Here is a 56095-nt window from a genome sequence, read left to right on the forward strand (position 1 = left end):
TACACCATCCAAAAGCTCTTGGGCCACACCCACATTGCTACCACCGGACGCTACTTGCATCTCATCAGTCCACAGTTTCGGCCACCCAAAGACATCGACCCATTGGACCTGCTGGCAGGTTTGTATCCCGTCATAGATCCAGGCGGGTAGTCCTGCGCTACCCGCACCCGTACTGCCATGGCAGGCACCGTAGCCCAGGTGCTGCGCAGCTTCGGTGCGCAATATCTGGCAACACACACCCTGAACACCCCCCAGGCCAAAGCCTGGCGGGGTATCGTTGCCTGTCGCACCGAAGCCCTTGGTGGCGACCGACTGGAGTGCGACCAGTGTGGTCACAACCACTGGCAATACCACTCGTGCCGTAACCGGCACTGCCCGCAGTGCGGCATGCGCGCCAAAGATGCGTGGCTACAGGGGCGCCTGAGTGAAGTGCTGGACGTGCCCTATGTGCACCTGGTATTTACCTTGCCGCACTGCTTGAACGCCTTGTACGCAGCCCACCCACGCTGGGTCATCGATACCCTGTTTACCTGCACCGCCCAGACACTAACGGAGTTTGCGGCGAACCCAAAGTGGATGGGGATGACTGGTGGCAAACCCGCCTTCAGTTTGGTACTACATACTTGGACGCAGGACCTGCTGGTGCACCTGCATGTTCACGGGGTGATGGCTTGCGGGGTGTTGAATCAAGACCGGATATGGGCCACACCGGCGCGCGCCAGATTACTTGTTCCCGGTGGAGGCCTTGTCCAGTGTGTTTCGGGGCAAGTTTATGCAAGCGCTTGGACAGGCGCGTCGCGCCGGCCAGATTGAACGCGATCCACAAGCCTCTGGGACGCTTTGGAATGAGCGCCAACGTCAACTCTACAAACACGCATGGGTTGTTTATGCCAAGGCCCCGCTGGGTGGCACCGCCCAGGTGCTGGAGTACCTGAGCCGCTACACGCACCGCACGGCGATCAGCAATGAGCGTATTCGCACCATTACATCCGACGAGGTGGCATTCAATGTTCGCGTCAACGACCAGGGTGGGAAACGCCTGGAGCGTTTGGAGGGAGAAGAGTTTGTGCGCCGTTTCCTGTTGCACATCCTGCCCACCGGTCTCAAGCGTATCCGCCACTATGGGGTGCTAGCCTCAGCCTGCAAAGGAGTCCAACTCACAGCGGCCCGCCAGTCCCTGCACATGCCACAGCCCAGTGTGCGGGCCATAGAGTGCGCCCATGACTTCATGGCACGGGTGACCAGAATCGATCTGCGCTTGTGTCCATTTTGCAAGGTGGGGCAGTTGCAAATCACGGCCGTCTCACATGGACAGGCACGACTGCCCACGCCAGAGCACACCGTAATACCCACGAACCGGGGACCACCATGAGGTGGCGGGTATTGGGATGGTTTGGCATTGCAGCACGAGAGGCTGCGGGGTGCTGCTGCGCGTTGTATTGGAAAGACCACGCCAGGGCAGCGCAGATACGCATGCACTACGCCGGATTGCAAGGTGCTGCGCCGGATCGTCACGATCTTGACTGGCGGGCGTTGGTGCAAGCCGGGTCATAATTCGATTCAACACATGGGGTGAAGCTTTCAATCCCCTATAGCGACTGCCTCTGCAGGCGGTTCAGTCCAACATGGTTTATCAGCCGCGGGAGGCTTTTATGGTTTCTATCAGCATCGCAGCGCGGCGGATAAACGCTAATCGTTAGACCGACACCGCTGCGCGGCCCGTGAGTTCTCCATCCCGACTTCTGATCTTCGAGGGCATCATGGGTGCCGGCAAATCGACGGCCTCCCGCGCGTTTGGCGAACGAATTACAGCTGCGGGATTGCAGGTTGCGACCTATACCGAGGCGGCAGACCCTCACCCAGTGCGTGCCTCCGACGATCTCGCAGATTTCTTCCAGCCTTGGTTGGAAGTAGAACCGAGCGTACTTGCGTGCCGAGTCCGTGCGAAATGGGCGCGCTACGTAGACCGTCGACTGAATGATCGCGTCTTCACCGTCATGGACGGGCAGCTATTTCATGGTGATCAGACGCATCTGTTCATGATGGAGATGCGGGCGACTGATCTTAGGGCACACGTTGCGGAGTTGATGGGTGTTCTCGACCCGTTGGGCCCGGTGGTGATCTACTTTCGTCACACTGATGTCCGGCGTGCCATCCACGCTGTCTTCGAGGCGCGGGGAGGCAAGTGGGAGTCCTACCAGCTTGATTGGAAACTTCGCTCGCCGTATGCTAAACATCGAAAGCTCGAAGGGTTGCTAGGTCTCACCACCATGTACGAGGAGTACCGAGGCCTCACCGACTCGCTATTTGCATCGCTTAACTGCCGAAAGCTCACCATTGAAGCCGATGCTGGCGACTGGCATGGGTACTATACGAAGATCACCCAGCTTCTGGAGGAAGCGAATGTGCGCGTCTAACATGGCATATATGGACTCCCCCACAAGTGCAAGAAACTGACCGATAGTTTGGCTGTTGGGGATGCGCCTGCAGTCGTATATCCGGCATCTAAGGTGGACTCTGTTGTGGTCCGTGCCGACATGGAATCTGCGTCACCGATGCGCCAGTCGATACGAACGGCAGGCAAGCTGCCGGAAGTGTTATCGGCGTCAGTCGGTGTGGGGTGAACCCGGTTGGCCATGATGGTCGATCAATCTCGTCGCAACGCGTGATGGGTGTTCAAAACTTCTTCTTGGTGACGGCTGTTCTGGATGTTGGCAATCAAGCTGGCATCACAAAACTCTCCCTGCTGATCTTCTTGCCAAGCCGCACGGTTTGTTCACCAAACGGCTCCTTATCCCTGAGCGTGGCATAACAAATCCGCGCCAGCTTGTTGGCCAGCGCACACGCCGCCTTGTTGTGATTGCTTCTGGCCTGCACATCCAGCGCCCAGCGGCGCACACCGCAGACTTCACGTCCTGCGTTGTCCGCCACCTTGGAGGCGCGCAATACGCTCCTGGCGCCGTGGGTCAACAACATGCGCAGGTAGCGGTCCCCCTTCTTGGAGATGCGCCCCAGGTAGCGGCTGTTGCCCGAGCTGTACTCCTTGGGTGTCAAGCCAAACCAGCTGGAGAAGTGGCGCGCATCCTTGAAGTGGCTCACATCGCCCGAGGTAGCTGCCACCAGGGCGGTGGCGGTGAGCAGGCCAATGCCCGGAATCGACAGCAAGGTCGTGCAGGCCGGGCTCAACTTGGCCAGGGCTGCCAACTCACGCTCCAGTTGGGCGATCCGGCCTTCGAGCAGACGAATCTCTTCGACCAACAACTTGGCCGTGCCACGGATCAAATCGGGAATTGCGGTGCCCGGATCGGCCAGCACACGGCTGATCGCTTCAACGCCGGTACGCGCACCCATGGGGATGGCAATGCCGAACTCACGGCAAAAGCCACGCAAGGCGTTGATGCGGCTGGTGCGCGTACCCATCCAAAGGCTGCGGATGCGGTGCATGCCTTGCAGGGCCTGTTGCTCAACCGACTTGACGCGCACCGGGCGCATGTCAGAGGCCCGTGCCGCTTCCAGGAGTGCCGCCGCGTCTGCCGCATCGGTCTTGTTACGTTTGACATAGGCGCGGATGTACTGGGCCGGTAGTAGCCGCACCTCAATGCCCAGGCCATTGAGCCAGCGGCCCCAGTGGTGCGCCGAGCCACAGGCTTCCATGATGACCAGAGACACTTCACGGTTCAAGAACCACCGTTCAAACTGAGTGCGGGTGAGGCGCTGTGTTTCAACCACACGCCAATGTTCATCGGCAACAGCGAGTTGAAACACGGACTTTGCAAGATCGACGGCAACAGTAGTAGCATTCATGTCGGACTCCTTACGTTTTAAAGAACTGCTCCCCACGCCAATGAAGACCAGTACGCAAATATTGCGCAAAAAAACGGGGGAGTCCATCCCATCAGTCGACGCGGACGTCCTTGCGGCAGGCTGTCGTCTGCCTATAGTCCGCCGGTCACTTCTAGGTTAAATGGCCACATTCACCATGGCGAGAATTTCGCGATCCCCCATCGGCGCAACGCCGTACGAAAGAGTGATGGGCCACGCCCCTCACGTCTTGGAGCCGTGGTCAAAGCTTGAAGAAGTATTCTATTCTCGCTCTGTCCTTCCCGCCGATCTGCTGGAGCAGGTTCGCCGGACACTGGCACTTGGTCATGGCTGTGAGTACTGCATGGCCAAAGGCGGTCCGCCTGAGTCCATGCATGAGGCATTGCGCACCTCGCTAGCCGTCGGGCTGGCGCAGCTGTTCGCAGCCGACCACCGCGAAATCGATGAGACTCAACTCAACATCATGCGCGAGCACTTCTCCGAACCCGAACTCGTTGAACTCGTCGCTTTCATGGGGTTCATGTGGGCAGGCGGCACCTTCGGAAAGGTCTTCGGTATCCAGCCCATTGAATCGCCCGAAACGTCCATCCCCCGAACAGCCACCTAGCCCTTCTTACGGCAGTGGCGCACCGACAGGGCGTTCTCGATCAGATCAGGCAGTCCGTGCCACGTTGGCCATCGCTTTGGTCACCTCGTTGGTGCCCTGCGCAGCGCCGCTTTGCGGCACTGTTTCCCCGGCACGATCAGTCACCTCGGCCAGACGCTCGGCCAGGCGCTCCGGGGCCTGCGCGTCGGTGCCAATCCAGGCGCCCTGTGTCATGGTGATATGGGCCGCCTCAAAGGTGCCGGCGCCCGCACACAGGATGGTGCGGGTGGGCGCGTCTTGCGAGGCCAGCACCAGCATGGCCGGCACCACGGCCTCGGGCTTGAGGGCTTCCAGAATGGCCTCGGGCATCAGGCCCTCGGTCATGCGGGTGGCGGCCGTGGGTGCCAGGCAATTGACACGAATGTCGTTTTTGGCGCCTTCAAGCGACAGGGTCTGCATCAGGCCCACCAGCGCCATCTTGGCCGCGCCATAGTTGGACTGGCCAAAGTTGCCGTACAGGCCGCTCGACGAGGTGGTCATGACAATACGGCCGTACTTCTGCTCATTCATGATGGCCCACACCGCCTTGGTGCAGTGCACGGCGCCCATCAGGTGCACGTCCACCACCAGTTCAAAGTCAGCCAGCTCCATCTTGGCAAAGCTTTTGTCACGCAGAATGCCCGCGTTGTTCACCAGAACGTCCACACGGCCCCAGGCGTCCATCACCTGCTGCACCATGGCTTGCACCGCCGCAAAGTCGGTCACCGACGCACCGTTGGCCATCGCCTCGCCGCCGGCTGCCTTGATCTCGGCCACCACGGCCTCGGCGGCGCTCACCGAGCCACCGGAGCCGTCGCGCGCGCCGCCCAGATCGTTCACCAGCACCTTGGCGCCACGCGCCGCCAGCGCCAGGGCATGTTGACGACCCAGTCCGCCGCCGGCGCCGGTCACGATGGCCACGCGGCCTTTGAAATCAATAGTCATGGCTTTTTTTTCCTGATGTGAGGGAGATAAATTGAGGGCTGAGACTCTGATAGTCTCAGACGACCAACCCTGTACTTTAATTCACTGTGCAGAGCCCAACTGAAAGCCGTCCATGGAACTGAATTCTGAAGTCGTCTCCGCTCCACCCCGCGCGGCCGCCACCGTGGTGATGCTGCGCGACACGGACGACGGTGTCGCGGGCATCGAAGTTTTTCTGCTCAAGCGCCACGGTCTGTCCGACGTGCTGGGCGGGGCCTATGTGTTTCCCGGCGGCAAGGTGGACCCGTCTGACGCGCAGCTGGACATGGAGGCGCACCTGGACCAGCCCCTGCATGCGCTGCACGCGGGTCTGAATGAGCCTGACATTGAGCCCCTGACTGCGGCCAGCCTGTATGTGGCGGCATTGCGGGAGGCGTTCGAGGAATCGGGCATTCTGTTTGCGCACGGTGCCTCCGCTGAGCATGCAGCGCGGGCCGCCGAGCTGCTGCGCCAAGGTCGCGGCTTTGATGCCGTGCTGTCACAGATGGCCTTGCGCCTGCAGAGCAGCAGCGTGCTGCCCTGGTCGCGCTGGATTACCCCGAGGATGCCGTCGGTGACGAACAAGCGCTTCGACACCCGCTTCTTTGTCTCGGCGGTACCCGCGGATCAGATTGCCAGCCATGACAACCACGAGACGACTGAAAGCGTCTGGCTCAGACCCCGCGCCGCACTGGAGCAATACTGGCAGGGTCAGATCGAGCTCGCACCGCCGCAGATCATGAGTCTGATCCAGTTGGCCGGTCACGCCAGCGTGCAAAGCGTGCTGCAGGCCGCACGCGGTCGCCTGCCCCCGGTGATTGAGCCCGAGCCGTTCGAGCATGAAGGTTCGCGCGTCATTTGCTACCCCGGCGACGAGCGCCATTCGGTCAGCGCGCGCGCGCTGCCGGGCCCGACCCGGCTGATCTACCGCAACAAACGCTTTGAGCCCATGACCGGCTTCGACGGGCTGTTTGACTGACAGCCGGGAAAGGCGGTCGGCGCTGCCCGGCCGGCGCGGCCGTTCACCGCCATCAGTTTCGCGCCAAGCGCATCAGGGTCTTCACTAGTCAGGGGTGACCTGTATCAACGATATGATGGATATATTGTTTACCGACCGGTCGGTAGAGTATTGGTTGTTTCAGATCAATACGCGGCTATCCAACAATCGCCAGAGAACCTGATGACTGAATCCGACATGAACCCACAACAAATTGCCGATGCCGTGGCAGTTGGCATGATGGCCAAGGACCGTGCCTCTCGCGGCCTGGGTCTGCGTGTCACCCAGATCAGCCCGGGCTCGGCCCAGATCGAGATGCTGGTACGCGATGACATGCTCAACGGTTTTGACATCTGTCACGGCGGGTTCATCACCCTGCTGGCAGACTCTGCTTTTGCGTTTGCCTGCAACTCCTACAACGAACTCACCGTGGCTTCGTCCCTGACCGTCGACTTCATCGCGCCGGTGCGCGGCGGCGATGTGCTGACGGCGCGCGCAACCGAAGTCAGCCTGAGCGGTCGCACGGGTGTCTACGACGTGGAGGTGAGCAACCAGAACGGCGTGCGTGTGGCGGTTTTCCGTGGTCGCTCCTACCGCATGAAGGGCAAGCCGGTGGTGGCCCTGACCGATCTCCCCATTTCAGCCAGTTGAGCCCGGACAAACCTCGGCCATAAGGATTCACCCCACCATGCCAGTCAAGACTCCCGCTCCAGGTGATCTGGAACACATCGAGAAGGCCAGCCAGGACGAATTGCAGGCCCTGCAAACCGAACGGCTGAAGTGGACGCTGCAGCACGCCTATGACAACGTGCCGCATTACCGTGCCGCTTTTGATGTCAGGGGCGTGCACCCTCGCGATCTGAAAACGCTGGCGGACCTGGTCAAGTTTCCGTTCACCACCAAACAGGACCTGCGCGCCAACTACCCGTTCGGCATGCTGGCGGTACCGAGAGAGCGGGTGGCGCGCATCCACGCCTCGTCGGGCACCACCGGCAAACCCACGGTGGTGGGCTACACGCTGAAAGACATTGACAACTGGGCCAACGTGGTGGCGCGCTCCATCCGCGCCGCTGGTGGCCGTCCCGGTGACATGGTGCATGTGGCCTACGGCTACGGTCTGTTCACCGGCGGCCTGGGCGCGCATTACGGCGCCGAGCGCGCCGGCTGCACGGTGATTCCGATGTCCGGCGGGCAGACGGAAAAGCAGGTGCAATTGATCCAGGACTTCAAGCCGGACATCATCATGGTCACGCCCAGCTACATGCAGGTGGTGATTGAAGAGTTCGTGCGCCAGGGACTGGACCCCCGGGCGTCCAGTCTCAAGGTGGGCATCTTCGGTGCCGAGCCCTGGACCGAGGCACTGCGCACCGAGATCGAAGCGAATGCCGGGCTTGACGCTGTCGACATCTATGGCCTGTCCGAAGTGATGGGGCCAGGCGTGGCCAGCGAATGCATTGAAAGCAAGGACGGCCCGGTGATCTGGGAAGATCATTTTTATCCTGAAGTCATTGACCCGGACACGGGTGAAGTGCTGCCGGATGGCTCGGAAGGCGAACTGGTTTTCACCTCGCTCACCAAGGAAGCCCTGCCGGTGATCCGCTACCGCACGCGTGATCTGACGCGCCTGCTGCCGCCCACCTCCCGCAGCATGCGCCGCATGGGCAAGATTGTGGGCCGCAGCGACGACATGCTGATCATTCGCGGCGTCAACGTCTTTCCCACGCAGATTGAAGAGATCGTGCTGAAGCACGGCCAGCTGTCCGGCCAGTATCAGCTGGTCGTGACACGGGACGACAGCCTGGACGCGGTGGAAGTGCGCTGCGAGTTGCTGCCTTCGGCGACCATCAGCGCGGATGAAGCACGCGACTGGGTTCGGGCCCGGATCAAGGCCTTCGTAGGCATCAGCACGCAGGTTACCGTGGGATTGCCCGACAGCATCGAGCGCACGCTGGTCGGCAAGGCCAGACGCGTGATCGACCTGCGCAAGATGTAACCCGCACCTCAGACAGAACCAACTTTCACAGGAGCTGCACATGTACACGCAATCCATGGACAACATGAGCCCGGAGGAAATCAGGGAACAGGCTGCAGCCAAGAAAATGCTGCGCAGCGCGGAAGACCTGCAGGCCGAGCAATCATTTGAAGCCCGCATCGACGCCGGTGACTTCATTGAAGCCAAGGACTGGATGCCCGAGCATTACCGCAAGACACTGGTACGCCAGATCAGCCAGCACGCCCACTCCGAAATTGTGGGCATGCTGCCCGAGGGCAACTGGATCAGCCGCGCACCCACCCTCAAACGCAAGGCCATCCTGCTGGCCAAAGTGCAGGATGAAGGCGGACACGGTCTCTACCTGTATGCGGCGGCCGAGACCCTGGGCACCTCGCGTGACCAGTTGCTTGACGCGCTGCATACCGGCCGCGCCAAATACAGCTCCATCTTCAACTACCCGACCCTGACCTGGGCCGACATGGGCGTCATCGGCTGGCTGGTAGACGGCGCCGCCATCATGAACCAGGTGCCGCTGTGCCGCTGTTCTTACGCCCCTTATGCGCGCGCCATGATTCGCATATGCCGCGAAGAGTCCTTTCACCAGCGCCAGGGCTATGAGGCGCTGCTGACCATGATGACGCAAGGCACGCCCGCCCAGCGCGACATGGTGCAGGACGCGGTGAACCGCTGGTGGTGGCCGTCGCTGATGATGTTCGGCCCGCCTGACGCAGAATCCCCCAACACGGCGCAGTCCATGCGCTGGGGCATCAAGCGCATCAGCAACGACGACTTGCGCCAGAAGTTCGTTGACGCCACCGTGGAGCAGGCCAAGGTACTGGGCGTCACCCTGCCCGACCCGGCGCTGCGCTGGAATGAGGAACGCCAGCATTACGACGTGGGTCCCATCGACTGGGCCGAGTTCTGGCGCGTGGTGGGCGGCGACGGACCCTGCAACCGGGAGCGCCTGGCCGCGCGCGTCGACGCCTGGGAAGACGGTGCGTGGGTGCGCGAAGCAGCACTGGCCTATGCGGCGAAACATGCGCAGCAGGAACAAGCGGCCTGACCCGCACTGCACCGCGCCAACAACTTCCAAGGAATCAACATGAGCAATACCCAAACTACCGCTGCCGAATGGCCTCTGTGGGAAGTCTTCGTTCGCAGCAAGGCGGGCCTGGACCACAAACACTGCGGCAGCCTGCACGCCAGCGATTCCACCATGGCCGTCCAGCTGGCACGCGACGTCTACACCCGCCGGCAAGAGGGCGTCAGCATCTGGGTCGTTCGCTCCGACCAGATCGTCGCCTCCGACCCGGGCCAGAAAGGCAGCTTCTTCGATCCCATGGAAGACAAGGTGTATCGCCACCCCACGTTCTACGCGCTGCCCAAAGCCGTGGACCACATGTGATGGATGGGAGTCATTCCATGCAAGCCTCCTTGCCCCTGACCAGCGACGCGCAAGTCCGCTATGTGCTGCGCCTGGCCGACAGTTGCCTGATCCTCGCCCAGCGGCTGGGCGAATGGTGCGGCCATGCGCCCGCGCTGGAAGAAGACATTGCGCTGACCAATATGGCACTGGACCTGATTGGCCAGTCACGTGCGCTGCTCACCCGGGCCGGCCAGCTTGAAGGCCAGGGGCGCGACGAAGACCAGCTGGCATTTTTGCGGGATGAGCGGGACTACCTCAACCTGACCCTGGCAGAGCTGCCCAATTCGCTGCGCGGTGCGCGCACTGGTCGGGGAGACTTTGCCTTCACGGTGCTGCGCAATTTCGTCATGGCCACCCTGTTCAAGCAGCTGTGGCAGCGTTTGCTGACCTCCCGGGATACCGAGCTGGCGGCCATTGCCGGCAAGGCCCTCAAGGAATCGCGTTACCACCAGCAGCATGCGGGCGACTGGGTGGTGCGCCTGGGTGACGGCACCGAGGATTCGAGTCGCCGCATGCAGGATGCGCTGACGCTCATGTGGCCCTATGTCGCCGAGATGTTCGAGAACGATGCCGTCGACGATGCGGCCAGCCAGACTGGCCTGGGGCCGCGCTGGGGCGATGTGCGTGACGACTGGATGACAGAGGTGAGCGGCGTACTGAATGCGGCGGGCCTGCAACTGCCCAAACCGACCGCCTTTATCAGCACGGGGAAAACAGGCCGCCACAGCGAACACATGGGCTTCATTTTGACCGAGATGCAATACCTGCAACGCGCTTTCCCCGGAGGGATCTGGTGAACGCTGCCAGCCCCACGCAGACACCGCGTCTGGCGCAAGCCTGGGCGGTTTTGCAGACCGTGCTTGACCCCGAGGTCCCGGTCGTTTCGGTGTGCGAGTTGGGCATCGTGCGCGATGTACTGCTGCAAGGCAGTGGCCTGCACGTGGTGTTGACCCCCACCTATTCGGGCTGCCCGGCCACCGAGCTGATCGAGTCGAATGTCGTGGCTGCCCTTGAGGCCGCCGGCTTTTCGCCCGTGAGCGTGACATTGCAGCGCGCGCCGGCCTGGACCACCGACTGGATCAGCGCTGAAGGCAAGACCAAACTGCGCGACTACGGCATTGCGCCGCCCGGACCAGTCGCCTCCGGCGAGGGCGTGGTCATGCGCTTCACGCCGCGCCACAAAGCCCCCGCGCTGGACTGCCCACGCTGTGGCAGCGCCAATACCGAGCGCATTTCGGCCTTTGGTTCCACCGCATGCAAGGCACTCTACCGCTGCCTGGCCTGCAAGGAGCCGTTTGAGCATTTCAAGCCCCTATGAACCGAAAGAACTGGCCATGAGTACCCATTTCCATACCCTGCGCGTGAAGCAGGTGGAAGCCGACACCGACGAGGCAGTGATCGTTTCTTTTGAGGTGCCAGAGTCACTGAAGAACGAATACCGCTTCACCCAGGGGCAGCACCTGACGCTGCGCAGCCGGCTCGGCGGCGAGGAACAGCGTCGCTCCTATTCCATCTGCTCTGGCGTCGATGACGATGACCTGCGAATTGGCGTGCGCAAGGTGCCGGGGGGACTGGTATCGACCTGGATCAACGAGCAGTTTCACGTCGACGACAGCATCGACGTCCTGCCACCCGAAGGCCGTTTTTTTGTGCCGCTGGATGCACAGGCGGCTCGCCACTATCTGGGCATTGCCGGCGGCAGCGGCATCACGCCGATTCTGTCCATCATGAAGTCCGTGCTGGCCCGTGAGCCGCTATCGACCTTCACCCTGATTTACGGCAACCGCCGGCAGAAATCCACCATGTTCAAGGAGGAGATCGAAGACCTCAAGAACCGTTACCTGACGCGACTGGAGTTGCACCTCGTGTTCTCGCAGGAACAGATGGACGCGCCGCTCAACAGCGGACGCCTGAATCAGCACAAGCTCGCCGAGTTCCTGGGTCCGGTGATTCAGCCGCAGCGCCTCGACCACGTCTTTGTCTGCGGCCCCTATGGTTTCAACGACGAGGCGGAGGCTGCCTTGCGCGCCGCCGGTGTGGCGTCCGAGCGCATTCACATCGAGCGCTTTGGCGTGCCGGCAGCCGCCGGCGGCCAGGTACCGGCGCAAGCCGTACTGGCGGGCGATGCGCCCCAGGCCAAAGTGTTGATCATTCGCGATGGTCTGAGCCGGGAAATTGAATTTCGGACCGACCACGGCAACATTCTGGAGGCCGCAGCACAGGCCGGACTGGAAGTGCCGTACTCCTGCAAATCCGGCGTGTGCTGCACCTGCCGGGCCAAGCTGATCGAAGGCGAAGTGCGCATGGAGCGCAACTTTGCATTGGAAGCGCACGAGGTGGCAGCAGGCTATGTGCTGACCTGCCAATCCCACCCGCTCACCGAGCGTGTGGTCATTTCCTTCGACGAACGCTGAGCGAACGACGACACATGGCCCGCGGACGCGCCCCCGGCTACGACACCCAGCGTGAGGACATTCTGGCCCGCGCGGCCGAGCTGTTTGCCACCCGGGGTTACAGCAGCACCTCCATGAATGAGGTGGCCAAGGCCTGCGGCGTCTCCAAGCCCGCCCTCTACCACTACGTGCGCGACAAATCGCAACTGCTGGCCGAGATCGCCACCAGCCACGTCTCCCGCCTGCAGACCGTGGTGGAGGAAGTGCAAGGGCTGGGTTTATCCCCCGATGCCTGCCTGCGCCAACTCATTGAGCGCTTTGTCGAGGAATACGCCGGTGCACGCCACGCACACCGGGTCCTGACTGAAGACGTGAAATTTCTGGATCCGCAGGACCAGGACCGGGTCTTGTCCGTCCAGCGCAAAGTGGTCACCGCATTTGCCCAGGCCGTGGCGCTGGCCCGGCCTGAACTGGTGGCCGCCAGCCTGAACAAGCCATTGGCCATGCTGCTGTTCGGCATGATGAACTGGATGTTCACCTGGCTGCAGCCTGAAGGTAAGCTTTCCCACGCAGAGATGGCCCCTGTGGTGGCCGACCTGTTTCTGGGCGGACTGGGTGCCGTGCGGCTTGACCCAGCAACGCCCCCACCAACCCGCCGCACGCGATCCGCTTCGAAAACACTTTTAACAGGAGACATGACATGACTTTCAAGAAAACTTTGACCCTGGTGGCCGCCCTGGTAGCCGCCACCCTGGCCCATGCCGACATCAACGTTGGCGTCACCGTATCGGCCACCGGACCCGCCGCGTCACTGGGCATTCCGGAGAAAAACACCATTGCCTTGATGCCCACCAGCATCGGGGGCCAGAAAGTCAACTACATCGTGCTCGACGATGCGTCCGACACCACGGCGGCAGTGACCAACACCCGCAAACTCATCAACGAACACAAGGTCGATGTGCTGCTGGGCTCCACCACCACGCCCAACTCGCTGGCCATGATCGATGTGGCGGCCGAGTCGCAGACGCCCATGGTTTCCATGGCGGCGTCCGCCCGCATCGTGGAACCCCAGGATGCCAAGAAACGCTGGGTCTTCAAGACCCCGCAAAATGACATCATGATGTCACTGGCCATCGTGGCCCACATGGCCAGCAGCGGTGTCAAGACCGTTGGATTCATCGGTTTTTCTGATGCGTACGGCGAAGGCTGGTATCAGGAATTCAGCAAAATTGCCGCCCTGAAGAACATCCAGATCGTTGCCAACGAGCGCTTCAACCGCACCGACACATCGGTGACCGGCCAGGTGCTCAAGATTGTTGCTGCCAAGCCCGACGCTGTGCTGATCGCGGGTTCTGGAACTCCGGCCGTACTGCCACAGCGTGCACTCAAGGAGCGCGGCTACAACGGCAAGTTCTACCAGACGCACGGCGTCGCCAACAACGATTTCCTGCGCGTGGGTGGCAAAGACGTGGAAGGCACGTTCCTACCCTCAGGTCCGGTCCTGGTGGCCGCCCAGCTGCCCGCCAGCCATCCACTGAAAAAATCGGCACAAGCGTACGTGGAAAAGTATGAAGCCGCCAATGGGAAAGGATCAGTTTCGACCTTCGGCGCACACGCCTGGGACGCCGGCAAGCTGATGGAAGTGGCTGCTGCTGCTGCGCTCAAGAAAGCCAAACCGGGCACCGTGGCATTCCGCGTCGCACTGCGTGACGAACTGGAAGCAGTCAAGGAACTGGCCGGTGCGCACGGCGTCTTCAACATGTCGGCTACCGACCACCTGGGCCTGGACCAGCGCGCACGCGTGATGGTCAAGATCGAAGGCGGCGCCTGGAAGTACCAGCCCTGATGGACCTGCAAATCGCCTTGCTGTTGGCGCAGGACGGCATCGTGAACGGTGCCGTCTATGCCCTGATGGCGCTGGCGCTGGTGCTGGTGTTTTCCGTCACCCGTGTCATCTTCATCCCGCAAGGCGAGTTTGTCGCCTTTGGCGCCCTGACCATGGCAACGCTGCAGGCGGGCCGCAGCCCGGGCACCCTGTGGCTGTTGCTCGCGCTGGCGGCGCTCACCCTGCTGGTGGAAACCATAAGGCACCAGCGCGGTGTGGCGGTTGACTGGAAATCAACCGCTGTGTGGGCCCTCATTTTCCCCGCCCTGGCCGCGGTCGTGGCTCTGGTGCTGGCACCTGCTTCATTGACGGGGCAGGCCATCGCCACCCTGCTGGTGATCACCCCCCTGGGCCCCCTGCTCTACCGGCTGGCCTACCGGCCACTGGCGCATGCCACGGTGTTGACGTTATTGATAGTGTCGGTTGCCCTGCACGGCGTACTGGTGGGACTGGGCCTGCTGTTTTTCGGTGCCGAGGGCTCGCGCACACCCCCATTTTCGGAACTGCGCCTCGATCTGGGCGGCATCCCGGTCAGCGGACAGTCGCTGGTGGTCATGGGTGTGGCCAGCGTGCTGGTCACCCTGATGTTCCTGTTTTTTGAACGCTCGATTGTCGGCAAGGCCTTGCGTGCCACGGCGATGAACCGCGTCGGCGCACGGCTCATGGGCATCCCCACGGAACTGTCGGGCGACCTGAGCTTTGCGCTGGCGGCGCTCATTGGGGCCGTATCTGGGCTGCTGATCGCACCACTCACCACGGTGTACTACGACACCGGCTTTCTGATTGGCCTGAAAGGCTTTGTTGCCGCCATCATTGGCGGCCTGGCCAGCTATCCGCTGGCGCTCGCCGGGGCGCTGCTGGTGGGCTTGCTGGAATCGTTTTCATCATTTTGGGCCAGTGCCTTCAAGGAAGTCATCGTGTTCACCCTGATCATTCCCGTGTTGTGGTGGCGCTCGCGCAACAGCCATCACGTCGAGGACGAAGAATGACACGGCGCCATCTCACACTCGGTGCCATCGCGCTGCTGCTGGGCATCTGGGGCTTCCTGCCCGAGTTCACCATCACCATGCTGAACTACATCGGCCTGTATGCGCTGGTCGCGGTCGGGCTGGTCATGCTCACCGGCGTTGGCGGCATGACTTCGTTTGGCCAGGCGGCTTTCGTCGGCCTGGGTGCCTATGCCACCGCCTGGTTCTGCACGGCACCCGCCGCTGCGGCACTGGTCGGGCTGGCGCCGGGCTCTGCACTGCTGCCCTGGATCGGGCTGCTCGTGGGACTTGCCATGAGCGCCGCAGTCGCCTGGTTCCTGGGCTCGGTGACACTGCGCCTGTCCGGCCACTATCTGCCGCTGGGCACCATTGCCTGGGGATTGAGCCTGTACTTCCTGTTCGGCAATCTCGAATTCCTGGGTGGCCACACGGGCATGGCCGGACTGCCCGCCCTGTCGGTGGGTGCGATCGAGCTGAGATCTGTGCGGGAGCTGGGCCTCCTGACCTGGACCGTATTGCTGTTGACGCTCTGGGGACTGCACAACCTGCTGGACTCCCGGGAGGGCCGGGCCATTCGGTCACTCAAAACGGGCCGCGTCATGGCGGAAAGCATGGGCGTGGACACGGCACGCTACCGCATCAAGGTGTTTGTGCTGGCAGCCCTGCTGGCCAGTCTGTCAGGCTGGATGTATGCGCACTTGCAGCGTTTCGTCAACCCCACGCCATTCAACTTGAACATCGGTATCGAATACCTGTTCATGGCGGTCGTGGGTGGCGCCGGCCACTTGTGGGGGGCTGTGCTGGGGGCGGCGCTCATCACGCTGATGAAGCAGTACCTGCAGGATATCTTGCCCAGCCTGTTGGGCAGCAGCGGCAACTTCGAGGTAATCGTTTTTGGGCTTCTGATGCTGCTCGTGCTGCAGCGCTTCCCTGAAGGTCTGTGGCCCAGCCTGGCGGTGCGCGTCAACCGCCACCTCAATCCGCAGGCCGCGACACGCAGCGGGGCGATCCATCAACTCGCCGAACGCACGCTCCCGGCAAAAGGCAGTGTGGTGCTGGGCGCCACGGCAGTGAGCAAGCGATTCGGCGGTCTGCTGGCCAACAACAACGTGAATCTGGATGTTCGCGCCGGTGAAGTACACGCCCTGATTGGTCCCAACGGCGCCGGAAAGAGCACCTTCTTCAACATGATCTCGGGCGTTGACGATCCCAGCTCCGGCGTGGTCAGCCTGCTGGGGCGTGACATGAAAAACCAGCCGTCACGCGCATTTGCCGCAGGGGGACTGGGTCGCACCTTCCAGCATGTACGTCTGCTGGGTACGCGCAGCGTGCTGGACAACGTGGCGCTGGGCGCGCACCAGCGGGGCCAGCGCGGCTGGCTGGCCGCCATGCTGCGTCTGGACCGTGCGGAAGAATCCGCATTGATGCAGGAGGCTCGCCGCCAGATCGAACGCTGCGGCCTGGGCGCGCATGTGCATGAGGCGACTGGCTCGCTGGCCCTGGGGCAGCAGCGCGTGGTGGAGATCGCCCGGGCACTGACGGGGCAACCGAGCGTGCTGTTGCTGGACGAGCCCGCGGCCGGCCTGCGACACCTTGAAAAACAGGCACTGGCCAGGTTGTTGACGCAACTGCGGGACGAGGGGCTGGCCATTCTGGTGGTAGAACACGATATGGAATTTGTCATGAACATTGCCGACCGCATCACAGTGCTGGAGTTCGGCCAGGTCATTGCCCATGGGACGCCGGCCGAAGTGCAGGTCAATCCAGCGGTGTTGGCGGCCTACCTGGGCGGTGCAGACGGGGAGCTGGCAGCATGACGAACCCGGTACTGGAACTCAAACGTGTGAGCGTTTGCTATGGCGTGGTCGAGGCCGTCCACCAGGTCGATCTGATCGTCAATCCGGGCGAAATCGTCACTGTCATTGGCCCCAACGGTGCCGGCAAATCAACGCTGCTATCCGCTGCCATGGGCCTGCTGCCAAGCACGGGGGAGGTCTGGCTGGACGGCAAGCTGATTCTCCGCCCGACGGTCGAAGTGCTGGTGGCCAGTGGCGTCGGCCTGGTGCCCGAAAAGCGCGAGCTGTTCGGTGAGATGTCTGTCGAAGACAACCTCTTGCTGGGCGGCTTTTCACGCTGGCGGCGGGGACAGCGCGATCAGGCCGATTGTCGGGACGAGGTGTTTGGCATCTTTCCCCGCCTGCAGGAGCGGCGGGCACAGATGGCATCGACCCTGTCCGGTGGCGAGCGGCAGATGCTGGCCATCGGCCGCGCACTCATGGCCCGGCCCAAGCTGTTGATGCTGGACGAACCATCCCTGGGTTTGGCGCCCTTGATCGTGCGCGAAGTGCTGCAGGTGGTGGCTTCTCTGCGTGCCCGCGGTGTCGCCATATTGCTGGTGGAGCAAAACGCACGGGCCGCACTGGCCGTCGCCGATCGGGCCTATGTGCTGGAGATGGGCAGCGTGGCACTCAGCGGCGCTGCCGGTGACCTGGCAAGCGACCCGCGCATCATCGAAACCTACCTGGGCATTGGCGGGCGCAAGGCGCCAGCGCCCTGAGATCACGCTGCTACGAATGTTCAGGGCTGCGCGGACGGTGTCGCCAACAAGGTCCGCGCATGATGCGCCAGATGGTCGGCCATGAACGTCGAAATGAAGTAGTAGCCGTGGTCATAGCCGGCGTGGCGGCGCAGCGTCAAGGGCTGCCCCACCTGGGCGCAGGCAGCCTCGAACAGGTGCGGGTGGAGCTGCGTCGGCAGGAACTTGTCGGCCAGACCCTGGTCGATCAGGATGCCACCTGGGTACGGCTCGGTGCTGCGTTGGCTCATCAGGGCACTGGCGTCATGCGCTGCCCAGCTGCTGGGATCGGCACCCAGATAGCCGGCAAACGCCTTGTGGCCCCAGGGGCAATGCGTGGGCGCGCAGATCGGCGCCAGGGCCGACACCGACTTGAACAACGCGGGGTGCCTGAGCGCCAGTGTCAGCGCCCCATGCCCACCCATGGAATGCCCAAAAATGCCCAGGCGCTGGGCGTCCACCGGCAGCTCTTGCGCCAGCAGCGGAATCAGTTCTGCAGTGATGTAGCTTTCCATGCGGTAGTGCCGTGACCACGGAGCCTGCGTGGCATCGAGGTAAAAACCGGCGCCCACGCCAAAGTCCCAGCTGTCCGTCTCACCGGGCACAGCGGCACCGCGCGGGCTGGTATCGGGGGCAATCAGCGCCAGGCCCAACTCGGCCGCCATGCGCTGCGCACCGGCCTTGACCATGAAGGTTTCTTCATTGCAGGTCAGGCCCGCCAGATACAGCACGGCCGGTACCTTGCCGCCCGCCGCATCGATCTTGGCCTGCGGCGGCAAGTACACCGAGAACCGCATCGGCAAACCAATCTCCGTCGAGGCGTGCTGGTAAAAGCGCTGCATGCCGCCAAAACACCCGTGCTCACTCAGAAGCTCGAAAGCAGTCATCAGTACAGCACCACGCCGCGAATGGACTCACCACTCTTCATCAACTCGAATCCCTTGTTGATGTCTTCCAGCGGCATGGTGTGGGTAATCAGATCGTCGATGTTGATCTTGCCTTCCATGTACCAGTCCACGATCCTGGGCACGTCGGTGCGGCCGCGGGCGCCGCCAAATGCCGAGCCTTCCCATTTGCGTCCTGTCACCAGCTGAAACGGTCGGGTGCTGATTTCGGCGCCGGCCTCGGCCACGCCGATGATGATGCTGCGGCCCCAGCCCTTGTGCGTGCACTCGAGTGCCTGCCGCATCACCTGGGTGTTGCCGATGCACTCGAAGCTGTAATCGGCACCGCCGTCAGTGATCTGCACCACGGCATCGACCACGTTCTCGACTTCCTTCGGGTTGATGAAGTGCGTCTTGCCGAACTTGCGCGCCATCGCGTGACGCGCCGGGTTGATGTCCACGCCGATGATCTTGTCGGCGCCCACCATCCGGGCGCCCTGAATCACGTTCAAGCCAATGCCACCCAGGCCAAACACCACCACGTTGGCGCCGGCTTCAACCTTGGCCGTGAAGATCACTGCGCCAATGCCGGTGGTGACGCCGCAGCCGATGTAGCAGACCTTGTCGAACGGGGCGTCCTTGCGGATTTTGGCCAGCGAAATCTCGGGCGCCACGGTGTAATTGCTGAAGGTGCTGGTGCCCATGTAGTGAAAAATCGGTTTGCCGTCCAGGCTGAAGCGGCTGGTGGCGTCGGGCATCAGCCCCTTGCCCTGCGTGCCGCGAATGAGCTGGCACAAATTGGTCTTGCGGCTCAGGCAGAACTTGCACTGGCGGCACTCGGGCGTGTACAAGGGAATGACGTGGTCACCCTTTTGCAGGGAGGTTACGCCCGGCCCCACATCCACCACAATGCCCGCGCCCTCGTGCCCCAGAATGGCCGGAAAGATGCCTTCCGGGTCGGCGCCCGAGAGCGTGTAGTAGTCGGTGTGGCAAATGCCGGTGGCCTTGATTTCGACCAGCACCTCGCCAAATTTCGGGCCTTCCAGGTCCACCGTTTCAATCGTCAGGGGCGCGCCTGCTTTCCAGGCAACTGCAGCTTTGGTCTTCATGGGAATTTCCTCAATGGCAAGTAATAAAAGGACTGTATCTAGTTTTGTGAATTGCAGCCGGGCACACCAGCACAAGCCAGCCACTGGTCAATGGCCGCCGGCTCATTGATGGTGCGCAGCGCCATATAGGCCACCTCAGCCTCCGGGTGGCGGCGACGCAGGAAGTTCAGCCACTGCTTGAGCCGCCCGGCTTGCTGGCGGCGCTCCAGCCGCGCGCACACCAGACGCCAGAAATCTCCGATCAGCGGCAACAGGGTTTGCCACTCCACCGCAGTGATCGTCGACCCATCGGAGATTGACCTCGAATGACTGGATGGACTGGCATGCAGCGGGTGCCGCTTCTCACGCATTGCAGTGGCGGCCTGAATCGCGAGCGCCAGTCCCGGGTCGGTGACCATGCCCCGGCCGAGCATCAACATGTCACACCCCGACTCCTGGCGGCAACGCATGGCGTCCTGCACATTCCAGATCTCGCCATTGGCAACCACCGGAATGTGTACAGCGGCACGAATGTCCGCAATGCGCTCCCAGTAAGCGGGTGGACGGTAAGCGTCCGCCTTGGTGCGGGCGTGCACCACCAGTTCACTGGCGCCACCGCCTTCGATGGCCAGCGCACACTCCACCGCGCGTGAATCGTCGTTGAATCCGAGGCGCATCTTGGCAGACACGGGCATGTGGGCCGGCACGGCGCGACGAACCGCCGCCACGATGGCATAAAGAAGTTCCGGCTCATCGAGCAAGGCCGCCCCGCCGCCATGGCGATTCACCACCTTGGCCGGGCAGCCAAAGTTCAGGTCGATGCCGTCGGGGCCCAGGGCAGCCAGGCATGCCGCGTTTTCCGCCAGACAGACGGGGTCGGAGCCCAGCAACTGGCCCCGCACGGGTACGCCGGCAAAGGTCCGTCCGCCGTTGAGCAACTCAGGCATGACACGAATGAAGACGCGATCAGGCAGCAGAGTATTGGTAACGCGGATGAACTCCGAGACGCAGCGGTCCACACCACCCACACGGGTCAGAATGTCGCGCAGCACGAAGTCCAACAAGCCCTCCATGGGCGCCAGAAGAATGGTCATTGAAAACAGGAAGAAAGGGGAAAGCGGGGCCGCTGGAAGTCAGGCTATCTTGACCTTCGTCAATATGCCATTCTTGAAATGGAATAAGCTCTCATGTTGTCAATCAGAAAAGGAAAAGCATGTCGCACTATCACGCCGTTGTCTGGCTCGATCACTCTGAAGCCCATGTGATGCATATCACGCCCGACGATGTGGAGAAATCGGTGGTTCACCCATCCAAGCCGCATACCCATCTGCACGCCAAGAGCGGCGTCGTGGGTTCCGGACGCCCGGCTGAAGACCAAGCCTATTATCACGCCGTCGCCGAGGCACTGAAGGGCGCCCAGGAGATACTGGTGGTTGGCCCTGCCCAGGCTAAATTGCAGCTGGTCAAGCACATCCTCAAACACGACCATGAACTATCCGACAAGATCATCGGCGTAGAAACCATCGACCATCCGAGCGACGCACAACTGGTGGCCTACGCGCGCAAGTATTTCGTTGCAAAAGACCGGATGCTGTCGCAATCCTGATCGGTAACGAATGCAATGGCCGTCAGGTGGTGGTTTTTTGCCCCACCAGATCGGCCAGCATCACGCTGGATTCGTCCAGCCGGCTGGCGAGGATGCGCGCAATATTGCGGTAGATGATGTGCGCGCTTTCGGGATTTGAGTCCACCAGTTCCCGATAGAAGCGCATGGTGACCGCGTCACCCGTGGCACGCACTGTGGCGGATCGCAGATGGTTGCCGACCTGCGCCATCTCGCCAAAGCAGCTGCCGGCGCTGAGGCGGGCCAGTTCAACCACTTTGCCATTCGTGTTCTTCTCGACCAGCACCTCACCGGCGATGAGGACGAAGAATGAGTCGCCGATATCGCGCTCCTTGAACACCACCTCGCCTGCCTTCACCGGAAAATACTCTGCGACGGCGAGCGTGCTCATCAGGCAGTCCGGCGTCATGCCGCTGAAGATCGGCACCTTTTGTTTGATCTTCTGAACGATGGCCCGGTCGAGCTTGATGCCTGTCGGCCGCACGAGCACTTCCGCGCGGACATTTTCGGCAAACATTTGGACAATGGCGGGATCAACCTTCATGGCCGCCAATGGTACACGGCCCAAATTCCGCGTTCGAGGCTGAAATCAATTCGTTACACAATGGGGGTGGTCCCAACAAGCTGCCAGAGGCACCCTATACTTTGTGACAGCTACTTACCGAGAGTCCCCCGCGCTACCCACCACGATCCCCGTCAAAAATAAGCGAGCTTCTTATGACCATCAATGTGAATATCGATCTTGGCTACGAGTTTGAAGTCAAAGCCAGCGCCACCGAAGTCTTCGACGTTCTTGCGGACGTGCCCACCTCGGCCAGCTTCTTTCCCAAAGTCGACAAACTGGTGGACCTCGGGGGTGGCGCCTATCGCTGGGAAATGGCCAAAATTGGCATCGCCCAGATCAACCTGCAAACGATCTACGCCTCAAAGTACGTTTCCAACAAGGCCAAGGGCAGCATCGTCTGGACGCCCGTCAAGGGTGAAGGCAATGCCCTGGTGTCTGGCAGCTGGAAGATCACCGACAAGAAGAAATCCACCCACATCGTGCTGCAGATCACGGGGGACCTCACCATTCCCCTGCCCGGCCTGATGAAGATGGTGATTGCCCCCGTAGTGGAGGGGGAGTTCGAGAAAATGATCGAACAGTACATCGCCAACCTGACCAAGCGCTTTGGCGGCGAGGTCTGATCCGGCCGCGCAACCTACGCCGGCGGTGCGGCGGAGAATCCGTACAAGCGCTCGGGCGGCAAGCGCATGAGCATCGCTTTGTCGGTCACGCTGGCCACAATCGCAAACGCGCTCTGCCCCGTGTCATGCCTCAGCGTCCGTGCGACGGCATGACCGGCGGTGTCCGTGATGGAGGCCACAATTGGCGCGCGCGCGTTGCCCGTTCGCTGCACCACAAGGCCGAGTTCACCTGAGGCGAGTCTGACGAAATCACCGGGCGGATAGATCCCGAACTCCTTGATGATGGCCGTCGATATCGGCCCGCCCTTGTCCTCGCGATAAAGTTCGCGGATCGCCACCTGCGGCGACAACGCCTCACGCAAGGCACGCGGGCTGATCTTCGCCATGAATACATCGGCCACCCGCAATGCCACGGCCAGTTCATCAAGCTCGGTGCAACCCAACGGATAGCCGCTTCCATCAGGTCGCTCGTGGTGCTGGGCTATGGCAGTCAGCCAGTCCGCATCGGCAACCCCCACCTTCTCCAGCAGTTCAACGGCTTGGGCCGGATGCCGGCGAATCGCCTCCCGTTGCTTGTCTTTCATCGGGACATCCTGCCCCGCCATTTGTCCCTGCAAGTCAAGCACCGTCAGGTTCATGGTCAGCGCCGCCTTGACCAGGCTCATCATGCGGTCCGGTGGCCATTCAAGATGACGCGCCATCAAGACGCACAGCGTGGCGGTATGCACCGAGTGGTAGTACCCGTAGTAGAAATTCTTGGCGTTGTCCTGGCGAACAATGCGGTAAATCGCAATATCCGCACCCAAGTCAACCAGCTCCACTAGATGACGCGCAAACTGATCCAGACGCGCGGCGAAATCCGGCTGTTGCGCCACCTCGCCCAGCAACTTGTGCAACTCGTCGGTGGTCCGGTCCCACAGGTCAAAGAGATTGGGCGGCGACACGATGGCCTTGGGTTGCGCAGGCTCGGCCTCCCGCGCCAACGCCTTGATTTCCTCGACATCGACAAAAGCGCCGCGCTGCAGCAAAAGCTCAAGCTGATGCTCGCTTTCGATGACATGGCCCTTCGACAGCAACAACAGACACTGCTCATCGCGCACGTTCCATGGCAAGGGCAGTCCGACCTGGACTTTCGCGCGCGGCAGTCTCAGCATTTTCATGGTCGAAGCCCCTCCATGTGGATCGCGGGACATCCAGCCTGCGTGAAGTCAGGAACATACGCCATGCTGTTCAGTGTATCCGGCTTGCTATATTTTGGATAGCTATCAGCGCTTATTCCGTGAGGGCTAGACCCCGATATTGCTTCAAACAATCACGACCTCAACCGCTTCACCCCGGTCACACCGGCCATCACCACCGCCCCCGCCACGATGCCGGCAACGGCGTCGAGCGCCAACGACACAACCGGCTGCAGGGCCGCGCCGGCGACCAGGCTCAGATGCTCGATCACGCCGTGTGCGCCCGGAATGCCGTGCGTCAGAATGCCGCCCCCGACCAGAAACATGGCGGCAGTACCGGCAATCGACAGTCCTTTCATGAAGTAAGGCGCCGCAATAAGAATGCCCCGCCCTGCACTGCGCTGCAGGCGAACCGCCACGTTGTCGCCGGCCCTCTGGCTGAGGTAGAGTCCGCCATCGTCGAGCTTGACAATGCCGGCTACCAGGCCATAGACGCCGGCCGTCATCGCCACGGCAATGCCAGTGAGCACGGTCACCTGGGTCACCAGCGGGCTTGCCTGCACGGTGCCCAGTGTGATGGCAATGATCTCGGCCGACAAAATGAAATCGGTGCGCACAGCGCCCTTGATTTTTTCTTTCTCCAGCGCAACAAGGTCTATGGACGGGTCAGCCAGCGCCTGTACCAGTTCCTCGTGGTGAACTGCGTCCTCGGCGCCGCTGTGGAAAAACTTGTGGGCCAGTTTCTCAAAACCCTCAAAGCACAGAAAGGCACCGCCAACCATCAAAAGCGGGGTCACCGCCCAGGGGATAAACGCACTGATGGCCAATGCCGCTGGCACCAGAATGGCCTTGTTGACAAACGAGCCTTTGCACACGGCCCAGACCACCGGCAACTCGCGGTCCACCTTCACGCCCGACACCTGCTGGGCATTGAGGGCCAGGTCATCACCCAACACACCCGCGGTTTTTTTGGCGGCCACTTTGGTCAGCAAGGCCACGTCATCGAGTACGGTGGCAATATCGTCAATCAGTGCAAGCAGGCTACTGGCCATGGTTCAACGCTTTCATAGAGTGGGTGCAACGCACAAGCGCAGATTGTCGCCGCTGTGCACGAGCGCCGGCTTAAACCAGCTGGGGCCCGGATTCGGCCGATAATCACCCCCTTGTTGGACGCCTCCAACCCAGAACTTTTTTCGGGACCTTCCTTATGCATCGTGTCGCCATCAGCAGTACCGGCCTCTATATTCCGCCTGAGGTCATCACCAATGAAGAGTTGGTGACGGCCTTCAACAGCTTCGCTGAAAAGGAAAACGCGGCTCACGCAGCCGACATCGCGGCCGGCACGCGCCAGCCCATCCCCATGTCAAGCGTCGAGTTCATCGAGAAGGCGTCCGGCATCAAGCGCCGGTACGTGATGGAGAAGACCGGCGTGCTGGATCCGCAGCGCATGCGTCCACGCCTGCAGACCCGTCCTGATAGCGAGCTTTCCCTGATGGCCGAGATTGGTGTGGCGGCTGCGCGGGATGCGCTGGCACGTGCGGGCAAGAAGCCCGAGGACGTTGACGGCGTCATCTGCGCCGCGGCCAACATGCAACGGGCCTACCCGGCCATGGCTGTGGAAATCCAGACCACGCTGGGCATCCAGGGCTTTGGCTTCGACATGAACGTGGCCTGCTCATCGGCCACCTTCGCCATCGAGATGGCGGTCAACGCGGTCAAGACCGGATCGGCCCGGGCCATCCTGGTGGTCGATCCGGAAATCACCTCACCCCACCTGGCCTGGAAAGACCGGGACTGCCATTTCATCTTTGGTGACGTATGTACCGCCATCCTCATTGAGCGGCTTGAGAACGCCCCGCCCGGCGCGTTTGAGGTCATTGGCACCCGCCTGCTCACCACGTTTTCCAACAACATCCGCAACAACGCGGGCTTCATGTCGCGTAGCGAGGACCGCGACCCTGACGACCGGGACCAGCTTTTCTATCAGGAAGGACGCAAGGTCTTCAAGGAAGTCTGTCCGCTGGCGGCCGAGCACATCACCAGGCACCTCGCTGAGCATGGCCTGACGCCCACCGGGGTGCGCCGTTACTGGCTGCATCAGGCCAATCTGGCCATGAACCAGCTGATTGGCCGAAAACTGCTGGGGCGCGATGCCACAGCAGACGACGCTCCAGTGATTCTTGACGAATTTGCCAACACCGCCTCCGCGGGCTCGATCATTGCCTTTCATCGCCACCACGATGACATCAAGGCTGGTGAGGTGGGTGTGATCTGCTCCTTCGGGGCCGGCTACTCCATCGGCAGCGTCGTGGTGCGCCGCACCTGATTCGCGGCGCGATCAGCTCAGGTCGCGCTTCAGCCGGATTTCTTCCACCTTGACCGAGCCCATGGGCACGGTCTTGATGCTGGTCATCTCGCGTTTGAAGCCCGCCAGGTCGTGAAAGCGCAGCGCCCGCTCATTGCCCAGTGGCACCCACAGCGTCACCTTGTTGCAACCTTCTTCCAACAGGCCTTCGCGGGCCGCGTCCCACAGGGCCAGGCCAACACCCTTGCCCCAGTACGAGGGAGCCGCGTAGATCGCCCAGATCTCGCCCATGGTGTTGGGTGTGCCCTTGTCACGCGAACGGTCGAAGCCGACAAAGCCGACGACTTGCCCGTCATCGACCGCGACAAGGACCTGAGGTTCGATGAACTCAATGGCGTCACGCCAGTAGGCCTGGCTTTTCTCGATGGAGACGGCGGGCATCTGCTCACCTGGCACGACGCTCTTGAAGGCAGCCTGACTGGCACTGACGTGGATTTCGGCAATCGCCTTGGCATCGCGCAAGGTAGCGGGGCGGACTTCGTAGTTGGACGTACTGGACATGAAGAATGCCCGGGCGAACCAGGCGAATAGTAAAAATGGGAGTTGGATTGTCGCCGCAATCTTTTCCCTCAGTCGCCCAAGCTGCATTCCGATCGCATCAAAGTCAAAACTAGTTGGTATCGATAAATACCATGCAGTTCATATGGATACCTTACGGTATGTATATTCCACCCACGCCACATTTTTGGCGTCAACACTGCATCAGTCATTTTTGGAGATATTCATGAAAAAGACCCTCATCGCATCCGTTCTGGCTCTTGGCGGCGCGTTTTCAGTCCAGGCCAAAGACATCGTTGACACCGCCGTTGGCGCCGGCAACTTCAAGACGCTGGCCACGGCCCTGACCGCGGCTGGCCTGGTGGACACCCTCAAGGGCAAAGGCCCCTTCACCGTGTTTGCACCCACGGACGCCGCATTTGCCAAGATCCCCAAAGCGGATCTCGACGCATTGCTCAAAGACAAGGCCAAGCTGACGACCGTGCTGACTTACCACGTGGTGCCAGGCAAGGTCATGGCAGCGGATGTGAAAGCCGGCAAGGTCAAGACCGTGCAGGGCTCGGAGTTGACCGTCTCCACCATGGACGGCGTGATGGTGGACGGGGCCAAGGTCACCGCCACCGACATCGTGGCCGACAACGGTGTGATTCACGTCATCGACAGCGTGATTGTTCCGCGCTAAGCGCCCACGGAATGGCCGGAACGCACGAAACATGTTCGATCCGGCCATTCCAGGCAGATTACAACGGATTCTTGCGTGAGGTAAGCGCGATACTTTCTCCAGAACCTGACACTGGAGACACCCCGCATGAACCTCACCGAATCCCTGCTGCTGGCGCTGAAGGCGCACGGTGCCCGCCAGATCTTTGGCATTCCCGGCGACTTTGCGCTGCCCTACTTTCGAATCATCGAAGAATCGAAAATCCTGCCGCTGTACACCCTGTCGCACGAACCCGGCGTGGGCTTTGCCGCCGACGCGTCGGCGCGCATCCAGGGCGGTCTCGGTGTGGCCGCCGTCACCTACGGCGCCGGGGCGCTGAACATGATCAACTCGGTGGCGGCGGCCTTCGCCGAGAAATCCCCGCTGGTCGTGCTCTCCGGCGGGCCCGGCAAGGGCGAATCACGCTCCGGGCTTCTGCTGCACCATCAGGCCAAGACGCTCGATTCCCAGTTTCAGATCTTCAAGGAAATCACCTGCGACCAGGTGCGCCTGGATAACGCAGCGCGCGCGCCGGCCGACATCGCCCGCGTGCTCGCCAGTTGCCTGCGCCGATCCGAGCCGGTCTACATCGAGATTCCGCGCGACATGGTGGCCATGCCCTGTGCACCGGTCACCCCCGAAATCGAACTGCCGCCAGACCAGGACGCGCTCAATGCCTGCGTGGACGAGATTCTCGGTCGCCTGTCTCAGGCCAGGTCACCGGTGCTGATGGCGGGCGTCGAAGTCCGCCGTTACGGGCTTGAAGACAAGGTCGCCGCGCTGTCGCGCCGCCTCGGTGTGCCAGTGGTGACCAGCTTCATGGGCCGCGGCTTGCTGGCCGACCAGAATGCACCCCTCGTGGGAACCTACATGGGCGTGGCGGGTTTTCCGGAAGTCACCCAGCTGGTCGAAAGCTCGGATGGCCTGTTCCTGCTCGGCGAGATCATCTGCGACACGAATTTCGCCGTGTCCGAGACCAAGATCGACATGCGCAAGACGATCCAGGCGCTGGATGGCCGGGTCACCATCGGCTATCACACCTACTCGCAATTGCCGCTGGCGGCGCTGGTCGACCGCATGCTGGAGCGTCTTGGCGCGGACGAAAAGGTTTTCTCCGTGCAGCGTCAGACCTTCCCGCATGGACTGCTGGCCGATTCGGCCACGATCACGCCGACCGACATCGCCACCGCCGTCAATGATTTGATGGCGGAGCACGGCAAGATGCCGATTGCCTCGGACATGGGCGACTGCCTGTTTACCGCGATGGAGATCGAGCACACGACGCTGGTCGCTCCCGGCTACTACGCGACTATGGGTTTCGGCGTGCCTGCCGGCCTGGGTCTGCAGGCGGCGACCGGCCAGCGGCCGCTGATCCTGGTGGGCGACGGCGCGTTTCAGATGACCGGCTGGGAGCTGGGCAACTGCAAGCGCTACGGCTGGGACCCGATCGTGCTGCTCTTCAACAACGCCAGCTGGGAGATGCTGCGCACCTTCCAACCCGAGTCGTCATTCAATGACCTGGGCCACTGGGGCTTTGCCGAGATGGCGGCCGGCATGGGCGGCGATGGCGTGCGGGTCAACACGCGCGGCGAACTGAAGGCAGCGCTGGACAAGGCGATGGTCACGCGCGGGCGCTTCCAGCTGATCGATGTGACGATTCCAAGCGGCGTGCTGTCGGCAACGCTGGCGCGCTTTGTGGCGGGGGTCAAGCGGCTCAACGCCGTCAAATAGACACTGGTTCAGTGCAGGCTTTGGGGTATCCCGGACGCGGTCATCACGGAGGTCAGCGAGGGGGGCAACAACGTAACGCCATGATGGCTTGATGGAATGCGTCCAGGCACTCCGCCATGGTATAGCGCGCCGCCGGCGTAGCAGTGCCAATTCCGCGAAGGTAGGTACTGGCAGGAGGGTGAATGGAGTCAGCATCACGTCGACAGACCAACTGTCACGTCAAGGCTTGGGCCACTGGAATGCAATGTTACTACTGTCGCCATGCTGATCATCTCTCATCCGTCCAAAACTCCACCCCAGGGCCTTGGTGACCTCGGTCACCGTCGCGGTCACGACGGCGCTTGACGCCAGGTCAGCATTCTGCGCCTCACGACTCAAACGCCTGCGCAGCAACGGACTTTAAAACAAGATGGGCGACGGGATAGCGCCTGATCATGTCGCGTCTGGCGTATGCCCCGGTGTCAGGCCGGTCAGTTCTTCGATCATGAAGGTGCCATAGTGTTGCGCTGAGACCGCCTTCGTCGCACGCGCCACTGCAGCGACCCGTTCGGCCTGCGCGTCGTCGGGGGCGTGCACGACCAGGAAACTGCATCCGTTTTCGGCCAAGACTCCATGCGCCTTGACCAGGTCCAGTTCATAGCCGAAGGATGCGAGCGGACTCGCAGTTTGCAGGTTCGCCTCGACTTGGACCGTCATTTCCGCTGGCGTGTAGCGGACCATGGTCGAGTCAGCGAACCCCTGCTCAAGCAAGGAATTCACCGCCGCCTGCATATCAGCAGCGGAGCGAAATGCGATCACGGTGGATCCCACTGGCTTGAAGACCCCAAATGCTTGTGGGGGATCAGTCTTATCCATGCAAATCTCCTGTGAATTGTCCAGTAAATCTAAGGCAACGGTTCTCTGGAAAGCCCGAAGCCTCACATGGAAACGACAGTAAGGCATCGACCGAAAGCCGTCTGTGCGGCACCGAACGCAGCAACTTCTCCTTGCCTGCTACCCGGCCAATTGATCTCTTCTTGTCAATAGCCTTGCCTCAAGAAAAATCCGCGTTGCCTGTGAATTCCGTTTCGTTCCCCGTTGCTGCGTTCGCCTGCGCACAGACGCCCGGCAAGGCTCGCGCAAGGATGAGGGACCGAATCTACGGTGCCTTCAGGAGATTGAGATGCTTAGTCAGATCGAGAAAGAATGCCTTGTTGCGTGTAACGAATGTGCCGCCGCCTGTCTTCAGTGTGCCAGCGCCTGCCTCAAGGAGGACGATTCCAAAGCAATGGTTCGCTGCATCGCGCTGGACATGGAATGCGCCGACATTTGCCGGCTTGCCGCGGCGTCGATCACGCGCGGCGATGAGCACATGAAGGCCGTGTGCTCCCTCTGCGCCGAGGTGTGCCACTCGTGCGCAACTGAGTGCGCCAAGCACGCGATGGTGCACTGCCAGCACTGCGCCGAGGCCTGCCAGCGCTGCGCCGACGCTTGTCGAGGCATGGCCTGACAATTTCCCGCCCTTCACGCAGGGTGAGATCGATGGACCGGCGGCATCGGTACACCAACGAAATGGCCCGATTCAATCAGTGGCGCATCGGCGAAAAAAATTCCACGCCGCTGGCCTACGGCGTGCAGCGCGGCGACAAGACGCACGCGTTCACGCCATGCTGATGTCTTTGTCATCACCAACCGAGGCCTGGATGATTTCCCGTGCGATCGCAGTCTCCTCCTCCGTCCGGGCATCGACCACCGGCACAATTTGACCGCTTGCAATCGCATCGCGAACCAGCGCCGATAACCACCCCTCCTTGCCCTCCTTGTTCCCGGCGTCGGGTGCTGGGCTGGCCACGGCGGTTCCGATGGTGCCGTCCACGACTATGTCTTTCAGCACCGCGTCACTTTCTGCTTTCGGTACGGGTGCGGACGCAGCCGAGTCGGCTTCTAAAATCTGCAGCCGTTCGCGCGCCAGTCCCCGCCCAAGGCGCGTGGAAAATGCGCTTCTTGCATCGTCACGGTTGGCAAAAAAACCCATAAGTGGGGCGGTATTCGTTCATGGTATTTCTCCTTGGCAAAACCCGTGCAGGACGGAACCGCGTTCAAATTGTCTGGAATGCCTTAACACGTCTGTGGGTCGTCGTACAAGCGGGGTGGACAAACTGGCCACTTTGACCGCGGACGGGACATGCGTGACTGCGTGGAAGCGTTCACGATCCTGGCGCGCGCATCAGTGCGATGAGCGGCGGGACGCAGAACCAAAGGATGAAGGTGAGTGCCAACACAATTGCGCCGTCGATGCGTTCGGGCATTTCACCCGCCGTGAATCGGCGCAGCCGCCGCACCAGCCAAACGCCATGGACAGCGCCGCCAGCGGCGCTCCAGCCCAGCAGCGCGGCCATATCCGGTCGGGCCACTGACAACAGCGCCGCGAGGGCTGGCGCAGCGACGGTTGCCCCCATTGCCAGACGCGCGGTGCTGCGTTTGCCCAGGATGACCACGAGCGTGCGCTTGGCAGCAGCCTGATCGGCATCGCGGTCTGGGCAACCAGCGAGCAGTATCGAAGGCAACACCGATAGCCCCAGGGGGAGCGCCAGCAGCCATGGCAGGCTGTCCGCCCAGCCGCCGCCCTGCGCCACGTAACCAGCCATGATTGCGCCGGCGCTGTGGGTAAGCGCCACATCGAGTTCGCCGAATCCGCGGTGCGAGAGCTTTAGCGGCGGGACGGTGTAGATCAGCGCGAGCGTGGCGAACACGGCATACAGCGCGGCGATCGCGATGGCCGATGCTGCTGGGGCGGCCGCGAGCAGGGCGACCAGCGCCGCCAATGCGGCCAGGAGCGACAGGCCGATTCCCTTGCGCATCGCCGCGCGGTCGAGCCGGCCATCCACCAAAACGCGCGAGCCGCCGGTGAACGGTCCGGCGTTTTGATTGCGCCGGTCGCTGTCGAAATCGAACCAATCGTTGAGGAAGACGGTCGCCACTTCGAGCAAGAACAGGGTAAGGTAGCCGAGCAGGTACGGTGCCATGGACATCGGTTTGCCCGCGCCAGCTGTGAGCGCGCCGACGGTGTAGGCGATCCACGTCATCGGGTAGAACTGCAGACGCAAGGCGGCGAGCCATGCAAAGAGCCGTTGCAGACGGCGCTGCGCTGGGGAGAGTGCGCCGTGAATCAGGCGCGAACCGCTGGACCGCGCGCGGTCCAGCCATCGGTTGCGTTGCGAGATGTCGGAGGCGACGACCGGCCCAAAGGTATCGACGCGCGCGGTGCGCAGGCCGCAATAACCGAGTGTGGCGCGCGCCAGCGCCTGGCGTCCCGGTGCCCGATAGACGAGCCGGTAGATGAGCGGCGGCGTGTCCATCGTCGTGATCAGGTCAACCGTGCGGCCAGCGAGCAGCTTGTCCCATTTGTCATGTGTGACATGGCGAAAGGCGAACCCCGGCGTCAGGACGCGGTCGAGGAAGCCCTTGAGCAGGGCCGGGAAGGTGCCCCACCACGTCGGGTAGATGAACACCAGGTGCTCCGCCCAAGCGATGTCGTGCTGGGCGCGCACGAGATCAGGCTCCAGCGGCTGCAGCTCGGGCGAGACCGTGTGGACATCCGGATCGAACCTCATCTCGCTCAGGATCAGCTCCCGGTACTCCGCGCCAGCTTGCCGCGCCCCCCCGGCATAGGCATCAAAAAGTGCGCCGCACAGGCTGTCGCGGCGAGGATGGGCGAGGATCAGCAGACAGCGCATAGACAGGGCATTCCAAGCTGGCGACGACCGATCAGGCGGTCTGCTTTTTCACCCAGGAAACGTAGAGGTTCATCCAGTCCTGAAAGAACTTCTTGCTGTCGTCGCCGAAGTTGCCGGTCTCGTCGAACAACCCATCCTTGGCATGAATGAACGCTTCAGGTTGACCCAACGTGGACACATCCAGGTACGCAAGAATGTTACGCAAATGCTGCTGTGCCATGGACGTGCCGATGGCGCCAACCGAAGCCCCCAACACGCCGGCGGGCTTACCCTTCCAGGCACTTTGGCCATACGGGCGAGAGGCGTGATCGATGGCATTCTTGAGCACACCGGGCACCGAACGGTTGTATTCAGCCGTGACAAAGAGAAGCCCCTGCGAAGCTGCGATTTCGCCCTTCAATCGTTTGACGGACTCGGCCGGGTTCGCGTCGTCATCCTGGTTGTACAGCGGCAGGTCGCCGATTTCTACTTGCTTGAACAAGAACTCCGATGGCGCCAACTTCACAATGGCGTTGGCCAATTTGCGGTTGAACGAATCGCGACGAAGGCTGCCAACAATAACTGCTATCTGGTATTGGGTCATGATTTTTCTCCTCTGAACGTGGATGAAGCCTGTAAAGCGCCCGAGCATCATTCTGGGTGCCGGGTCAACAAGACATGGTGACGCGGAAACAGCCTGCTCCCCGCCAAGTGTCACAAGGCACGATACCGATGGACTGCACCTCAGTCTGTGCGGTGAACCACGCAGCGCGATTGCCCGGGCTGCTTACTTTGGCCGCGCACGCGACAGGCGTGGCTGCACCGCCACGTCCCGGTCCAGCGCCTCGTGACAGGTCGCATCGCGCTCGTCGCTTCCCGCTTGAGCCCCATGGTTTATGCGCCTTGAGGGGGTCCGTCTTTGCGTTCTCTCAATATGTAACTTTTTAACGCCTGATTGAATACGCAGTTGGGAGTGGCTCTTTCTCGAGGAGGCCTGATCAACTCCCATCAACTTTAGGAGTAAGCATGATCAACAAAAACCAGGTCAAGGGCGTAGTTAAAGATGTCGCCGGCAAAGTCCAGGAAGAAGCAGGGAAATTGGTTGGCAACAAGGAGCAAGAAGCGAAAGGTTTGAAAAAACAAGCCGAGGGCAAGGCCGAAAAGGCGCTTGGGGATGTCAAGGAAGTCGCCAAGGATGCCAAAGAGGCCCTGAAGGATGCTGTCAAAAAACAATAGGAAATTTTCTGCAAACCACGAATGGCGCGTACCCGAGCCCAGGGACCTTGGGCGAATTTGTCAGTGAACCGACTTCTCAGGTGTGAGTGTTCTCCTGAGGATCTTGACGCCATCCGTGCCACGATTTTTCAACTTGAAAGGATTTCCCATGAACCGCTCGATGCTGATTCTGGCGTTGCTTGCCACACTGACACTGGCCGCCTGTGACAGGAAGCCCACTGTCATCACTGTTCCCGCCGCGCCCGTCGCGGTGCCCGGACCTGCAGGTCCGCAGGGCGCCACCGGCGCCCAAGGCAGCGAGGGCAGTCAGGGGGCAACCGGCAAGTCCGGCGATGGCACCACCGTGATCGTGATGCCCCCCGCTTCAGCGCCGGCGAACTGAGCCTACCTAGTCACAACTTCAAGGAAAAACCATGAGTCTGGGAACCATACTGTTGATTGTCCTGATCCTGATGCTGATCGGCGTCTTTCCGACCTGGCCGCATAGCAGCAGTTGGGGCTACGGGCCCAGCGGTGTGTTGGGAGTGGTGGTGGTGATCATTGTCGTGATGCTATTGATGGGACGGCTATAACGGCTATTCACGCTCTGCAGCCGAACTGGACTGGCTGCAGCTGTTGACCGGTGAATGCCAACGGTCAACTATTTTCCCGACTGTCGGCTGTGCAGACGCTGACTCTCGGGTGCGGCAATGGGATGGGCGCTAGCGGCCAACAATAGTCATGTCAAAGGTTCAGGACATATAGCCCTTGTCCTTCTGCATATTCTTTGCCCCTGCGTCGCTATGGACTCATGTCATTTGCGGCCCAGATAGCATTTTGTGGAGAAGGGATATTGATTCCCAGCTTGATTTGATTGCCGAGGGGAGAAGCAAGCCGCCAGAGCGTTTGACTTCGCTGTGGTCCGTGCGCGCTCTACTCCTTTGGTTGGCCCTCGCCTGCTTGCTTCCCGGCTTAATTGGCGCTGTCGTCCTGTTTGTTCATCGATATCAAGTCGAACGCGATCAACTTCAAAAAACCACGATGCAAACGGCCCACGCCCTGGTCCAGACGGTCGACGCGCAACTGAGTAAAGCCCAGGTTGTGGCGCAGGCGCTCTCGACCTCCAGTTATCTTGCAACGCAGGACTTTGCAGGGTTCCATCGCAGGGCACTTGAACTGCTGCAACAAGCGGACATCGGCAGCAACATCGTTCTGAGCGACAAAACCGGGCAGCAAATTGTCAACACCCTGCGCCCTTTTGGAGAACCTTTGCCCCGCCATGGCAATCCCGAGCAACTCCGTCGCGTCTTCGCTACTAGACGGTCGGTCGTTTCCGACATCTTCCTCGGCGGCATAACGAGACGCCCCGTGATCAGTATCGATGTCCCGGTGTTGTCGAACAGCAAGGTTGTTTATGTCCTGAGTATCGGACTCGTCCCGCAGCACCTCACCGACATCCTGCGCGGCCAGCACTTACCGCCGGACTGGGTGGTCGGCGTTTTCGACCGCACGGGCACGACTGCTGCACGAACGCATGCCCCTGAAAAGTTCGTTGGGCAGAAGGGTCCCGTGGAACTTGTCCAGCGCATGCTGGCAGTGCCCGAAGGTTCCCTCGAAATCGTAACGCAAGAAGGGATCCCGACCCTTACCTTCTACAGCCGCTCGCCCCTCACAAATTGGAGCGTAGCCATCGGAATTCCCCGCCAGAGTCTGGAAGCGGAGCTGATGCGCACCGTCAGCCTCCTGGGTCTGGGCATTGCGATTCTGTTCGGCGTGGGCATCGGTCTGGCCTGGCGCATGGGCGGCAGGATTGCGAGCTCGGTTAACGCGCTGACGGCCCCGGCGATTGCCCTGGAAGCGGGTGAAGCGGTGGTTGCTTCCCAAGTCCACTTCCGCGAAGCAGATGCGGTCGCCCAGGCTATGGCGCGTACTGCGCGGCTATTGATGCAGCGCACGCAAGCGCTCCGTGAGAGCCTTGCAACGCTGCAGGAGCGCGAGGCCGAATTGGCGAAAGCGCAACGTATCGCTCAGCTCGGCAGTTGGCACTGGGACGCCAGCACTGACGCCGTCGAAGGGTCTGAGGAACTGCACCGGCTATTTGGGCGCGAGGTCATCCCGCCGTTTGCCGAACAGATGGACACCATTTATCCTCGTGCGGCGTGGCAGCAGCTGAACGCCGCGTTCCAGGAAGCAGTAGGAACTGGCATCGGTTACGACCTGGAAGTACCGGCGCTCCGCGGGGACGGCAGCGCGATGTGGCTCAATGCACGCGGTGAAGCGGTACGCAATGCCCGCGGTGAGGTCGTGGGATTGCGCGGCACGGTGCAGGACATCACCGAGCGCAGGCAGGCGGAGAGCGCGCAGCGTCTGGCAGCCTTGCTGTTTGCCAACATTCAGGACGGCGCGGTCGTGACCGACCCGAGTGGCACCATTCTGGCGATCAACCCGGCCTTCACCGCCATCAACGGCTACGCCGAGGCCGAAATGCTGGGGCAGAACATGCGCCGCCTGCAGTCCGGACGGCATGGCGCAGACTTCTACCAGGAAATGTGGCACGCCATTCTGACCACGGGCGGTTGGCAGGGCGAAATCTGGAATCAGCGCAACAACGGAGAGCTCTATCTGGCACGGCTTTCCATCAAAGCCGTGTATGACCGAAGCGGCAAGGTGGTCAACTACGTCGGCACGTCTTCCGACCTCACCCGCCTCAAGCATGCCGACCACATGGAATACCAGGCCCACCACGACGTGCTCACCGGCCTGCCCAACCGCCTGTTACTCGTGTCCCTGCTGGAACATGCCCTGGAGGCCAGCAAACGCCACCATAGCCAAGTGGCCGTCCTGTACTTCGACCTTGATCATTTCAAGGCGGTCAATGACACGTTGGGACACACGGCTGGAGACGAGCTGCTGCAAAAGGTGGGCCTGCGGCTCGTCGCGCATGTGCGCGACATGGATACCCTGGCGCGACTGGGCGGCGATGAATTCGTGGCGGTGCTGGAGGATGTCGAAGGGCCCGAAGGCGCCGCGAAGGTGGCCCGAGAATTCGTTCGACTGCTCAACCAGCCCTTTGTCATGGCTTTGGGGCAGGAAGTCTGCATTGGTGGCAGCGTTGGCATTGCAATGTTTCCCATGGACGGCGACAACGCCGAAATCCTCTTGCAGCGTGCGGATGCAGCACTCTACCGGGCCAAGGCGGCGGGGCGCAATACCTACCGCTTCCATTCGGGGTGAGCGGCAACCTGACCGCGTGAGTTCTCCGCATCGTCGTTCACACTCTTCCTGCCGTTGGCGACAGCCAAGACATGACTGCAAATATCAACCCTCCACCCAGGCAAATTCACAAGTGAAATGCCTCAGGTACTGCGGCTGTTTGGTGATGCGCACACCCCGGATGCTGGCGGCTTTTTGCTTCACCTCATCAATCACCTCGGCGGCGTAGTCGAAGTGCGACTGGGTGTACATGCGCCGGGGGAAGGCGAGGCGCACCAGTTCCATGCTGTGATAAGTCTCGGTGCCGTCCGCCAGGCGCTTGCCGAACATGACCGAGCCGATCTCGACGCCACGGATGCCGCCTTCCAGGTACAGCGCATTGCACAGCGCCCAGGCCGGGTAGTGCTGCACCGGCATGTCCGGCAGCACGGTGCGGGCGTCGATGTAGACCGCATGGCCGCCGGTGGGCTTGACAAAGCCCACGCCAGAGGCTTCCAGCCGCTCGCCCAGGTATTCAGCAGTGCGCAGACGATAGCGCAGGTAGTCTTCCTGCATGCCCTCCTCCAGCCCCACGGCCAGTGCCTCCAGATCGCGCCCGGCCAGGCCGCCGTAGGTGGGAAAACCTTCGGTCATGATCAGCACGTTGCGCACGGCGTCCATCCACTCTTCGCTGCGCAGCACGATGAAGCCGCCGATGTTGACCATGCCATCCTTCTTGGCGCTCATGGTGCAGCCGTCGCAATAGGAGAACATCTCCTGCACGATGTCGCGGATGGACGTGTTTTCATAACCCGGCTCGCGCATCTTGATGAACATGGCGTTCTCCGAGAAGCGGCAGACGTCCATGATGAAGGGCTTGCCATGCTGCTTCAACAAAGCCGCGTAGGCCCGGATATTGGCCATGGACACCGGCTGGCCGCCACCGGTGTTGTTGGTCACGGTGATCATGCCAAACGGGATGCGCTCGCCCTGAGTCTTGAGCAGCGCCTCGACCCGCTGCAGATCGATATTGCCCTTGAACGGATAGATCAGCGCCGGCTGCAGGCCTTCGGGAATCACCAGATCGACTGCCTCGACGCCGATGTATTCCAGGTTGGCGCGGGTCGTGTCGAAGTGGCTGTTGTTGGGCACCAGGTCGCCCTTTTTGCAGACGGCAGTGAACAGCACCTTCTCGGCCGCGCGTCCCTGATGCGTCGGCACGAAGTGCTTCATGCCGGTGATGCCCTGAATCACCGCCTCCAGCCGGTAGAAGCTGCGCGCCCCGGCGTAGCTTTCGTCGCCCTCCATGATGGCGCCCCATTGCCTTGACGACATCGCGCCGGTGCCGGAATCGGTCAGCCAGTCGATCAGCACGTCCTCGGCGCGCAACTTGAAGACGTTGAGCTTGGCCGCTTCCAGCAGTTCCTCCCGCTCAGGCCGGGTGGTCATGCGGATGGGCTCGATGCTCTTGATGCGAAAGGGTTCAATCAGGGTTTTAGGCATGGCGGTGAAGTCGTAGTTGCGGATGGAGACGCGAAGTTATCACTGCCGAAATCACCGTGGTGTCGGGTATTGCCAACAGCCCGAAAAAATGCCGGGTCCTGCGCGCCTGCGCGGATCACGAAGAATTTATAAGAAATCGGCCCCTGGCCCACGTGAAATAAGCGTTAGTAGCTATCGAAACTATAGCAGATGTGCAGCCGTTCTTTCCGTACAGACCGCATTCCGGCAGGTCGACTGTCCCGGCGGCTTCGGAAGGCGCATGGGTGCAAAATTCAGGGACTCGATTCCCCATTCAAGTCTTACCCCATGCTTCGTTCTCTCGTTCGCTTTCATTTCATCGCCCTGCTCGCATGGCTGCCCCTGCAGGCCGTCTCTGCACCCAAATTCGAAGACACCATGGCCCAGCGCACGCTGGCCTGCACGGCCTGCCACGGCAAAGCAGGTCGTGCCGGGCCGGACGGCTATTACCCGAGGCTGGCGGGAAAACCGGCCGGCTACCTGTACAACCAGCTGTTGAATTTTCGGGACGGCAGGCGCCACTACGGTCTGATGACGGGCATGGTGGACCCGCTCACCGACGCCTATTTGATGGAGATCGCGCAGTACTTCTCCAAACTCGATCTGCCCTACCCTGCGCCCCCGCCCGCCGTGGCAACGGCACAGGTACTGGAACGGGGCCGCATGCTGGCGACGCAAGGTGACGCCAGCCAGAAGATACCGGCATGCGTGCAGTGCCACGGCCCCGCGCTGATGGGCGTGGCCCCCAACATCCCCGGCCTGCTGGGCCTGCCGCGTGACTACCTGAGTGCCCAGCTCGGCGCCTGGCAAACAAGGCAACGCCGCGCCGCCGCCCCCGATTGCATGGCAAAAATTGCCGGGCAACTGACGACCCAGGACGTGGCGGCCGTGGCCCACTGGCTGGCCGCACAACCCATGCCCGCCAACACCAAACCCCTCACGGCCCTGCCGCCCGCCCCCCATGGCGCACAGCGCATTGACTGCGGCAGCGCGCCCTTGCCCGACAAGGCGACACCCGCCGTGGCAGCGCCGGCCAAGCCCACCACGCCCCTGCTCGCCCAAGGCGCTTACCTGGCCCGGGCCGGCAACTGCATGGGCTGCCATACCGCGCGCGGCGGGACGCCATTTGCGGGTGGTCGCCCCATCGAAACGCCTTTCGGCACGGTGTTCTCCAGCAACCTCACATCCGACGCCGCCACCGGCATTGGCGGCTGGTCTTCCGCTGATTTCTGGCAGGCGATGCATGACGGCCGCTCGAAAGACGGCCGCCTGCTGAATCCGGCTTTTCCGTACACCAGCTTCACCCAGGTCACCCGGGCGGACTCGGACGCTCTTTTCGCCTACCTGCAGACACTGCCACCTGCCAGCCAGCCCAACACCGCCCACGCCTTGCGCTGGCCCTTTGGCACGCAGAGTGCCATGGCCGTCTGGCGTGCCCTGTATTTCACGCCCGGCGTTTACCAGGCGGACGCCGCGCGGTCCGCCGAATGGAATCGGGGCGCCTACCTGGTGCGCGGCCTGGGGCACTGCGGCAGTTGCCACACCCCGCGCAACGCGCTGGGCGCCAGCAACAGCGGGTTTGATCTGGCGGGCGGCATGATTCCGATGCAGAACTGGTATGCCCCGTCCCTGATGTCCAGCCTTGAAGCCGGTGTGGCTGACTGGAGCCCGCAGGACATTGCCGCGCTGCTCAAAACGGGGGTATCGCCGCGCGGGTCGGCCGCGGGCCCGATGGCTGAGGTGGTGCGCAACAGCACGCAATACCTGTCCAGCGAGGATCTTGGCGCGATGACCGGGTTTTTGAAGTCCTTGCCGGCCACGCCAGAGGCGCCGCGTGCCGAGCAGGCTGCGCAGAGCGCGCCGTCAGTGGCTGTGCCGGGCATCGGCGCCAAGCTGTATGAAACCCATTGCGCGCAATGCCACGGCAACCGTGGCGAAGGCGTCCGTGGTGCCTATCCCCCGCTGGCGCAGAACCGTGGGGTCACCCTGTCCGACACCTCCAACCTGGTCCAGATGGTGTTGTACGGCGGCTTTGCACCCGCCACAGAAGGCAACCCGCGGCCCTTTGGCATGCCGCCGTTTGTGCTGCAGTTGAATGACAAGAGCACAGCGGCGGTCTTGACCTACATCCGCAATGCCTGGGGCAACAAGGCATCCCAGGTGACCGAACTCGAAGTCAACCGGGCGCGCGGGCCACACGCCCGGTGAGCAGAATGCGACGCTGCCGCCTGCCCTCGAAGGCGGTAGACTTTGCGCAGGATGATGCCGTCCTGCGTGGATAATCAAATGTTCCGGCCTCAATTCGATTGGCTGGACATGCAACTCAGGAGCTAAAAATGGCAAAAGGTCAGCAAAGCCAAAAAATGGTGAAGAAACCGAAGAAAGACACCGCACCGCCCAAGCCGGTGTCCCCCGACGCAGTGCGCCCCACGGTCACCACCGTGGTGCCAGTGCGCGGCAAACTGAAAAATGCGCCAACTCGCGGTTAGTGGCCCGATTCGGCACCTTGTCTGCCGATGCAGTCTGGTTTGAGGTGAAACACGGGAAACCACCGCGCGTATGACCACACCGTCCAAACGCAGGAGATCTCTCCTGCCCCCGCCAAAACGACCGGTCAGCATGCGCGGGAGTGCGAACAAGCAAGGTGTTCTTGCTGAAGGTTATTCCCTGCCGCAGATGGTTGAAGATCTGCGCAACTACCAGGCTGAACTGGAAATTCAGAACAAGGCGTTGCGGTACAGCCAGGCCGCAGCTGAGGGCGCCTCCGAGCGCTTCCTCACCCTGTTTTCAAACGTGCCGCTGGCCCTGATGGTGGTGGACGAAAACGGTCTGGTGCTGGAGAGCAATGCCATGGCGTTGCGGCTTTTCCGGCCCCTGGAGCACGATTCCCCATTGAACTTCCTGTTGCCGCTGGTGTGCGACGAACACGTCGACAAGGTGGCGCAGGCCTTCTCCATCGCCAAAGACACGGGGACCAGCGAAACAACCGAAGTGGTCTTTTCATGCGGCTCCAGCGGAGTTTTCACCGGGGACCTGCATATTGCGCAAATCGAGAACGCCCAGGACGAGCTGGCGCACTTCATTTGCGCCATCATCGACCAGGGCCCCTTGCTGGCGGAGCGGCGGGCCCTGCAGGCCAGCGCAGCCGCGCTGCAAGAGGGCAATGAAGAGCTTCAGCTGAGCAAGAACAGGCTGGCGTCCATCATCAATTCATCGCTCGACGCGATCATTTGCGTCGACAAAGACCACCGCATCAGCATCTTCAATCCGACTGCGGCGGCGCTCTTCCAGTGCCCGTCTGCCGAAGCGCTTGGCAGTGACCTTGCACGCTTTCTGCCGGATGCCGTTGAAACGCTGGGCTATTCGCATCTCACCAGCCATGCGCAACTCGGTGAAATGACAGGGCTTACCGCCAGCGGAAAGGCCGTTGCCATTGAGGTCAGCGTGTCTTTTGAGCATCATCCCGACGGGGATACCACCACCATTTTTGCCCGCGACCTCACTGCCCGCAAAAAGATCGAGGCGCACCGCAATGCGCTGGAATCGCAGCTGAGGGAATCCCACAAGATGCAGGCCGTGGGGACCATGGCGGGCGGTATTGCACACGATTTCAACAACATCATCGGCGCCATTCTTGGCAATGTGGAACTCGCCAAGCAGGATGCGGGCGCCACGTCGCCGGCCCTCGTCAGTCTGAACGAGATCGACAAGGCCGGGCGACGGGCACGCGATCTGGTGCGGCAGATTCTCACCTTCAGCCGCAATGAATCGCCCAAGCGGGTTCCCATTCAACTGGCCGAAGTCGTGGAGGAAACCGTGCGCCTGCTGAAAGTCGCTCTGCCGCCAACGGTGGAAATGCTGGTGGTCATTGACCCGGCCACACCGCCGGTACTGGCTGATGCCACACAGGTCGGGCAAGCCCTGCTCAACCTGTGCACCAATGCCATTCAAGCCATCGGCACCCAGCGGGGCACCGTCACCATTGAGCTCGGGCACAACGTGCGAGTCGGCACCGGCCAGGTCGAGCGCCGCAGCGGTGTGCGCGGCCAGCACGTCAAACTGGCGGTTCGCGATACCGGCGGCGGCATTGACCCGGACACGCTGCAGCGCGTGTTCGAGCCTTTCTTCACCACCAAGCCCGTGGGACAGGGAACGGGCCTGGGTCTGGCCGTCGTTCACGGGGTCATGCGCACCCACCTGGGCACGGTGGACGTGCAAAGCACACTCAATACCGGCAGCGTGTTTACGCTTTATTTTCCAGTCGCCGACGCATCCGCAGTGCCCGCCACCCCGGAGGCCCCAAAACCGAAGGCCGTGCGGGGCATGGGCAAACACGTCATGTACGTTGACGACGATGAAGCGCTGGTGTTTCTGATTGACCGCGCGCTGACGCGGCGGGGCTTCCGGGTCAGTACCTTCACGGATCCCCGCCAGGCGGTCGCTACCTTGCGAGCCCATCCGCGGGACTTCGACTTGCTGGTGACCGACTACAACATGCCGGGCTACTCTGGCATCGACCTTTTGCGCGAGGCCCGGACAATTCGCCCGGACCTGCCGGTGGCGCTGGCCTCCGGTTATGTCACCGCCGAGATTGAGCAGAGCGCGTTGACGGAGGGTGCCAGCGCACTGATTCACAAGCCCAACGACGTCGACGAAATGTGCGAGACCCTGCAACGACTGCTCCAGCCCGTCGATGGGCCCGATTGAAGTCACAGTGCTGTACGCCGACGAGGCCATGCTGGTGCTGGACAAGGCAGCCGGTCTGCTGTCGGTGCCAGGACGTGGCGAGGACAAGCAGGACTGCCTGAGCACACGGGTGCAGCGCCTCTACGCGGACGCACTGGTAGTGCACCGTCTTGACATGGCCACCTCGGGGGTTATGGTCATGGCGCGCAATCCGGCTGTACAACGCAGCCTCAACGACGCCTTTGCCAGCCGTGCGGTCACCAAACGGTATGTCGCGGTGGTGGACGGGATTCCGGCGGCTCCGGTGGAAGCTTGGGCACTCATCGACCTTCCGATCATTGTGGACTGGCCCAATCGGCCACGCCGCGTCATTGATCACCAGCTCGGCAAACCCAGCGTGACGCGCTGGCGCGTGCTGTCGCACAACGAGCGTGATCAGACTACCCGGGTCGAACTTGAACCCGTGACAGGACGATCGCACCAGTTGCGGGTGCACATGCAGGCAGTGGGACATTCAATTGTGGGCGACGCCCTTTACGGCAGTCCTTTGGCTCATGCCACCGCGGACCGGCTTCTGTTGCATGCGTGCACACTTGAGCTGATTCATCCCGTGACCGGTCAGGCCATGGGCTTTGTCAGCCGTGCTCATTTCTAAAAAATAACGCCCCGCGATTCTCGGAAGAACCCGGGGCGACGACCCGCAAGCAGTTCACGCCCTTGTCAGGCGAAAACCAGCTGCGGCTCTAGTCCTTTTTGAACCAGGAATCAGTTGCCTTGCGTTCCCATTCGCTAACCTGCTTCTCGGCTTCGTCCTTGGCAACGCCATAGCGTTCCTGGATCTTGCCGGCAAGCTGGTCGCGGCGGCCGGCAACGACGTCGAAGTCGTCATCGGTCAGTTTGCCCCATTGCTCCTTGGCCTTGCCAGTAACTTGCTTCCAGTTGCCTTCAATTCGGTCCCAGTTCATAGGAATTCCCTTAACGATGGATTGAAAAAGCACGAGCGACGCTCGTGCGATGGATCAAGGACGGATGGCAATCTCGTTCTTCACAGCCTTCACGCCGTTAACGCCGCGTGCGATATTCTCGGCCGCGGACTTCTCGGTAGCGTTCTTGGCGAAACCGGACAGCATGACGGTACCGTTCAGAGTCTCAACGCTGATGGACGAGGCAGCGACCAGCTTGCTTTCGGCCATGCGTGACTTGACGAGGGTGGTGATGCCGGCGTCGTCAACGTAAGCGCCAACAGTTTCCTGACCGCGAACGACGGCACAGCCAGAAGCGGTGAGCAAAACAACGGCAGTCATGGCAGCGGCGAGAGTGGTGCGGATGTACATAGTGAATCTCCAGTAAAAGTTAATGCATGTCAGAAATTGACAGGGTGGTGATAGGCCCCACCACCCCAGGGCGCAAAACGGAAAGAGCGTCAGTCAGTGAGCCAATCGCACTGTGCCCACGCCACGACCAACGCGTACTGGCTGTTGGCAGGGTCAGTTTGGGCGGTCATGGAATGCTCCTGGGTTGAAGGGATGGCCCGGCGCGTTGCTGCACCAAGCCGATGAGAGAACTTTAAAAGCAAGGGCCCGGTGCCACTATCGGCCCCAGCCGCCTGAGCGTGTAGGACGATGTCGCATGCCGGCGTCGGAAGTCGGGCGCGCACCATGGCCAACTCAAGCTGGTGTGTCAGGCTCATCCAGCAACGGGATCACGAAGCAGGTGTCCGGTGCCAGGCCGGGCCAATGCAGCGACCGGCCGGGGCGCAGCAGCGCGGCACCCCATTGCGCCGTCCCTGCGAGCGCTGCCTGCGGGGTGGCGCGGACCAGGATGAAGCGCATGGTGCGACCATCGCGGACCAGCGTTAGTTCGGCCTCATGCCAATGCGAAGGCATGCAGGGTGTGAAACACAATTCCTGCGGGCCTTGACGCAGACCGAAAATCGATTCGATGGCGGCGCGATGCAGCCATGCCGCGGCACCCGTGTACCAGCTCCAGCCACCGCGCCCGACATAGGGCGACTGCGTGTAGACGTCGCCAGCCATCACGTACGGCTCGATGCCATACACCGCCCCATGGGTCGGGTGGCGGGCGCGATGCGCAGGGCTCAGGTAAGTGAAGTAGCGGTAGGCGGCGTCGGTACGATCGCGTGAATACGGAAGATTTTTCGCAAAATCGGCGAACGCCATCAGCGCCCACACGCCGGCGTGTGAATACTGGCCACCGTTTTCGCGCACACCCGGCGGATAGGCCTGAATGTAGCCGGCGCTCGGGATTGCATGGACAAGCGGCGGGTCGAGCAGCCGGATCAACCCGGCCTCATGATCCACCAGATGCGATTCCACTGCGGCCAGCGCCATGCGCTGCAAGGCCGGCGGTGCCGCTTTGGAAAGCACCGCCCAGGCTTGCGCAATCAAGTCGATCCGGCCCTCGGGATTGGCCTGCGAACCCAGCGGCTGGCCGTCGTCAAAGAAAGCGCGCTTGAACCACTGCCCGTCCCATGCCGGGCCGTTCAGCGCCGCCTTCCAGCCCTGGGCGGCGTTCTCCCAGCGCAGTGCGCGAGCATCGTCACCGCGCTCCCGTGCCAGCGGCGCGAAGTCTGCCACCAGTTGACAAAGAAACCAGCCCAGCCACACCGACTCGCCGCGCCCTTCGATACCAACCCGGTTCATGCCGTCGTTCCAGTCGCCGCTGCCCATCAACGGCAAGCCGTGCACACCCACGCGCAGACTGCGATCGATGGCACGGGCGCCATGCTCGTAGACCGACGCTTCCAGGGGACTGACACCCGGCGTGTAATACGCATCCTCGGCACCCTCGGGGATTGCGGCCCCTTCGATGAACGGCACGTGTTGATCAAGCAGGCCGATGTCACCGGTCACGCGCAGGTAGTGAACACAGGCGTGCGCCAGCCACAACAAGTCGTCGGAGAAATGCGTGCGCACGCCAGCGCCCAGCGGTGCGTGCCACCAGTGCTGTACATCGCCTTCGACGAATTGGCGTGAGGCGCACAACACGATCTGCTGACGCAGCATGTCGGGTGCCGCCCAGGCCAGCGCCATCGCATCCTGCAATTGATCGCGAAAGCCGGTCGCACCACCGGCCTGGTAAAAACCGGACTTGGCCCACAAGCGGCACGACACAGCCTGGTACAACAGCCAGCGATTCACCATGACGTCAAACAGCGGATCCGGTGTTTTCACCACGGTGGCGCCAAGCAGTCTGTCCCAGGTGCTGCGCACCTCCTCCATGCGCCGCCTGGCGGGCGTCGCCGCGGCCAGAACTGCAAGTTGCCGGGCAGCGCTCGCGCTCTCGGCATAGCCCAGCAGGAACACCCGTTCTTCCGCCCCGCCAGCCGGTAACGCGATGCGCGTCGACAGCGCCGCGCACGGGTCCAGCCCGTCGCCGCTGCTCTGGCCGAAGTGATCAGGCAAAACCAGGCGGCCGCGCGCATCGAAACACTCACGCCGGTCGCAGGTCCAGTCGTCATCCTCGTCCGCCGCGTCCGCGAGGGCAAAGAAGGCCGTGCCATCACCGAAGCCGGCTGAGCGTTCCCGCTGCGTGCAAAGCAGCGCAGTGAGTTTCTGTCCCTGCAGGCTGTCAGGATCGGCGGCAGCCGACCCCGCCACCGACGACAACCGCTGGCGATACAGGGCCGTGCGCACCGTGCTGCGGTCGACCCGGTTCGCACCCATCATCCATTCGGCAATACCGATCACGCGCAGATGCAGCGTTCTGTGACCGTGGTTGAAGAACCGCAACTGGATCTGCTTGACGGAATTCTGTGCATCCACACACCACGACGCTGTCACCTCGACAGCACCGCGGCGGTGGCTGATGACGCTGTAGCCCTGACCATGCGAAACGCGGTAGCTCACGCTGTCGCCGCCGCAGGCGCTTGGCGTGACACTCCAGACCTCCATGGTCTGAGAGTCCTGCAACAAGAACCACTCGGACGGCGGGTCGACCACGGGATCGTTCGACCAGGCGGTAAGCTGGTTCAAACGGCTGTTCACCGCCCACGTATAGCCGCCACCAGCTTCCGTCAACTGGGCTCCAAACGCGGGGTTGGCCAGCACGTTGATCCAGGGCCGCACCGGACGCAAATCCGCGCGGACTTCGAATCGGAACTCCCCCGAGGGTTCTGCAAATTCACCCACCGGCGCTGCAACGACAGCCGTGGCACCCGCGGCAACGGCCACCGCTGAGGTCGACCGGGCATGGCGCTGCTCGAATGCCTGCTCATGCAGCTTGATCCACTCCTGCACATGGAGCACCAGCGGCCGGCCATCCGCATGAAGCCGCACGCGCGCGTGCGCTCGCAGCGTGCTCAATTCTTCACCCGATATTTCGTCGGCACGCAGCAGATGAAAGCCGGTTGTGGCGGCGCCGGCTTGCGCGCCGCTGTCGGCCAAATGCCGATCGCGCAACGCCGCAATTTCGCGCTGCAGCGCCATCAGATAGGAGGTGGGCTCGGCATTCACCACCACCAGATCGCAGGCGACGCCACCCCAGGACCAAAGGCTCAATGCCTGCGCCAGTGACCGCAGCAAGCCAAGACCCTGCATGACGTCGGCCGACACAAGGATGATGGGACGATCACCGGAGATGCCAAAGCGCCAAAGTAGTCGCCTGTCGCAGACCTCGGCCACATCACCCTCAAGGCGGGCCTCTCTGGCCCGGGGACGTGTCAGGCTTAGCATCAGCGCCGTGGTCAGCGTCTGGGCGGCCGCGAAGTTTTCGCCGCTGATGCGCAGGGCACGCAGGCGAATACCGGTCAGCGTGGCTGACATCAGCGACGCGCGTTGAACGTGGCTGCGCTGGCGGTACTTGTCGATCACGGCGAGCAGGGTGCCGCCGCTGTCCGACGCCGCTGTCGCGAAAGTCAACTGGGCCTTTGAGTTGGGCGCAATCCGTAGCTGCACGGCCAGGACGCAAACCGGGTCGAGGCCGGTATCAAGCGTCGTGCTCGCATCGGATGAAGCCTCCGGCAATGCGTCGAACGAGGCCAAGGGCTGGCTGGCGTCATGGTTGCGGCCCCGCCAGCGCTGTCGATCGGTGGACAGTCTCACACCGACAACCTGCGGGTCGGTTTCAGCCAGGAAATGCGCCGCCTGCAATCCGCGCTCGGTGGCGAGTCGTGGCTTGCGTTCAAACAACAGGGCCTGATGGGTGCCCAGCCACTCGGCACGCACGAAGAGGTTCGTAAAAGCGGGGTGTGCTTCATCCGCGCGCGGGTCGGATAGCGTCACTTCGAAGGCCGATATCAGTTCGATGTCGAGCGTTCGATCACTCAAATTGCGCAACTCAACCTGACGGAATTCAATGTCGTCTTCCGGACTGACCCACACCGTTGTGTGAGTCTGCCACTCGGGCCAGGTCGCGTCGAAACAGACGCGGTCCGCGTGGTAGGTGCACTGGTAATCAGCGGCCGGATCGGGCGCAGGGTGATGGGTGATCGAGACCGGCCGCTGCTGCGGGTCCTGACGCAGGTAGAAAAAGCTGCCATGAGCATCCCGTAGCGCATCGTCACGCCAACGTGAAATGCCAGTCTGACCCCAGCGGCTCCAGCCGGCGCCATTCGCCCGCAGCGACACGCTGTAACGCCCATTCGATAAAACATGGGTGGGTTCCAGCGCGGCCCCGCCCGGCGATACGTCGCGCAGCAGCCCGGGAACACGCCTTCGTTGTCGCACCTGCGGAGGCGGATTGACGGGCTGGGTACGGAGCAACGGCACTTCCCGTGGCGCTCGTTCATGCAACAGGGAGATCACCGCCTCGATGTGCGCATTGGCCATGCCCCAGCGCTGCGCCGGACCGCCCAGCAGTACGTTCGCCAGCGCCACGATGCTCATACCCTGGTGGTGTGACATGAACGTGCTGACCGGCGTGAACACCTCACCACTCACTTGCCGAGCCGCAGAGAAGTCGAGGGCCTCGATGAAACCGTAGCGCGCACGCGCTGCCAGTTTTTCCATCGCAGCAAAGTTGGCACAGGCGAGATGGGGTGCGATCTGCGCTGCCAATGCCGTGGCATAGGGAGCGATCACCAACTCATCAGGCGGCGTGCGGCGCAATGCCAGCCTGGGCACCCCTTGTGGCGCGTACTGGTAGGCTAGCGTGTAGTCGCTGCCGGCATAGGCCGACTCCGAGATGCCCCAGGGCACGTCTTGCGCTTGCGCGAAATCGATCTGCTCTCGAATGGCGGCACGGCAGGCCTCACGCAGCACGCTCCCATGCGGTTCATCCAGCACCAGGCCCGGCATCAGATATTCGAACATCGAGCCCGACCACGAACGCAGGCCCACGTTCGGCCCGACGGCGTAGAACAGCCGGCCGAGCGATGCCCAATGGCTCACCGGTGCGTCGCCCTTGGCCACGGCCAGCAAGCTGGTCAGGCGCGACTCCGACGCCAGCAAATCGTAGAAGCTGGCATCAAGCTCCTGCTCCGCGACCCGGTAACCGATGTGAAAGAGGTGGCGCTTGCGGTGGTACAGGAAGCTGTAATCGGCTTGCCATGCCAGCTTTTCGAATTCACCGGCCAGTGTCCGCAATCGCGCACTCGCCTCCTGCATTCCAGAAGCCCCGGACGCGTGCCCCGTGCTGCGCGCCTGCACGTCCAGCCAGGCGGAGCGCAGGGTCGCCTCATGGTCGACCAGGAGCCATAGCAGCTCGTCCTGGTGCGTCGGTTGGGCGGGACCGACGGGTTCAGTACTGCCGGACAGCAGGACATCCAGTTCCGCGGCGGCCTCGCGCAACAGAAGTTCGAACTGCGTAGCATTGTGGAGGCATTCGCCCAGCGGGTCCGGCATGGCCAGCAGGCGCGCCAGTGCAGAGTCACTCAGCAACGCTGGCGCCAGATCGGCCCACAGCGAAAGCAAGGGCGCCAGGCGTTGCCTTGAAGCCTGGATGGCATGCTGGGCGGCGCCTCCGTCATACGGCGCGTCAGCCAGCTCCAGGCAGGCCTGGGCCACTGTGAGCAAATGGCCGCTGAGGTTGCCGCTGTCCACGGTGGATACGTACATCGGAAGCAGTGGCGCCCGCGTTTGCGTGTCGTACCAGTTCAGAAAATGACCATGGTGGCGCTGCAGAGTGAGCAGCGTCGCCAGTGTGGCTTCCATGCGCGTCAGCAACTCCTGCGTGCCGATCCAGCCAAACTGCCGGGCGCAGGCCACGCTCAGCAGGTACAGACCAATGTTGGTGGGCGAGGTACGGTGGGCCACCATGTCATGTGGCATGGTCTGCAGATTGTCGGGCGGCAGGTAGTTGTCCTCGGCGACGACGCAGCGCTCGAAAAACCGCCAGGTGTCGCGCGCCACGCCTTCCAGATAGGCGTGGTCCTGAGGCGGCAACGCAGCGTCCTTGCGCGCCGGGCACGGCCGGCTGACCCACCACGTCCATACCGGTGATGCCGCCCACAAAAGGCAAAGAAGCAACGCCAGCGAAGGTGACGGTGTGGCTGCAGCCAGCAGCCCGACCAGCAGCAGTAGCGACACCACGGGTAGACTCCAGTGCTGACGCGCCAGCGCCGCCAACCCCGTTTTTGCCGTCGCCTGCGCGCTCGCTGCCGTGGTCCATTGCAAGAGGTGACGCCGGCTGATGGTCATGCGGTAGAGAGCACGCGCGATAGCGTCAACGGCCATCAGCGACTGCGTCAGCAACTGCGCCACATGCCACAATCCGCCCCACAGCGCGCGTGCCAGGACCGTCCCGGCCTGGCCGTAGAAATAGCGCTTTGCCAGGTCGTCGCGGCTAGGCGACAGGCCCGCAACCGCACCCATCAGCGGCCCGGCTGAAAACGCGGCCATCACAAGCAGCAGTGCGGCCCAGGGCGACACGACGGCGCCAGCCAGCGCCAGCAACAGCAGGGCCAGTGACATGGGCGCGACGAGGGAGCGTCGCAAGTTGTCGAACATCTTCCAGCGATTGATGACCGGAAAGCGATAGCGGTGGGGCTGCAACAGGAACGGGAGCAACTGCCAGTCGCCGCGGGTCCAGCGGTGAACGCGCGACGCTGCCACATCGGCATGAAACGGCGCGTCCTCAATCACCGTGATGTCTGTCACCGCTGCACAGCGTGCCATTGAGCCTTCGAGCAAATCGTGGCTCAGCACCTGACCATCCGGCAAACGGCCGGACAGTACCGCATGCATGGCGCGCACATTGAGCAACCCCTTGCCCGTGAAGGTGCCTTCACGAAACAGGTCCTGATAGACCTCTGAGCTCGCGGCGCTGTAGGGGTCGATACCGCATTGTCCGGAAAACAGCCAATGGTAAAGAGTGAACTCCCTGGGCGCTGGCAATGGCGTGGCCACACGCGGCTGCAAGATGCCGTAGCCCCCTACCACTGCGCTACCGGTGGCGTCGAGCCGCGGCTGGTTGTGGGGATGCGCGGCCACGCCGACCAGCTCGCGCAACCGTCCAGGCGGCAACTGGGTGTCGCTGTCAAGGGTCACGATGTACTGCGTGTCGGCGGCGATGCAGGACTCGGCCCCCAGGTCCAGGAAGGCGGCGCTCGAGCCCCCTGCCAACGCCGTGACGAGCAGCTCCAGCTTGCCACGCTTGCGTTCCCAGCCGATCCAGCGTTGTTCAGTCTCACTGAACAGTCGCTCGCGGTGCAAGATGATGAAGCGGGCTGCAGCGCCGGGCCCTTCTGCCTCGATGGGATAGCGCGCGTTGAGTTCCTGAATCTGCTGCCTCGCACTGGTCAGCAAGGCAACGTCCGAAGCCACATGCGCTGTGTCCGCGTCAGCCCAGTCCGTCAGCAGTGCGAACTGGGCATGGCGTTCCGGATTGGCGAGGTGATGCAATTCCAGCCTGTGCACCAGGTCCCCGATGGACGCGGCGCCTGTCAGCATCCCCGGGATCACCACCATCACCCGATGCTCAGGTGGTATGCCACTCGCCAGGGCCATTCGCGGCAGGTGCTGGGGATGGGCCGACTCGCTGATCAGCCGGTTGATCAGCGCCACAACTGCCTCGGACGCCGGGAATATCATCAGCGCCGCTCCCAGCGCGGTCAGCCACGCCGAAGCGCCTGCACCGGCCGGCCCGACGCCATGACGCAGCAGCATCCACGCCACCAGACCCAAAGTGCCCAGCAGCAGCGAACTCAGATAAACGGGCAAGGCGATACGGCGCGCAACGGTTCGCCAGGCAAGAAAAGCGTGTTCGTGCAGGTCAAGCGCCCGCATCAATGCTGGCCGCCCCGCGCCATGCAGCCAGTGGCTGGCCACCGCAGTGGCGCTGTCACCTCCATCGGCCGTCTTCATCAGATCGAGCAGCGTTTGCGCCACCGAGACTTCACTGCGCCCACTGCGCCTGGCCAACAGTTCTATGCCATGCAGCGTCTGGTCGCGCGTGAGGGTGTGTTCGGCTTCGAACACGGGCGTGGTGAGCATCAGTCGCATCAGCGTGCTGCTGCGCGCGATAATCTCCGGCCAATCTGCCGCCCCGATGGCGCGCAAGGATGTGACCGCATTGCTGACGCTGAGGTTGTCGGCGGCGCGGTCGACACTCTGCTGCGTCTGCGTCGCGACCCGATCGGGTAGCACGTTTTGGAGCCAATCGTGATACAGCTCGGGGTGGGGGGCGGCATCAGTCGTGCGGCGGTCTTGAAGGCGTTGCGCCATTTGCGCCAGAAACATCCGACCGACCCCACGCTGATTGAGCAGCGCAAGCAGCTGGTCGAGCGTGTGCACGGTGTAGGTTCCAATGTGATCACAGCACAGGTTGGCCACCTCGCGTGCCGCCTTGTTGGTGGCCAGCCGCTCGGCCAGGCGCCGCAGGTTTTCGATCAGCACCACGCGCAGCGTGGTCGGCAGCGCCCACATCTCGTTAAGGTTCAGTTCACGTGATTCCTGGTAAGCGCTAAGAAAGTGCGTCAACAGCTCTTCGTCGAACGCACCATCGGTGTGAGCCACGAAGGCCCAGGCCACGCCATAGACGCGCGGCAGACCCGCCAAGGGTTCATCGAGAAGTACCGGGAGCGAACGAAAGTAGCTCCTCGGCAACCCTTCGCGGATTTCCTCGAACTGCGCCTCGATCAGGTGAAAGTTGTCGAGCAGCCATTCAGCGGCCGGGCTGATGTCGTAGCCGGTGGACGACTGCGCTCCGATATAGCTATGCGCTTCGCGCAGCACCTGAATATTGTTTCGCAGGCGCGGAAAGAAAGTCGGTGCGCGGAAAGTCGCCTTGGCCGCGCGGTGTGTTTCGCCGAGACTTCGCCCATGCTGGGCAAAACGCTGTGATCCGAAAATCTCGGAACGTATCGGCGCTTGCACCGAACCGCGCGTAGCGTCGAGGATGTCGGATAACGCCTGTGGCGCATTCGGCATCAAGCTCCGCAGTTCGGGTAGCCCCATGCCCTACGACACCAGAGAAGCGATACCGATCAGCAGCGCAGCCACCACCAGCGTGGTCACAAAGCGCGCCGCCACGAAGCCGTGCATGGTCTGTGCGACGCAATGCAAACCGAACAGGCGCCCGCGTGATCCCTTGCATAGATCCAGATGCTCGCCCAGAGCCGACAATTCCATCGGCGATGTGTCCGCGTTGTCACCGAACGATGCGGTGCTCCAGTACGGAGTGTTGATGATCTTGGTATTCATATAAGCTCCTGGCGTCAGGCCGAAAAACCGAACGCGTGAATGAGGGGACAGGGTGCAACCTTGAGAACGGCGTCCTGGAACCGGACCGCAACAAGGTGATCTGCAAATGGTACAAAAAACGCCTTGCCGCGTCTGTCAGACAGCGCCCCTGGACGTGTAGGACAAGTTCTTCCAGGCAGCAGGGCTGTGCGACTGACGACTGGTACGGACATGAGATCCCTTGCGAGGTCCGAAGTCTGAGCCGACCGCATCGTGAACCGATTCGGTTCACAATTGGCGCAATCACGAGCATGTCCTAGGAGAAGCACGCCATGACCAATACGCGCATCGAATCCGACAGCTTCGGTCCCATCGACGTGCCCCGTGAGGCCTTGTGGGGCGCCCAGACAGCACGCAGCCTTCGATTTTTCGCCATCGGCGAGCAGCGCATGCCGCTGGAGGTGATCCATGCATTGGCCTGGATCAAGTGGGCCGCGGCCGGCGTGCATCGCGATCTGCACCTGCTTGATGCAGGCAGGGCGCAAGCCATCACCGAGGCGGCGCAACGCGTCGCGATGGGCGAGTTCGACGCGGAGTTCCCGCTCTCCGTGTGGCAGACCGGCTCGGGCACACAGAGCAACATGAACGTCAACGAGGTCGTGGCCAACCTGGCCTCGCGCGCGCTCGGTGGCGGTGTGGGCGCAGAGCGACTGGTTCACCCCAACGACGATGTCAACCTCGGGCAGTCATCCAACGATACCTTTCCCTCCGCCATGCATATCGCAGTGGCGCTGCAAACCCGAGACAGTCTGTTACCGGCACTTGAAGAATTGCGCGTCGCCCTTGCGGCCAAGGCCCGGGAGTTCGCCGCCGTGGTGAAGATCGGACGCACACACCTGCAGGACGCGACGCCAGTGACGCTGGGACAGGAATTTGGCGGCTATGAGGCACAGATCGCCCTCTGCCAGCAGAGTATTTCCCATGCGCTGGGCGCCGTTCACACACTCGCCATTGGCGGAACGGCGGTGGGCACGGGCCTGAACACGCACCCCGAATTCGGCAGCCGTGTGACGACCCTGCTGGCCACAAAGCTTGGACTTCCGCTGGTGCAGGCTGACAATCTTTTTGCGGCGATGGCCGGCCATGAAGCGCTGGTGGCGTTTCATGCCGGTTTGAAGATGCTGGCCATCGCCTTGACGAAGATCGCCAATGACATCCGCCTGATGGGCAGCGGGCCGCGCGCAGGGCTGGGCGAACTGCAGTTGCCAGAGAATGAACCCGGCAGCTCGATCATGCCCGGCAAGGTGAACCCGACGCAAGTTGAAGCCTTGACCATGGTCTGCGCCCAGGTGATGGGCCACGACGCAACAATTGGCTTCGCCGCAAGCCAGGGGACGTTCGAGCTCAATGTCTACAAGCCGCTCATCGCACTGGATACCATCGACAGCCTGAAACTGCTGGCTGACGCAATGCGAAGTTTCGGGCAGCATTGCGTTAACGGCATCTCGGTCAACGAGGCGCGGATTCAGGAACTGCTGCAAGGGTCCCTGATGCTCGTGACCGCATTGACGCCGCACATCGGCTACGACCGTGCGGCACAGATTGCCAAACACGCCCACGACCAGAGCACGACGCTGCGCGAAGCAGCACTGGCGCTTGGTGCCGTGAGCGCAGAGCAGTTTGACGCCTGGGTTGATGCTCGCCGAATGCTCGGTCCGCAAACAGATTAAGGACAGGTCTCGTCATATCTCGCGCGGAACGCAGCAAAAGACCGCTGGTATGTTCGCCACCGCACAGAAATTAGCGCGGCATGCAGATACTCTGAGGGCATTCCGATTGCGACAACCCAAGTCGTGCCGGTTTTTTCGCGGCTGACTCAAAACCAGCCGCATCACGATTTTCCACTTTTCAAGGATTCCCAATGAAACATACGATGCTTATTTCCGCCTTGCTCGCCACGCTGACCCTGGCCGCTTGTGACCGACCCACCGTGGTCAATGTTCCTGCCACGCCGGTGGCTGTGCCCGGACCCGCTGGCCCGACTGGAGCCACCGGCAGCCAAGGCGCAACTGGTACCCAGGGCGACGAAGGAAGCAAAGGCGCAACCGGAAAAACGGGAGACAGCACCACGATCATCGTGATGCCACCGGCTTCAGCACCAGCGAACTGAATCGTTTTACTAAATACGCAAGGAAATACTCATGAGCTTGGGCACCATACTGCTGATCGTCCTGATTCTGATGTTGATCGGCGCCATTCCGAGTTGGCCACATAGCCGCGGC

At 62.2% G+C, this 56095-nt stretch carries 52 protein-coding genes (1 of these 52 cut by a window edge); 34 read left to right on the forward strand and 18 right to left on the reverse strand.

Going from position 1 to position 56095, the window contains the following annotated elements; all coding sequences use genetic code 11:
- Positions 1-177: 177 nt before the first annotated feature.
- The 3 genes from Q7T10_RS03060 to Q7T10_RS03070 all read left to right on the forward strand — a co-directional run bounded on the left by Q7T10_RS03060 (position 178) and on the right by Q7T10_RS03070 (position 2417).
- On the forward strand, positions 178-813 hold the full coding sequence (locus Q7T10_RS03060; RefSeq protein ID WP_304745782.1) for a transposase zinc-binding domain-containing protein: 636 nt from the start codon (positions 178-180) through the stop codon (positions 811-813).
- Positions 773-1372, forward strand: a complete 600-nt coding sequence (locus Q7T10_RS03065; RefSeq protein WP_304745784.1) for a transposase — start codon at positions 773-775, stop codon at positions 1370-1372. The genes Q7T10_RS03060 and Q7T10_RS03065 overlap by 41 nt, the downstream gene beginning before the upstream one ends.
- A 388-nt stretch (positions 1373-1760) precedes the next feature.
- Positions 1761-2417, forward strand: coding sequence for a hypothetical protein (locus Q7T10_RS03070; RefSeq protein WP_304745786.1), 657 nt, complete (start codon positions 1761-1763; stop codon positions 2415-2417).
- Positions 2418-2718: 301 nt separating this feature from the next.
- On the opposite strand, the gene Q7T10_RS03075 is transcribed toward Q7T10_RS03070, so the two are convergent.
- The gene (locus tag Q7T10_RS03075; protein ID WP_304745788.1) at positions 2719-3804 is read right to left on the reverse strand and encodes an IS110 family transposase; all 1086 of its coding nucleotides are present in this window, start codon (positions 3802-3804) and stop codon (positions 2719-2721) included.
- 226 nt (positions 3805-4030) lie between these two features.
- Here Q7T10_RS03075 and Q7T10_RS03080 point away from each other — a divergent pair, with 226 nt between their 5' ends.
- On the forward strand, positions 4031-4429 hold the full coding sequence (locus Q7T10_RS03080) for a carboxymuconolactone decarboxylase family protein (protein ID WP_304745790.1): 399 nt from the start codon (positions 4031-4033) through the stop codon (positions 4427-4429).
- Between the two features lie 45 nt (positions 4430-4474).
- On the opposite strand, the gene Q7T10_RS03085 is transcribed toward Q7T10_RS03080, so the two are convergent.
- Positions 4475-5392: an SDR family NAD(P)-dependent oxidoreductase gene (locus tag Q7T10_RS03085; RefSeq protein WP_304745793.1), complete on the reverse strand. Its 918-nt coding sequence runs from the start codon at positions 5390-5392 to the stop codon at positions 4475-4477.
- A 112-nt stretch (positions 5393-5504) separates the two neighbouring features.
- Between Q7T10_RS03085 and Q7T10_RS03090 the strand changes: the two genes are divergently transcribed.
- The 13 genes from Q7T10_RS03090 to Q7T10_RS03150 all read left to right on the forward strand — a co-directional run bounded on the left by Q7T10_RS03090 (position 5505) and on the right by Q7T10_RS03150 (position 17650).
- The gene (locus tag Q7T10_RS03090; RefSeq protein WP_304745795.1) at positions 5505-6389 is read left to right on the forward strand and encodes an NUDIX hydrolase; all 885 of its coding nucleotides are present in this window, start codon (positions 5505-5507) and stop codon (positions 6387-6389) included.
- Positions 6390-6590: 201 nt separating this feature from the next.
- Entirely contained in the window at positions 6591-7058 is a 468-nt protein-coding gene (gene paaI / locus Q7T10_RS03095) for a hydroxyphenylacetyl-CoA thioesterase PaaI (protein WP_304745797.1), read from the forward strand.
- A gap of 37 nt (positions 7059-7095) precedes the next feature.
- Entirely contained in the window at positions 7096-8400 is a 1305-nt protein-coding gene (gene paaK, locus Q7T10_RS03100) for a phenylacetate--CoA ligase PaaK (protein WP_304745799.1), read from the forward strand.
- A 40-nt stretch (positions 8401-8440) separates the two neighbouring features.
- Entirely contained in the window at positions 8441-9463 is a 1023-nt protein-coding gene (gene paaA, locus Q7T10_RS03105; RefSeq protein WP_304745801.1) for a 1,2-phenylacetyl-CoA epoxidase subunit PaaA, read from the forward strand.
- 39 nt (positions 9464-9502) lie between these two features.
- Positions 9503-9805: a 1,2-phenylacetyl-CoA epoxidase subunit PaaB gene (gene paaB / locus Q7T10_RS03110; RefSeq protein ID WP_304745803.1), complete on the forward strand. Its 303-nt coding sequence runs from the start codon at positions 9503-9505 to the stop codon at positions 9803-9805.
- 17 nt (positions 9806-9822) lie between these two features.
- On the forward strand, positions 9823-10623 hold the full coding sequence (gene paaC, locus Q7T10_RS03115) for a 1,2-phenylacetyl-CoA epoxidase subunit PaaC (protein WP_304745806.1): 801 nt from the start codon (positions 9823-9825) through the stop codon (positions 10621-10623).
- The gene (paaD, locus tag Q7T10_RS03120) at positions 10617-11144 is read left to right on the forward strand and encodes a 1,2-phenylacetyl-CoA epoxidase subunit PaaD (RefSeq protein WP_304745912.1); all 528 of its coding nucleotides are present in this window, start codon (positions 10617-10619) and stop codon (positions 11142-11144) included. The genes paaC and paaD overlap by 7 nt, the downstream gene beginning before the upstream one ends.
- A 16-nt stretch (positions 11145-11160) precedes the next feature.
- Positions 11161-12240 (forward strand): 1,2-phenylacetyl-CoA epoxidase subunit PaaE, encoded by a 1080-nt coding sequence (gene paaE / locus Q7T10_RS03125; RefSeq protein WP_304745808.1) that lies wholly within the window; start codon positions 11161-11163, stop codon positions 12238-12240.
- A gap of 14 nt (positions 12241-12254) precedes the next feature.
- The gene (locus tag Q7T10_RS03130; protein WP_304745810.1) at positions 12255-12923 is read left to right on the forward strand and encodes a TetR/AcrR family transcriptional regulator; all 669 of its coding nucleotides are present in this window, start codon (positions 12255-12257) and stop codon (positions 12921-12923) included.
- Positions 12920-14065 carry an ABC transporter substrate-binding protein gene (locus Q7T10_RS03135; RefSeq protein WP_304745812.1) on the forward strand — a complete coding sequence of 382 codons (1146 nt, stop codon included), beginning with the start codon at positions 12920-12922 and terminating at the stop codon, positions 14063-14065. Before Q7T10_RS03130 ends, Q7T10_RS03135 begins: the two co-directional genes overlap by 4 nt.
- Entirely contained in the window at positions 14065-15093 is a 1029-nt protein-coding gene (locus Q7T10_RS03140) for a branched-chain amino acid ABC transporter permease (RefSeq protein ID WP_304745814.1), read from the forward strand. Before Q7T10_RS03135 ends, Q7T10_RS03140 begins: the two co-directional genes overlap by 1 nt.
- Positions 15090-16910: a branched-chain amino acid ABC transporter ATP-binding protein/permease gene (locus Q7T10_RS03145; protein ID WP_304745816.1), complete on the forward strand. Its 1821-nt coding sequence runs from the start codon at positions 15090-15092 to the stop codon at positions 16908-16910. Before Q7T10_RS03140 ends, Q7T10_RS03145 begins: the two co-directional genes overlap by 4 nt.
- Positions 16907-17650, forward strand: coding sequence for an ABC transporter ATP-binding protein (locus Q7T10_RS03150; protein ID WP_304745818.1), 744 nt, complete (start codon positions 16907-16909; stop codon positions 17648-17650). Before Q7T10_RS03145 ends, Q7T10_RS03150 begins: the two co-directional genes overlap by 4 nt.
- A 20-nt stretch (positions 17651-17670) precedes the next feature.
- Here the strand turns inward: Q7T10_RS03150 and fghA are convergent, their stop codons facing one another.
- Genes fghA through Q7T10_RS03165 form a run of 3 tightly spaced genes read right to left on the reverse strand, consistent with a single transcriptional unit; the run spans position 17671 to position 20734 of the window.
- Positions 17671-18555, reverse strand: coding sequence for an S-formylglutathione hydrolase (fghA, locus tag Q7T10_RS03155; RefSeq protein ID WP_304745820.1), 885 nt, complete (start codon positions 18553-18555; stop codon positions 17671-17673).
- Positions 18555-19661, reverse strand: a complete 1107-nt coding sequence (locus Q7T10_RS03160) for an S-(hydroxymethyl)glutathione dehydrogenase/class III alcohol dehydrogenase (RefSeq protein WP_304745824.1) — start codon at positions 19659-19661, stop codon at positions 18555-18557. The genes fghA and Q7T10_RS03160 overlap by 1 nt, the downstream gene beginning before the upstream one ends.
- Before the next feature lie 38 nt (positions 19662-19699).
- Positions 19700-20734, reverse strand: coding sequence for a tRNA-dihydrouridine synthase (locus tag Q7T10_RS03165; RefSeq protein WP_304745826.1), 1035 nt, complete (start codon positions 20732-20734; stop codon positions 19700-19702).
- A 119-nt stretch (positions 20735-20853) separates the two neighbouring features.
- On the opposite strand from Q7T10_RS03165, the gene Q7T10_RS03170 reads away from it, so the two are divergent.
- Positions 20854-21246: a translational machinery protein gene (locus Q7T10_RS03170; RefSeq protein ID WP_304745828.1), complete on the forward strand. Its 393-nt coding sequence runs from the start codon at positions 20854-20856 to the stop codon at positions 21244-21246.
- 22 nt (positions 21247-21268) lie between these two features.
- On the opposite strand, the gene Q7T10_RS03175 is transcribed toward Q7T10_RS03170, so the two are convergent.
- On the reverse strand, positions 21269-21808 hold the full coding sequence (locus Q7T10_RS03175; protein ID WP_304745830.1) for a cyclic nucleotide-binding domain-containing protein: 540 nt from the start codon (positions 21806-21808) through the stop codon (positions 21269-21271).
- Positions 21809-21981: 173 nt separating this feature from the next.
- On the opposite strand from Q7T10_RS03175, the gene Q7T10_RS03180 reads away from it, so the two are divergent.
- On the forward strand, positions 21982-22452 hold the full coding sequence (locus tag Q7T10_RS03180; protein WP_304745833.1) for an SRPBCC family protein: 471 nt from the start codon (positions 21982-21984) through the stop codon (positions 22450-22452).
- A 14-nt stretch (positions 22453-22466) separates the two neighbouring features.
- On the opposite strand, the gene Q7T10_RS03185 is transcribed toward Q7T10_RS03180, so the two are convergent.
- Together Q7T10_RS03185 and Q7T10_RS03190 are read right to left on the reverse strand one after the other, a co-directional pair.
- The gene (locus Q7T10_RS03185) at positions 22467-23612 is read right to left on the reverse strand and encodes an HD-GYP domain-containing protein (RefSeq protein ID WP_304745835.1); all 1146 of its coding nucleotides are present in this window, start codon (positions 23610-23612) and stop codon (positions 22467-22469) included.
- 152 nt (positions 23613-23764) lie between these two features.
- Positions 23765-24682, reverse strand: a complete 918-nt coding sequence (locus tag Q7T10_RS03190) for a DUF808 domain-containing protein (RefSeq protein ID WP_304745837.1) — start codon at positions 24680-24682, stop codon at positions 23765-23767.
- Between the two features lie 155 nt (positions 24683-24837).
- Between Q7T10_RS03190 and Q7T10_RS03195 the strand changes: the two genes are divergently transcribed.
- Complete coding sequence (locus tag Q7T10_RS03195) at positions 24838-25956, forward strand: beta-ketoacyl-ACP synthase III (protein WP_304745839.1); 1119 nt, start codon at positions 24838-24840, stop codon at positions 25954-25956.
- 12 nt (positions 25957-25968) lie between these two features.
- Here the strand turns inward: Q7T10_RS03195 and Q7T10_RS03200 are convergent, their stop codons facing one another.
- Positions 25969-26496 carry a GNAT family N-acetyltransferase gene (locus tag Q7T10_RS03200; protein WP_304745841.1) on the reverse strand — a complete coding sequence of 176 codons (528 nt, stop codon included), beginning with the start codon at positions 26494-26496 and terminating at the stop codon, positions 25969-25971.
- 223 nt (positions 26497-26719) lie between these two features.
- Between Q7T10_RS03200 and Q7T10_RS03205 the strand changes: the two genes are divergently transcribed.
- Together Q7T10_RS03205 and ipdC are read left to right on the forward strand one after the other, a co-directional pair.
- Positions 26720-27175, forward strand: coding sequence for a fasciclin domain-containing protein (locus tag Q7T10_RS03205; RefSeq protein ID WP_304745843.1), 456 nt, complete (start codon positions 26720-26722; stop codon positions 27173-27175).
- A gap of 126 nt (positions 27176-27301) precedes the next feature.
- Positions 27302-28924 (forward strand): indolepyruvate/phenylpyruvate decarboxylase, encoded by a 1623-nt coding sequence (ipdC, locus tag Q7T10_RS03210; protein ID WP_304745845.1) that lies wholly within the window; start codon positions 27302-27304, stop codon positions 28922-28924.
- Between the two features lie 432 nt (positions 28925-29356).
- Here the strand turns inward: ipdC and Q7T10_RS03215 are convergent, their stop codons facing one another.
- Complete coding sequence (locus Q7T10_RS03215) at positions 29357-29779, reverse strand: hypothetical protein (RefSeq protein ID WP_304745847.1); 423 nt, start codon at positions 29777-29779, stop codon at positions 29357-29359.
- Positions 29780-30086: 307 nt separating this feature from the next.
- Here Q7T10_RS03215 and Q7T10_RS03220 point away from each other — a divergent pair, with 307 nt between their 5' ends.
- Complete coding sequence (locus Q7T10_RS03220) at positions 30087-30413, forward strand: four-helix bundle copper-binding protein (protein WP_304745849.1); 327 nt, start codon at positions 30087-30089, stop codon at positions 30411-30413.
- 150 nt (positions 30414-30563) lie between these two features.
- On the opposite strand, the gene Q7T10_RS03225 is transcribed toward Q7T10_RS03220, so the two are convergent.
- From Q7T10_RS03225 to Q7T10_RS03235, 3 genes are all read right to left on the reverse strand, one after another.
- Entirely contained in the window at positions 30564-30938 is a 375-nt protein-coding gene (locus Q7T10_RS03225) for a hypothetical protein (RefSeq protein ID WP_304745851.1), read from the reverse strand.
- Between the two features lie 172 nt (positions 30939-31110).
- Positions 31111-32640, reverse strand: a complete 1530-nt coding sequence (locus Q7T10_RS03230; protein WP_304745853.1) for an NAD(P)H-dependent oxidoreductase — start codon at positions 32638-32640, stop codon at positions 31111-31113.
- Positions 32641-32671: 31 nt separating this feature from the next.
- A complete protein-coding gene (locus Q7T10_RS03235; protein ID WP_304745914.1) occupies positions 32672-33223 on the reverse strand; it encodes an NADPH-dependent FMN reductase in 552 nt (183 codons plus the stop codon).
- A gap of 425 nt (positions 33224-33648) precedes the next feature.
- On the opposite strand from Q7T10_RS03235, the gene Q7T10_RS03240 reads away from it, so the two are divergent.
- The 4 genes from Q7T10_RS03240 (at position 33649) to Q7T10_RS03255 (ending at position 37068) form a co-directional block, all read left to right on the forward strand.
- A complete protein-coding gene (locus tag Q7T10_RS03240; RefSeq protein ID WP_304745916.1) occupies positions 33649-33855 on the forward strand; it encodes a CsbD family protein in 207 nt (68 codons plus the stop codon).
- A gap of 148 nt (positions 33856-34003) precedes the next feature.
- On the forward strand, positions 34004-34237 hold the full coding sequence (locus Q7T10_RS03245; protein ID WP_304745855.1) for a hypothetical protein: 234 nt from the start codon (positions 34004-34006) through the stop codon (positions 34235-34237).
- A gap of 31 nt (positions 34238-34268) precedes the next feature.
- Positions 34269-34427, forward strand: coding sequence for a DUF3309 family protein (locus Q7T10_RS03250; protein WP_304745857.1), 159 nt, complete (start codon positions 34269-34271; stop codon positions 34425-34427).
- 175 nt (positions 34428-34602) lie between these two features.
- Positions 34603-37068, forward strand: a complete 2466-nt coding sequence (locus Q7T10_RS03255; protein ID WP_304745859.1) for a diguanylate cyclase domain-containing protein — start codon at positions 34603-34605, stop codon at positions 37066-37068.
- Positions 37069-37152: 84 nt separating this feature from the next.
- On the opposite strand, the gene Q7T10_RS03260 is transcribed toward Q7T10_RS03255, so the two are convergent.
- A complete protein-coding gene (locus tag Q7T10_RS03260; RefSeq protein ID WP_304745862.1) occupies positions 37153-38529 on the reverse strand; it encodes a tryptophanase in 1377 nt (458 codons plus the stop codon).
- A gap of 933 nt (positions 38530-39462) precedes the next feature.
- Between Q7T10_RS03260 and Q7T10_RS03270 the strand changes: the two genes are divergently transcribed.
- The 4 genes from Q7T10_RS03270 (at position 39463) to Q7T10_RS03285 (ending at position 43888) form a co-directional block, all read left to right on the forward strand.
- Positions 39463-40755 (forward strand): c-type cytochrome, encoded by a 1293-nt coding sequence (locus Q7T10_RS03270; RefSeq protein WP_370653720.1) that lies wholly within the window; start codon positions 39463-39465, stop codon positions 40753-40755.
- A 128-nt stretch (positions 40756-40883) separates the two neighbouring features.
- The gene (locus Q7T10_RS03275; RefSeq protein ID WP_304745864.1) at positions 40884-41036 is read left to right on the forward strand and encodes a hypothetical protein; all 153 of its coding nucleotides are present in this window, start codon (positions 40884-40886) and stop codon (positions 41034-41036) included.
- Between the two features lie 130 nt (positions 41037-41166).
- Positions 41167-43254, forward strand: a complete 2088-nt coding sequence (locus Q7T10_RS03280; protein WP_304745866.1) for a PAS domain-containing sensor histidine kinase — start codon at positions 41167-41169, stop codon at positions 43252-43254.
- Entirely contained in the window at positions 43241-43888 is a 648-nt protein-coding gene (locus Q7T10_RS03285) for a pseudouridine synthase (protein ID WP_304745868.1), read from the forward strand. Before Q7T10_RS03280 ends, Q7T10_RS03285 begins: the two co-directional genes overlap by 14 nt.
- A gap of 88 nt (positions 43889-43976) precedes the next feature.
- Here the strand turns inward: Q7T10_RS03285 and Q7T10_RS03290 are convergent, their stop codons facing one another.
- The 4 genes from Q7T10_RS03290 to Q7T10_RS03305 all read right to left on the reverse strand — a co-directional run bounded on the left by Q7T10_RS03290 (position 43977) and on the right by Q7T10_RS03305 (position 53834).
- Positions 43977-44198 carry a CsbD family protein gene (locus Q7T10_RS03290; protein ID WP_304745870.1) on the reverse strand — a complete coding sequence of 74 codons (222 nt, stop codon included), beginning with the start codon at positions 44196-44198 and terminating at the stop codon, positions 43977-43979.
- A 54-nt stretch (positions 44199-44252) separates the two neighbouring features.
- Positions 44253-44567, reverse strand: coding sequence for a BON domain-containing protein (locus Q7T10_RS03295; RefSeq protein ID WP_304745872.1), 315 nt, complete (start codon positions 44565-44567; stop codon positions 44253-44255).
- Positions 44568-44900: 333 nt separating this feature from the next.
- Positions 44901-53561, reverse strand: a complete 8661-nt coding sequence (locus Q7T10_RS03300; protein ID WP_304745874.1) for a GH36-type glycosyl hydrolase domain-containing protein — start codon at positions 53559-53561, stop codon at positions 44901-44903.
- A 30-nt stretch (positions 53562-53591) separates the two neighbouring features.
- On the reverse strand, positions 53592-53834 hold the full coding sequence (locus tag Q7T10_RS03305) for a hypothetical protein (RefSeq protein WP_304745876.1): 243 nt from the start codon (positions 53832-53834) through the stop codon (positions 53592-53594).
- 311 nt (positions 53835-54145) lie between these two features.
- On the opposite strand from Q7T10_RS03305, the gene fumC reads away from it, so the two are divergent.
- The 3 genes from fumC to Q7T10_RS03320 all read left to right on the forward strand — a co-directional run.
- Complete coding sequence (gene fumC / locus Q7T10_RS03310) at positions 54146-55543, forward strand: class II fumarate hydratase (protein ID WP_304745878.1); 1398 nt, start codon at positions 54146-54148, stop codon at positions 55541-55543.
- 191 nt (positions 55544-55734) lie between these two features.
- A complete protein-coding gene (locus Q7T10_RS03315; protein WP_304745881.1) occupies positions 55735-55983 on the forward strand; it encodes a hypothetical protein in 249 nt (82 codons plus the stop codon).
- Between the two features lie 31 nt (positions 55984-56014).
- Positions 56015-56095 carry the 5' portion of a DUF3309 family protein gene (locus Q7T10_RS03320; protein ID WP_304745883.1) on the forward strand. Its footprint extends 78 nt past the window's final position, so only the first 81 of its 159 coding nucleotides appear in the window; its start codon is at positions 56015-56017; its stop codon lies off the right edge, out of view.

It is taken from the genome of Rhodoferax sp. (assembly GCF_030646845.1).
GTDB lineage: Bacteria > Pseudomonadota > Gammaproteobacteria > Burkholderiales > Burkholderiaceae_C > Rhodoferax.

Excerpts from the sequence above, each read along its gene's own strand:
- paaE (WP_304745808.1), top strand. The coding sequence starts at position 11,161 with ATGAGTACCCATTTCCATACCCTGCGCGTGAAGCAGGTGGAAGCCGAC.
- Q7T10_RS03075 (WP_304745788.1), bottom strand. The coding sequence starts at position 3,804 with ATGAATGCTACTACTGTTGCCGTCGATCTTGCAAAGTCCGTGTTTCAA.
- Q7T10_RS03290 (WP_304745870.1), bottom strand. The coding sequence starts at position 44,198 with ATGAACTGGGACCGAATTGAAGGCAACTGGAAGCAAGTTACTGGCAAG.
- Q7T10_RS03190 (WP_304745837.1), bottom strand. The coding sequence starts at position 24,682 with ATGGCCAGTAGCCTGCTTGCACTGATTGACGATATTGCCACCGTACTC.
- Q7T10_RS03140 (WP_304745814.1), top strand. The coding sequence starts at position 14,065 with ATGGACCTGCAAATCGCCTTGCTGTTGGCGCAGGACGGCATCGTGAAC.
- paaB (WP_304745803.1), top strand. The coding sequence starts at position 9,503 with ATGAGCAATACCCAAACTACCGCTGCCGAATGGCCTCTGTGGGAAGTC.
- paaI (WP_304745797.1), top strand. The coding sequence starts at position 6,591 with ATGACTGAATCCGACATGAACCCACAACAAATTGCCGATGCCGTGGCA.
- Q7T10_RS03260 (WP_304745862.1), bottom strand. The coding sequence starts at position 38,529 with ATGCCTAAAACCCTGATTGAACCCTTTCGCATCAAGAGCATCGAGCCC.
- Q7T10_RS03225 (WP_304745851.1), bottom strand. The coding sequence starts at position 30,938 with ATGGGTTTTTTTGCCAACCGTGACGATGCAAGAAGCGCATTTTCCACG.
- fumC (WP_304745878.1), top strand. The coding sequence starts at position 54,146 with ATGACCAATACGCGCATCGAATCCGACAGCTTCGGTCCCATCGACGTG.
- Q7T10_RS03245 (WP_304745855.1), top strand. The coding sequence starts at position 34,004 with ATGAACCGCTCGATGCTGATTCTGGCGTTGCTTGCCACACTGACACTG.
- Q7T10_RS03295 (WP_304745872.1), bottom strand. The coding sequence starts at position 44,567 with ATGTACATCCGCACCACTCTCGCCGCTGCCATGACTGCCGTTGTTTTG.
- Q7T10_RS03230 (WP_304745853.1), bottom strand. The coding sequence starts at position 32,640 with ATGCGCTGTCTGCTGATCCTCGCCCATCCTCGCCGCGACAGCCTGTGC.
- Q7T10_RS03280 (WP_304745866.1), top strand. The coding sequence starts at position 41,167 with ATGCGCGGGAGTGCGAACAAGCAAGGTGTTCTTGCTGAAGGTTATTCC.
- Q7T10_RS03285 (WP_304745868.1), top strand. The coding sequence starts at position 43,241 with ATGGGCCCGATTGAAGTCACAGTGCTGTACGCCGACGAGGCCATGCTG.
- Q7T10_RS03195 (WP_304745839.1), top strand. The coding sequence starts at position 24,838 with ATGCATCGTGTCGCCATCAGCAGTACCGGCCTCTATATTCCGCCTGAG.
- ipdC (WP_304745845.1), top strand. The coding sequence starts at position 27,302 with ATGAACCTCACCGAATCCCTGCTGCTGGCGCTGAAGGCGCACGGTGCC.
- Q7T10_RS03130 (WP_304745810.1), top strand. The coding sequence starts at position 12,255 with ATGGCCCGCGGACGCGCCCCCGGCTACGACACCCAGCGTGAGGACATT.
- fghA (WP_304745820.1), bottom strand. The coding sequence starts at position 18,555 with ATGACTGCTTTCGAGCTTCTGAGTGAGCACGGGTGTTTTGGCGGCATG.
- Q7T10_RS03070 (WP_304745786.1), top strand. The coding sequence starts at position 1,761 with ATGGGTGCCGGCAAATCGACGGCCTCCCGCGCGTTTGGCGAACGAATT.
- Q7T10_RS03235 (WP_304745914.1), bottom strand. The coding sequence starts at position 33,223 with ATGACCCAATACCAGATAGCAGTTATTGTTGGCAGCCTTCGTCGCGAT.
- Q7T10_RS03160 (WP_304745824.1), bottom strand. The coding sequence starts at position 19,661 with ATGAAGACCAAAGCTGCAGTTGCCTGGAAAGCAGGCGCGCCCCTGACG.
- Q7T10_RS03060 (WP_304745782.1), top strand. The coding sequence starts at position 178 with ATGGCAGGCACCGTAGCCCAGGTGCTGCGCAGCTTCGGTGCGCAATAT.
- Q7T10_RS03145 (WP_304745816.1), top strand. The coding sequence starts at position 15,090 with ATGACACGGCGCCATCTCACACTCGGTGCCATCGCGCTGCTGCTGGGC.
- Q7T10_RS03215 (WP_304745847.1), bottom strand. The coding sequence starts at position 29,779 with ATGGATAAGACTGATCCCCCACAAGCATTTGGGGTCTTCAAGCCAGTG.
- Q7T10_RS03150 (WP_304745818.1), top strand. The coding sequence starts at position 16,907 with ATGACGAACCCGGTACTGGAACTCAAACGTGTGAGCGTTTGCTATGGC.
- Q7T10_RS03205 (WP_304745843.1), top strand. The coding sequence starts at position 26,720 with ATGAAAAAGACCCTCATCGCATCCGTTCTGGCTCTTGGCGGCGCGTTT.
- paaC (WP_304745806.1), top strand. The coding sequence starts at position 9,823 with ATGCAAGCCTCCTTGCCCCTGACCAGCGACGCGCAAGTCCGCTATGTG.
- Q7T10_RS03185 (WP_304745835.1), bottom strand. The coding sequence starts at position 23,612 with ATGAAAATGCTGAGACTGCCGCGCGCGAAAGTCCAGGTCGGACTGCCC.
- Q7T10_RS03080 (WP_304745790.1), top strand. The coding sequence starts at position 4,031 with ATGGGCCACGCCCCTCACGTCTTGGAGCCGTGGTCAAAGCTTGAAGAA.
- Q7T10_RS03300 (WP_304745874.1), bottom strand. The coding sequence starts at position 53,561 with ATGCCGAATGCGCCACAGGCGTTATCCGACATCCTCGACGCTACGCGC.
- Q7T10_RS03065 (WP_304745784.1), top strand. The coding sequence starts at position 773 with ATGCAAGCGCTTGGACAGGCGCGTCGCGCCGGCCAGATTGAACGCGAT.
- Q7T10_RS03175 (WP_304745830.1), bottom strand. The coding sequence starts at position 21,808 with ATGAAGGTTGATCCCGCCATTGTCCAAATGTTTGCCGAAAATGTCCGC.
- paaA (WP_304745801.1), top strand. The coding sequence starts at position 8,441 with ATGTACACGCAATCCATGGACAACATGAGCCCGGAGGAAATCAGGGAA.
- Q7T10_RS03220 (WP_304745849.1), top strand. The coding sequence starts at position 30,087 with ATGCTTAGTCAGATCGAGAAAGAATGCCTTGTTGCGTGTAACGAATGT.
- Q7T10_RS03165 (WP_304745826.1), bottom strand. The coding sequence starts at position 20,734 with ATGACCATTCTTCTGGCGCCCATGGAGGGCTTGTTGGACTTCGTGCTG.
- Q7T10_RS03275 (WP_304745864.1), top strand. The coding sequence starts at position 40,884 with ATGGCAAAAGGTCAGCAAAGCCAAAAAATGGTGAAGAAACCGAAGAAA.
- Q7T10_RS03170 (WP_304745828.1), top strand. The coding sequence starts at position 20,854 with ATGTCGCACTATCACGCCGTTGTCTGGCTCGATCACTCTGAAGCCCAT.
- Q7T10_RS03200 (WP_304745841.1), bottom strand. The coding sequence starts at position 26,496 with ATGTCCAGTACGTCCAACTACGAAGTCCGCCCCGCTACCTTGCGCGAT.
- Q7T10_RS03090 (WP_304745795.1), top strand. The coding sequence starts at position 5,505 with ATGGAACTGAATTCTGAAGTCGTCTCCGCTCCACCCCGCGCGGCCGCC.
- paaK (WP_304745799.1), top strand. The coding sequence starts at position 7,096 with ATGCCAGTCAAGACTCCCGCTCCAGGTGATCTGGAACACATCGAGAAG.
- Q7T10_RS03305 (WP_304745876.1), bottom strand. The coding sequence starts at position 53,834 with ATGAATACCAAGATCATCAACACTCCGTACTGGAGCACCGCATCGTTC.
- Q7T10_RS03250 (WP_304745857.1), top strand. The coding sequence starts at position 34,269 with ATGAGTCTGGGAACCATACTGTTGATTGTCCTGATCCTGATGCTGATC.
- Q7T10_RS03315 (WP_304745881.1), top strand. The coding sequence starts at position 55,735 with ATGAAACATACGATGCTTATTTCCGCCTTGCTCGCCACGCTGACCCTG.
- Q7T10_RS03085 (WP_304745793.1), bottom strand. The coding sequence starts at position 5,392 with ATGACTATTGATTTCAAAGGCCGCGTGGCCATCGTGACCGGCGCCGGC.
- Q7T10_RS03270 (WP_370653720.1), top strand. The coding sequence starts at position 39,463 with ATGCCCGCCAACACCAAACCCCTCACGGCCCTGCCGCCCGCCCCCCAT.
- Q7T10_RS03135 (WP_304745812.1), top strand. The coding sequence starts at position 12,920 with ATGACTTTCAAGAAAACTTTGACCCTGGTGGCCGCCCTGGTAGCCGCC.
- Q7T10_RS03180 (WP_304745833.1), top strand. The coding sequence starts at position 21,982 with ATGACCATCAATGTGAATATCGATCTTGGCTACGAGTTTGAAGTCAAA.